Genomic DNA, 57,015 nt, shown 5'->3' on the forward strand with positions numbered 1-57,015 from the left:
GTCCGCGCCGAGCAGGCGCCGGGCGTGGTCGAGGTCGAGCCGCAGGTCGAGCCGGAAGCCGTCGCCGTCCCGCTGGTCCTCGCGCCAGGTCGGTGCGTACAGCACGATCCGCTTGCCGTCGGGGACGCCGAGGCGGCGGCGGACGGCGGCGGCGGTCCGCGGGTCCGGGCGGGCGAGCAGGTCGTTGCGCGGGTAGCCGGACTCCAGCACCTCGCCCCCGTAGCGGAAGGCGCGCCGCAGGATCGGGGTGGCGAACGGGCTGGGGGAGAGCAGCAGGCTCCACTGCCGGGTCTCCCGGTCGAGCGCCGCCAGGTAGCCGTGCTCGGCCAGCCAGGGGTTCTCGACGTCGTGGGCGATCCGCTTCAGCGGCGAGCCGTGCCAGGTCTGGACGACGACCTGGCCGGGGCGGCGTTCCAGGAAGTCCGGGAAGTGGGTGTTGCCGACCAGGTAGCGGCAGGTGGCCAGCGCCCGGTACCACTCCGGGCTCCAGATCCGCACCGCGGCGACCCCGGCCGGGACCTCGGCCTGGGCGTCGTCGACCACCCACAGGTGCTCCAACGGCGCGTTGCGGCGCGCGAGTTCGGCGTGCACCGCGCGCGGGGAGTCGGCGTAGCCGCGGCCGCCGAACACGTCGTACAGCACCGCCTCGCGCAGCGGTTCGCGGCGGGCGGCCGGGTAGCGCTCGGCGCGCTGGCGGTGCTGCGTCCAGGCGCTGCGCTCGGCGGCGCTGAGCACGGGGGTGGAGTCCACCAGCAGGGTGTCGTGCCAACGGCGCTGCAGCAGGATCCGCTTGCCGCCGGCCGTGGTGGCGGCGGGGACGGCGGGCAGGGCGGCGGGGGCGGCGAGCAGCGGACGGCCCGGGCCGGTGCGGCCGGCCGGGGCCAGCGCGGCCTCCCAGATGCCCTTGCGCAGCGGCAGCGCGACGCCGTCCGAGCCGGTGCGGGTGGTGGGCACCCGGGCCAGGAAGCGGCCGTCCCGCCCGGTCTCGACCGGGGTGCGGACCTCGCTCGCGGTGCCGCAGTGACGCAGCACCAGCTCCAGCCGGCCCGCGGCCCGGTCCGGGCAGTGGCCGGACAGCTCGAAGCCGTCGGCCCGGACCGCGATCCGGTCGACCAGGCCTGCGGCGGGCTGGACGCAGAGCTGGAGGCGGCCGTCGGCGAGGTGCTTGAGGTAGAGCACGCGGTCCGGGGCGTCCGGCAGCGGGTGCTGACCGGCCAGCGGGCCGCCGCGCTCGTCGAGGCAGAGCTGCACGGCGGAGCCGTCGGGGTGCAGCAGTTCGGCGTCCCAGTGCTCGAGTTCGCCGCTGCCGCGCCCCTCGGCGGTGAACGGCCGGTAGGGCAGGCGGGCGGTGAAGGTGTTGCCGCCGCGGGTGAGCGGCCGCTCGATCACCGCGTCGCTCTGCCGGTGGCGCAGCCGCAGCAGGGTGCCGGCGGGGCAGGAGTCGGCGACGCCGCTCAGGTCGAGGCCGGTGGCGGTGCGGGTGGTGCCGGTGATCCGTACGGGCGGGCGCTCCAGCCGCAGCCGTAGCCGGCCGTCCGCGAAGTACGGCTGGAGGCGGACGTCGCGGTCCACCCAGCGGCCCGGCGGGTACTCGCCGGAGCCGCACCAGTACGGGGCGAGGGCGCCGTACTGGCGGCGGACCCGGGCGGCGCGTGGGCGGGTGAAGAGGGTGGTCTCGATCCGCCAGTCGCCGAGCAGCCACCGGCCCTCGCGGCGCAGCCGGCCGGGCTCGACCAGCGCGGTGAAGCCGGACCAGTCGTGGTTGTGGTCGGGCTGGGCGCTGTCGTCGGTGACCTCGGGCATCCGGCGGGGGCGGGAGCGCAGGTGCCGCGGCGGCTCGGTCGCGTCCTCGTGGCGCAGGGTCAGCCAGGTCCAGGCGGAGCCGGGGCGGCCGGTGTCCACGCCGTGCGGGCGGGCGAAGCCGGTGAGCTCCAGGCCGCGGCCGTGCCAGCGGGCGCGCAGCAGCCCGAACACCACGCCCTCGTCCTCCGCGGGGCGGCCGGTGGTCACCCGGGCGGCGGCGTGCGGCAGGACGAGCCGGGTGAGCACAGGCATGGCGACAAAGCCCTTCGGAATGGAAATTCCCATCCCATCCGGAAATGCCGACCGGGGTCAAATGCACACTTTTTCGAATTCCCTGGGGAATTCATTTCCGGGAACGTCTGATCGAAAATGGATCAGGTGTTCCCGGCATTTCTCCGCAGGTGGTCCCCGGGAACGCGAAGGCGCCCGACACCACCGGTGTCGGGCGCCTTCGCGGATCGTGCGCGGGGACTACTCCTTGCGGAGCATCGCGTCGACCACCCGGGCGGCGGCCTTGCCGTCGTCCAGGTCGCAGTACGCCTCACGGAAGGCGGCGGCCTTGTCCGCGTACTCGGCCGCGACCTCGTCCACCCGGCCGAGCGCGCCGACCAGCTCCTCCGAGGTGGCCAGCAGCGGGCCGGGCGCCTCCGACTCGAAGTCCAGGCTGAAACCGCGCAGGTTGTCCCGGTAGTGCTCCAGGTCGTAGGTGAAGAAGAACATCGGCTTCCCGGTCGACGCGAAGTCGAACACGCTCGCCGAGTAGTCCGTCACCAGCACGTCGGCGATCAGCAGCAGCTCCGCCATGTCGGGGTAGCTGCCGACGTCCCAGATGTAGCCGTTGCCGGCACCGGGGATCTGGCCGCACATCGCGGTGTGCCGGCGCACCAGCAGCACCTGGTCGTCGCCGAGCGCGGCCTTGGCCGCCTCCAGGTCGATCCGCAGGTCGATCTGGTAGCCGCCCTGCGGCCGGCGCCGGTCCTCGCGCCAGGTCGGCGCGTAGAGCACGACCTTCTTGCCCTCGGGCAGGCCGAGCCGCTCCCGGACCTGCTCGGCGGTCTTCTCCCGGTCGGCCGCGAACAGCAGGTCGTTCCGGGGCGCACCGCTCTCCAGGATCTCGCCCTTGAAGTCGAAGGCGCGCCGCAGCACCGGGGCCGACCAGCTGTTGCCGGCCACCAGCAGGCTCCAGTTCGGGACCTCCCGGGCCAGGCCCTTGAGGTAGTTGGAGTCGGTGAACCAGACCTTCTCGAAGTCGAAGCCGACCTGCTTCAGCGGGGTGCCCTGCCAGGTCTGCAGCACCACCTGGCCGGGGCGGCGGACGAAGAAGTCGGGCAGGTGGGTGCTGGTGACGATGTACTTCGCGGTGGCCAGCGCCTCGAACCACTCCGGGGACCAGAGCCGGACCGACGTCGCGCTCTGCGGCAGCTCGACCTGCATGTCGTCGCTGCCCCACAGGTGCTCCAGCGGCAGGCCGCGGCGGACCAGCTCCTCGTGGACGGCCCGCGGCGAGTCGGCGTACATGCTGCCGTTGCCGGCGTTGTACAGCACGGTGTCACGCACCGGCAGCCGGCGCGCGGCCGGATAGTCGACGGTGCGGAGCTGGCGCTGGCGGTAGCCGGAGCGCTCCTCGGGCAGCAGCGCCGCGTGCGACTCCAGCGACAGCCCGTCGTGGTAGCGGCGCTCCAGCACGATGCGCTTGCCGCGGGACTCCACCTCCAGCGGCAGCGCGTCGAAGCAGCCCGGGGTGACCTGCGCGGAGGCGTCGGTCAGGGGCTCCCCGCTGGTGCCGAACCGGCGGAAGAAGACGTCCCAGGTGCCCTTGGCGAACGGCACCCGGCCGGCGAAGGAGGCCGTCGGCACGGCGGGCAGCGCGGTGCGGAACCGGCCCTCCGAGATCTCCACCGGGTAGACGTGCTCCTCCTCGCGCCAGTGGTGACGGACCACCAGCTCCCAGCGGTGCGCGCCGGACAGCGGGAACGAGCCGCTGAGCAGGTAGCCGTCGGCGCCGCGCGAGACCACCTCGTCCACCAGCGGCTGCAGCACCTGGTCGGAGAACTGCAGGTGGCCGCCCGGGGAGGGCTTGGAGTAGAGCGCCCGCTGCTGCTCGGCCGGGGCCTGCGGGTTCAGCGGCAGGTGCAGGTGCTCGGGCGCGTTGCGCTCGTCCCAGGCCAGCGGGACGACACTGCCGTCGGCCAGCAGCAGGGCGGTGTTCCAGCGGTCGCGGGCGCGCTCGGCGGCCAGCGGGTCCAGCTCGGCCCAGGCCTCGCGGACCGCGGTCAGCTCGTCGACCGCGAACGAGGCGGTGAAGGGCTGCAACGAGCCGACCGGAGCACCCAGCTCCAGCGGGACCTCCACCGTGCGGTCCGACTCGGTGTGGGTGAGCTGCAGCCGGGCCCCGGCGAAGCTCGCGCCGGAGCGGGCCGCGCCCGAGACCTCCACCCGGCCGGCGTGCGCGGCCAGGCCGGTCACCCGGGCCTTGACCGTCTCCACCCGCAGGTAGACGAAGTTGTCGCGGACCCACGGCACGATCCGCACGTCCGGCTCGACCCAGTGCGACGGGATGTACTGCGCGGTGTCGCTCCAGCCGGCCGAGATCCGGCCCTTGTACACCCCGCCCTTGCCCGCGCCGGCCACCAGGACGCGCCAGTGCCCGTCCTTCCACTGCCCGCGGTGCTTGAGCTTCGCCGGGTCGAGGGAGACGGTGAAGCCGGACCAGTCACAGCTGTACAGGTCGTGGTTGCAGCTCGCGGTGGCCTCGGGGCTGTACGCGGTCTTCATCGGCACCGCGATCACCCGGCGGCCCTTGGTCTCGCGCAGCACCAGGGTGCGGACCATGTCGTGCTTGCCGGCCGCGCCCAGCTGCTCCGGGTACGCGTGCCCGGAAAGCTGCAGCTTGCCGCCCACCCAGGCGCTCTCGTACAGCCGGCTGCGCATGACCAGCGAGTTGTCCAGCTTGAGCACGCCGGACGGCACGCTCTTGCGCCCGCCGCGCAGGAACGGGTAGTCGGCGTACGGGCGCAGCAGACCGCGGGCCTGGACGCCGCCGCCGCTCTCGCCCTCGTACTTGATCTGCTCGACCAGCTCGTCCACCCGGCCCGCCAGGGTCAGGTGGTACTTCAGCCGCAGCGGCGCGCGCAGCTTGCGGACCTGCTCGGGGCCGATCGCGCGGAGCAGCCGGCTCACGTTCTGGACGTAGGCGTCCCGGTACTCCTTGTCACCGTCCACGACGGACCAGAAGAACATCGGGATCTCCTCGACGAGGGTGTTCTCGTCGTAGGAGCGCAGGTACTGGGCGAAGCGCGGCTCGGTCTGCTTCTTCAGCCAGCCGCGGACCAGCTCGACCGAGGCGACACGGTCGATCAGGCCCTTGGGGTTGGTGCGCATCTGCGTGATCGACATCTCGCCGACCTCGCGCTCGCGCCAGTGGTAGATCGGCTCGGAGAGCACGTCCACGCTCTTGGCCAGGTAGTGGTGCGGCACGCTGACCGGCGCGTCCTCGTACAGGATGCCCTCGGGGTAGAGCAGGTCGGCGGCGTCGAAGAAGGAGCGGCGGTACACCTTGTTCCACGCGGTGCGGTCGGTGACCAGCGCCGGGATCTCGGTGATGTGGGTCTTGAGCCTGGTCTCCTTGAACGGCTTCACGTGGCCGCCGGACTGGTAGTAGCCCACGGCGCGGAAGCGCAGCACGTTGCCGGTGCAGAAGTCCGAGCCGGTCTCGTCCAGCGTGTTGATCATCAGCTCGTACGCACTCGGCGGCATCGAGTCGTCGCTGTCCACGAAGCACAGGAACTCGGCGTCGGGGTCGATGTGCCGGATGCCGGTGTTGCGGGCCGCGCCGAGGCCCTTGTTCACCTGGCGCACCAGCCGGAAGCGCGAGTCCTTGGCCGCGTACGCCTCGGCGAGCGCCGCGCTGTCGTCCTTCGAACCGTCGTCGACCATGACGCACTCGAAGTCCGTGAAGGTCTGGGCGGCGATCGAGTCGAGGCACTCGACGAGATAACGCTCGACGTTGTAGATCGGAACGACGATGGAGAGGCGGGGAGCCATCGGCTACGCAGGCCTTTCTGGGGAAGGTGAGCGTGGCAGCCCGTTGGGGGCCTGACCGCACTTCGATCGGTGCGTACGTGCGACCCGATCCTACCTCCGGGCCGGCGGCCTCCCCCGGGGCCACTACGCTGGGCCCCGTGCCCCGCTTCAGCGTCATCGTCCCCGTGTACAAGGTCCAGGACTACCTCCCCGAGTGCCTCGACTCGGTGCTCCGCCAGGACGGCCCCGACCTCGAACTGATCGCGGTGGACGACCGCTCCCCGGACGGCTGCGGCGCGATGCTGGACGAGGCCGCCGCCGCCGACCCCCGGGTCCGGGTGCTGCACCTGCCGGAGAACGTCGGCCTCGGCCGGGCCCGCAACGCCGGCCTGGAGGTCGCCACCGGCGACTACGTCGTCTTCCTCGACAGCGACGACACCCTCACCCCCGGCCTGCTCAAGGCCGTCGACGACCGGCTCACCGCCACCGGCGACCCGGACGTCCTGGTCTACGACTACGCCCGCACCTACGCCGACGGCCGGATCACCCGCGCCGCCTCCGCGCACGTCTTCGGCGCGGCCTCCCCGGACGTCTTCGACCTCGACGCCCGCCCCGACCTGCTCGACCTGCTCCAGGTCGTCTGGAACAAGGCCTACCGCCGCGACTTCATCACCGAGCAGCAGCTGGTCTTCCCGGCCGGCTACTACGAGGACACCCCCTGGACGTACCCGGCTCTGCTCGCCGCCGCCCGGATCACCCTGCTCGACCTGGTCGGCGTGCACTACCGCCAGCGCCAGGAGGGCGGCAACATCCTGGCCACCGCCAGCCGCAAGCACTTCGACGTCTTCGCCCAGTACGACCTGGTCTTCGCCTTCCTGGACCGCCGCCCCGACCTGGACCGCTGGCGTCCCGTCGTCTACGGCCGGATGCTGCACCACCTCAACACCGTGGTCTCCAAGCCCGGCCGGGTCCCGGCCGGCGACCGCCGTGAGTACTTCCGCCGCGCCGCCGCGCACTGCGCCCGGCTGCGCCCGGCCGGCTACCGCCCGCCGGCCGGCGTGGACGGCATGCGCACCGAACTGCTCAGCCACGGCCGCTACGGCGCCTACCAGGCCGTCCGCGCCCTCGCGAAGGCCCGCCGACTCGTCAGGAAGTAGCCGCGACGGCCGGATCCGGCCCGAGCCTGACGGCCGTTCGGGGGACGGGCCGGTATAACCGGTCGGGTGGACTTCCTGACCCGCCTCCCGGTCATCGGCCCGCTCGTCACCCGGGTGCTGCGCAGCCGCCCGTACCGGGTGTACGAGTACTTCTCCGCCGCCCGTGGCAACCGGCTGGCCGGCGCCGTCACCTTCTTCGGCTTCCTGGCCCTGTTCCCGCTGCTCACGGTGGGCCTGGCGGTCGCCGTCGCGACGCTCAGCGACAGCCGGGTGGACGACCTGCAGAAGCGCATCTCCGACCAGCTGCCCGGCATCTCCGACGCGCTGAACCTGCCCTCCCTGGTGTCCAACGCGGGCACCGTCGGGCTGGTCAGCGGCGCGCTGCTGCTGATCTCCGGCCTCGGCTGGGTGGACACCATGCGCACCTCGGTCCGGGACCTGTGGCAGCTGCCCGAGGAGGAGGGCAACCCGGTGCTGCGCAAGGCCTTGGACGTGGCGGTGCTCGGCGGCCTCGGCCTGGTGTCGCTGTTCTCGCTGGCCGCCTCCGCCGCCGGGACCACCCTGGCCGGGCGGATCGCCGACGCGACCGGCCTCGGCAGCGGCTACCTGCTGACCGGGGTCGGCGTGCTGATCGCCATAGGGTGCGACATGCTGCTGTTCGCCTACCTGCTGGCGCCGTTCCCCGGGATCACCGGCCAGCGCCGCCGCGACCTCCTGCAGGGCGCGCTGATCGGCGCGGTCGGCTTCGAGCTGCTGAAGATCCTGCTCGCCTCCTACCTCGGCTCGGTCGCCGGGCGGAGCCTGTACGGCGCCTTCGCCACACCGGTGGCGCTGCTGCTGTGGATCAACTTCGTCTGCCGGCTGCTGATGTACTGCGTGGCCTGGACGGCCACGGCCGACCCGGCGGCCGCCCGCGAGCGCACCAGGGCGCACGGACGGATGCTGCTGGAGGCCGCGGACAAGGCGGAGGCGCAGGCCGAGGAGCGGGCCGCCTGGAAGGCTGCTGCGAAGCCCGCCGGGAAGCCGGCGGAGCAGGCCGGGAACGGCAAGGCCCGGCCCCAGGGCTGAGGCCGGGTCCTGCCGCCCGACAGCTGCCTGACGGCCGCTCGGGCGGGTGGTCAGCCCGCGGAGCGGCGCCGCCGCAGGACCAGCGCGCCGGCCCCGACCCCGGCCCCGGCCAGCACGACCGCCGACCAGCCGACGACCCCGAGTCCGCCGTCCCCGGCCGGTGCGGACGCCTCGGTGGCCCGGGCGGCGGTGGGGGAGGGGTGCGGTGGCGGCGCGGGCGTGCCCGCCGTGCCGCCCGCCTGCCCCGTCGGCTCGGCGTCGCCCGGCGCGACCTCGTCGACCAGCCGGCCCACCGGCTGGACCTTGCCCGCCGCGGCGAAGCCCCAGTCCAGCAGGGCCGCCGTCTCGTCGTACACCTTCTGGTAGCTCGTCGGGTGCATCACCGTGACCAGCAGGGTGCGACCGCCGCGCTCGGCGGCGCCGACGAAGGTGGAACCGGCGTTGGTGGTGGTGCCGTTCTTCACCCCGATCAGGCCGGGGTACTTGCCCAGCAGCCGGTCCGTGTTGGCGATCCCGAAGCTGCCGCGCTGGCCGGTGTTCTTGTCGACGGCGCCCGGGAACATCGCGTCCCGGGTGGCGCAGTACATCCGGAAGTCCGGGTTGCGCAGTCCCGCCCGGGCGAACAGCGAAAGGTCGTAGGCCGAGGAGAGCTGGCCGTCCATGTCGTAGCCGTCCGGGGAGACCACCTTGGTGTCCCTCGCCTGCAGCGCCTCGGCGCGCGCCTGCATCTCGGCGACGGTCTGCGGGACGCCGCCGTTCATGTGCGACAGGACGTGCACGGCGTCGTTGCCCGAGCTCAGGAACACCCCGCGCCACAGGTCCTCGACCCGGTACTCCAGGTTCTCCTTGATGCCGACCAGGCTGCTGCCCGGACCGATCCCCTGGATCTCCTCGTCGGCGACCCGGTGCACCGCGTTGCGGTCGAACTTGGGCAGCACGGTGTCCGCGAAGAGGATCTTCAGCGTGCTGGCCGGAGGGAGCCTGAGGTGCGGGTTGTAGGCAGCCAGCACCTCTCCTGACGCCGCGTCGGAGACTATCCAGGACTGGCCGGTGAGATCGGTCGGCAGTGCCGGGGCCCCCGCCAGCGGAGCGACCTGGACCCCGGGACTCCCGAGCCGCTCGCCGCCGATCGCGGCCGACGGGGGCGGTTGCAGCGGGGCCGCGACCGCAGCCGGGGCGACGAGCAGGACCGGGAGGGCCGCGGCGACCGCGGCGCACAGAGGCACGAACGTGTGACGGGGTGTGGGCACCAGCAGACCGTACCCATTCCCGACCCCGGGCGTCCGCCACTCCGGGCCCGTCCTCCGCAGGAGGGGCCCGCCGTACGCCGATCGGCGGCCCGCGCATACTGGGGACATGAAGCTCAGCCGCCGCACCTCCTGGTTCCTGACCGCCTTCGGGGTCTGGTCGATCATCATCTGGACCACCTTCGTCAAGAACCTCTGGAAGGACTCCGGCGGCCAGGCCTTCACCAACGGCGACCACTCCCAGCCCACCGCCTTCTTCTGGGTCCACCTCCTCCTCGCCGTCACCTCCTTCGCCCTCGGCATCGCCGTCGGCACCATCGGCCTCCGCGGCCTGCGCGCCACCCGCCGCACCCCGGCCACCGACTGAATCCCGTTGCCGCTGTCAGTCCCCCGGGCAGCTCGGGGGACGGTGAGGGGACGGCAAGCCGGACCTGTGGGCCGTCACGGCGGACCGGCACCTGGTGGCCTTCGGCGGCTGGGCCGCGCCGACGGACCTCGGGGCCCTGTGCCAGGCCCTCCAGGCGCAACAACGCCGGAGGCCCCCGTCCGATCCGGGGATCGGGCGGGGGCCTCCGGCGTTGTCAGGCGGGGATCAGAAGCGGCGGGTGACCAGCGCCCGCTTCACTTCCTGGATCGCCTTGGTGACCTCGATGCCACGCGGGCAGGCCTCGGAGCAGTTGAAGGTGGTGCGGCAACGCCACACGCCCTCACGGTCGTTGAGGATCTCCAGGCGCTGCTCGGCACCCTCGTCGCGCGAGTCGAAGATGAAGCGGTGCGCGTTGACGATGGCGGCCGGACCGAAGTACTGGCCGTCGTTCCAGAACACCGGGCAGGACGACGTGCACGCGGCGCACAGGATGCACTTGGTGGTGTCGTCGAAGCGCTCGCGGTCCTCGGCGGACTGCAGGCGCTCGCGGGTCGGGTCGTTCCCCTTGGTGATGAGGAACGGCATGACGTCCTTGTACGCCTGGAAGAACGGGTCCATGTCCACGATCAGGTCCTTGAGGACCGTCAGGCCCTTGATGGCCTCGATCGTGATCGGCTTCTCCGGGTTGACGTCCTTGATCAGGGTCTTGCACGCCAGCCGGTTGCGGCCGTTGATCCGCATGGCGTCGGAGCCGCAGATGCCGTGCGCGCAGGAACGGCGGTAGGTGAGGGTGCCGTCCTGCTCCCACTTGATCTTGTTGAGCGCGTCCAGGACGCGCTCCTTCGGGTCCATCGTCAGCTGGTAGTCGACCCACACCGGGTCCGGGTGCTCCTCCGGGTTGAACCGGCGGATCCGGAAGGTGACGGTGATCAGCTTGATGCCACCGGCCTCGGCCGCGTCCAGAGCGGCCGAGTGCTTCTCCACGGTCGGAGTGCTCATCAGTACTTACGCTCCATCGGCTGGTAGCGGGTCGTGACGACCGGCTTGTAGTCGAGGCGGATGGAGGTGCTGCCGTCGGCGGCGACCTCCTGGTACGCCATGGTGTGCTGCATGAACTTCACGTCGTCACGGGTCGGGAAGTCCTCGCGGTAGTGACCGCCGCGGGACTCCTCGCGGGCGAGCGCGGAGACGGCCAGCACCTCGGCCAGGTCGAGCAGGTTGCCCAGCTCGATGGCCTCCAGGAGGTCCGTGTTGTAGCGGAAGCCCTTGTCCTGGATGGAGACGTTCTTGAAGCGCTCCTTCAGCGCGGCGATGTCCTCGACCGCCTGCTTCAGGGTGGCGCCGGTGCGGTACACCATCGCGTTGGCGTCCATGGTCTCCTGCAGCTCCTTGCGGATCTGCCCCACGGACTCGGTGCCGGTGGACTCGCGCAGCTGGTCGACCATCTCCTGGACGAGCTGCTCGGGGTTCTCCGGCAGCGGCACGAACTCGTTGGCGTTGGCGAAGTCGGCGGCGGCGATGCCCGCGCGACGGCCGAAGACGTTGATGTCCAGCAGCGAGTTGGTGCCCAGGCGGTTGGCGCCGTGCACGGAGACGCAGGCGACCTCGCCGGCCGCGTACAGGCCCGGGACGATGTCCGTGTTGTTGCGCAGGACCTCACCCTCGACGTTGGTCGGGATGCCGCCCATGGCGTAGTGCGCGGTGGGCTGGATCGGGATCGGGTCCGTGTAGGGCTCGATGCCGAGGTAGGTGCGCGCGAACTCGGTGATGTCCGGGAGCTTCGCGTCGAGCTGCTCCGGCGGCAGGTGGGTCAGGTCCAGGTAGACGTGGTCGCCGTCCGGACCGCAGCCGCGGCCTTCGCGGATCTCGGTGTAGATCGCGCGGGAGCAGACGTCACGGGACGCGAGGTCCTTCATGACGGGGGCGTAGCGCTCCATGAAGCGCTCGCCGTCCTTGTTGCGCAGGATGCCGCCCTCGCCGCGGGCGCCCTCGGTGAGCAGGATGCCCATGCGCCAGATGCCCGTCGGGTGGAACTGGAAGAACTCCATGTCCTCCAGCGGCAGGCCGCGGCGGTAGGCCACCGCCTGGCCGTCACCGGTGAGGGTGTGGGCGTTCGAGGAGACCTTGAACATCTTGCCGGTGCCGCCGGAGGCGAACACGACCGACTTGGCCTGGAAGACGTGGATCTCGCCGGTGGCCAGCTCGTAGGCGACGACGCCGGCGGTCTTGCCCTCGTTGATGAGCAGGTCGAGGACGTAGAACTCGTTGAAGAACTCGACGCCGTGCTTGACGCAGTTCTGGAACAGCGTCTGGAGGATCATGTGGCCGGTGCGGTCGGCCGCGTAGCACGAGCGGCGGACCGGGGCCTCGCCGTGGTTGCGGGAGTGACCGCCGAAGCGGCGCTGGTCGATGCGGCCCTGCTCGGTGCGGGAGAAGGGCAGGCCCATCTTCTCCAGGTCGAGGACGGCGTCGATGGCCTCCTTGCACATGATCTCGGCGGCGTCCTGGTCGACCAGGTAGTCACCACCCTTGACCGTGTCGAAGGTGTGCCACTCCCAGTTGTCCTCCTCGACGTTGGCGAGGGCGGCGCACATGCCGCCCTGGGCCGCGCCGGTGTGGGACCGGGTCGGGTAGAGCTTGGTCAGGACGGCGGTGCGGCTGCGCTGCGTGGACTCGATGGCCGCGCGCATGCCGGCGCCGCCGGCGCCGACGATGACGGTGTCGTACTGGTGAATCTGCATGGGGGGTTAACTCGCCTCTGGCCTCTGCCGATGGTCGATGGTGCTCGCGGCTCAGATGTTGGGGTCGAAGGTGAAGATCACCAGGGTGCCCAGCAGCACGGTGAAGACCGTGGCGGTACCCATGAGCCCCTTGAGCCAGAGCCGGGTCGAGTCCTTCTCGGCGTAGTCGTTGATGACCTGACGCATGCCGTTGGCGCCGTGCAGCATGGCGAGCCACAGCATCAGGAGGTCCCAGCCCTGCCAGAACGGCGAGGCCCAACGGCCGGCCACGAAGGCGAAGCCGATCTTGGAGACGCCGCCGTCGAGGATCAGCATGATGATCAGGTGGCCGAGGATCAGCGCGACCAGGACGACACCGGACAGGCGCATGAAGAGCCAGGCCAGCATCTCGAAGTTGGTGCGGGTGCGGCGCGGGGTCTTCGCGGTCCGCTTGCGCGGCGGCTCGATGACGAACTCGTCGGCCGGGTTGCCCGTGCCGAGTCCCTTGCCGGTGTGCGCCTGCTTGGAGGGGACGACGATGGCGTCGGAGATTTCCGTGGACATGTCTCGGCTCACTTCCCGAACCAGGAGATCAGCGTGTGCTGCAGGATCCCGTAGAAGGAGCCGGCCATCAGCAGGACCCAGACGCCGACCACGGACCAGAGCATCTGCTTCTGGTACTTCGGGCCCTTGGACCAGAAGTCCACCGCGACGACCCGCAGGCCGTTGAGGGCGTGGAACAGGATGGCGGCCACCAGGCCGTACTCCATCAGGTTCACGAGGGGAGTCTTGTACGTCTGGATGACGGTGTCGTAGGACTCCGGCGACACTCGGACGAGGGCGGTGTCAAGGACGTGGGCGAACAGGAAGAAGAAGATGAGGACGCCGGTGACTCGATGAGCCACCCAGCTCCACATGCCTTCCCGGCCGCGGTACAGCGTTCCAGCCGGCACGGAAAAACCCTCCGGAAGCGATTGGGGGCTCGGCCGGCTTCGGTGTCGGTCAGCCCGGCCGGGTACGGTCCACCGGCCGCGAGCATCCTATCGACGCCTTCTCGCGTGCCGCCTCCGGGGGCCCCAGGTGTGATCAATCAGGCACTTCTGGCCTAGTGGAACGGGAACCAAACCGGCCTTCACCACTCTGGGTGACGGCATGCTCGCGCCCCGCACCGGAGGGTGCGGGGCGCGACGGGTCCGGGTTCACGCGACCGGTCGGATGCGCGCGACGGGTTCGGATTCATCCGTACGGGTGAGTCGGCCCGCGCGGTCGAAGAGGTGGGGCCGGCTCAGTGCGCCCCGGCCTCCGAATGGGTGGCGACCAGGTGCTCCAGTCGGGTGAGGGCGATCCGGCGGAGTTCGTCCGCCGCGATCAGCCGCTCCTCGTCCGGGTCGTGGGCGAGTCGGGTGCGGATGGAGGAGAGCACGGTGTCGAGCATCTCCTCCGGGGCGACCCTCTCCAGGCAGACCACGAAGACGTGGCCGAACCGGGCCTCGTACGCGGCGTGCGCCGCCCGCAGTGCGGTGTGCGCGGCCTGGCTGCCGGGGGCCCGCATGCCGAGCAGCGGCTGCGGCATCCAGCTCTCGTCCGCCAGCGCCTCGGCGAGGTCGGCCGGGCGGAGGTCGTAGGAGGCCTCGCTGGCGGCGGCCAGCAGGGACTCTATGTCGGGGTAGGGCCGGTGCGCGGTGAGCCGCAGGGCCCAGCGGTGGCTGCCGCAGCAGGCCAGCAGGGCCTCCTCGGCGGCGCCGGCGTCGGCCTCGTTGAAGCGGTGCAACCCGAGGAGGGTCGGCTCTGTTCTGACGTCGAGCCGCTGTGACGGGATGTCGCTGGCCAGCGGGTCCTCCTCGTGAGGGCGGGAAGGTGCCGGTGGGGTGGGGTGGTGGAGCAGCTGAAGTATGGGGGCTGCGGAGCGGCGCCCGGCGCCGGTCCGGCAGCGCCTCCAAGGTAGTTGAGCCGTCATCAGTTGGGGAGGGCGCGCGCCGAATTCATCCGGACGAGCTATCAAGTTGTGACGTTGACACCTGCACGTCAGCGCCCTCCCCGCATGCGTCTGCTGAACGGCACGGCCGGGTGGCGATCGGCCTCAGCTGCAGCGGGTGCCGGCGGCCGGCATGGTGCCCTCGGTCAGGTAGGCCTCCATGGCCCGGTCGATGCAGGTGTTGCCCTTGCCGAAGGCGCCGTGGCCCTCGCCGACCCGGGTGAGCAGGGTGGCGTCGGCGAAGCCCTTGGCCAGCGACTCGGCCGAGGCGTACGGGGTGGCCGGATCGCCGGTGGTGCCGACCACCAGGATCGGGGCGCTGCCCTCGGCCCGGACGGTGTGCGGCTTCTCCTGCGTCTTGAAGGGCCAGTAGGCGCAGCCGGGCTCGCTGTAGTCGTCCACCGTGACGCCCTTGGACAGCAGCGGTGCCTCGGCGAGCAGCCGGTCCACCGCGGCCTTGGCGTGCTCGGGGGTGGGCGCGGGGCGGGCGGCGTCGGCGCAGCTGATCGCGCCGCTGGCCTCCTCCATCGGGCTGTAGTGGCCGTTCTCGTCGCGTCCGTTGTACTCGTCGGCGAAGGCCAGCAGCAGGTCGCCGCGCTTCAGCTTCATCGCCATGCCGAGGCCGGCCCGCAGGTACTTCCAGGAGGTCTTCTCGTCGCCGTAGAGCGCCTGGATGGTGCCGGTCCAGGCCAGGTCGCGGCCGAGCTTGCGGCCGTCCTTGCCGGTCAGCGGGTTGTCGTGCAGGCCGTCCAGGAAGTCGGCGGCCTTCTTGGCGGCGGTGGCCTTGTCGGTGCCGAGCGGGCACTCGTCGGCGTGGTTCTGCACGCAGTCGGCGGCGAAGCGCTCGAAGGACTTCTCGAAGCCGACCTGCTGGTCGACGCCGTGGTCCAGGGTGTCCTGGGCGGGGTCGACGGCGCCGTCCAGGATCAGCCGGCCGGTGTTCCCCGGGAACTCCTCGGCGTAGAGGGCGCCGAGGTAGGTGCCGTAGGAGATGCCCAGGTAGTTGAGCTTCTTGTCGCCGACGACGGCGCGCAGCACGTCCAGGTCGCGGGCGGTGTTGCGGGTGCCGACGAAGGGCAGCAGCCGGCCGGCCTTGGCCTGGCAGGCGGCGGCGTGGTCGGTGGACTGCTTGACGTGCGCGGCCTTGCGCGCGGCCGGGTCCAGCGGCTCGTCCTGCTGGTTGGCGGCGTCGTGCTGCTTGTCGTCGTAGCAGACGACCGGGGAGCTGTCGCCGGTGCCGCGGGGGTCGAAGCCGATCACGTCGAAGCGGTCGTGCAGGGCGCCGGTGAACTCCTTGGCGCCGTACTCGACCATCTCGATGCCGGAGCCGCCGGGGCCGCCCGGGTTGACCATCAGCGAGCCGATCCGCCGGTCCGGCTTGGCCGCCGGGTACTTGATCAGGGCGAGGTCGATCGCGTCGGTGGCGGGGTGGGCGTAGTCCAGCGGGACGTGCAGCCGGCCGCACTTCATCGCGGAGGTGTCGATCCTGGCCTTCGCGGCCTGGGGGTCGGCCGGGCAGTCCGCCCAGGTGATCTGCTGGCCGTAGAAGGGCTTGAGCGCCGGGTCGGCCTCGCCGACGGCCTTGGCGGTCGGCGTCGGGGCCGCGGGGTTCGCGGCGGCGGGCGCGGAGCTGCCGACGGCCTGGTCCTGGGCCGGCTTGGCGGTGTCGTCGCAGGCGGCGGTGAGGAGGAGGGTGCCCGCCGCCACCGCGGCCAGCAGGGCTCGTGGGCGGGCGGCCCGGAAAGTTCTCATCGCACGTGTGTACCACCGGGTGGCGGCACGTTCGATCTTGCCCCCTGCGGGCCGCCCGCGCGGAGCGGATCAGCCGCGGTGCACCTTGTGGTTGGCGGCCTGCGCCCGGGGGCGGACCACCAGCAGGTCGATGTTCACGTGCGAGGGCCGGGTGACCGTCCACGCCACGGTGTCCGCGATGTCCTCCGAGGTCAGCGGCTCGGCCACGCCCGCGTACACCGCGGCCGCCTTCTCCTCGTCGCCGCGGAAGCGGGTGACCGCGAAGCCCTCGGACTTCACCATGCCGGGCGCGATCTCGATCACCCGGATCGGCTCCCCGCACAGCTCCAGCCGCAGCGTGGCCGCGATGGTGTGCGCGGCGTGCTTGGCGGCGACGTACCCGCCGCCGCCCTCGTACGCGGCCAGCGCGGCGGTCGAGGAGAGCACCAGCACCGTGCCGTCGCCGGTGGCCCGCAGGGCCGGCAGCAGCGCCTGCGTCACGTGCAGCACGCCGAGCACGTTCACCTCGTACATGGCCCGCCAGTCGGCCGGGTCGCCGTGCTCGACCGTCTCGGCGCCGATGGCGCCGCCGGCGTTGTTCACCAGGACGTCCACCCGGCCGACCTCGGCCGCGAAGGCGTCCACGGCGGCCCGGTCGGTGACGTCCAGCGTGACCGCTCTCGCCGAACCGCCGCGTTCGCCGATCTCCTTGGCCAGCGCCTCGATCCGCTCGGTGCGGCGGGCGGTCAGCACCACCTCGAAGCCCTCGGCGGCCAGCCTGCGGGCGGTCGCCGCGCCGATTCCGCTGCTGGCACCGGTGACCACGGCCACCTTCTGCTCGGTCATTGCCACTCCCTGGGGGCTCATCGGTCGTTCACCCGATCATCTCAACCGCGCCTTCCGCCCGATCGGGCCGGTCGCTCCTAGATTGCGAGGACACCGCGCGGGCACCTCCAGGACCGGTGCCCGCCGACCCCCCGGGAGGGACCCATGGCAGCCGAGCCGCGCCGCGCCGAGTCGGGATTCGACCTCGAACCGCTGTACGGCCCCGAGGCCCTGGCCGGCTGGGACCCGGCGACCCGGCTGGGCCGGCCCGGGGAGTACCCCTACACCCGGGGCGTCTACCCGACGATGTACACCGGCCGGCCCTGGACGATGCGCCAGTACGCGGGCTTCGGCACCGCCGCCGAGTCCAACGCCCGCTACCGCCAGCTGATCGCGGGCGGCGGTACCGGCCTGTCGGTCGCCTTCGACCTGCCCACCCAGATGGGCTACGACTCGGACGCCCCGCTCGCGGCCGGGGAGGTCGGCAAGGTCGGCGTGGCGGTGGACAGCGTCGAGGACATGGCGGTGCTCTTCGACGGCATCCCGCTCGGCGAGGTGTCCACCTCGATGACCATCAACGCGCCCGCCGCCCTGCTCCTGCTCCTGTACCGGCTGGTCGGCGAGGCCCAGGGCGTGGCACCGGCGGCGCTCACCGGCACGGTCCAGAACGACGTGCTGAAGGAGTACATCGCCCGCGGCACGTACATCTTCCCGCCGCAGCCCTCGCTGCGGCTGGTCGCCGACGTGTTCCGGTACTGCCGGGCCGAGATCCCGCGCTGGAACACCATCTCCATCTCCGGCTACCACATGGCCGAGGCCGGGGCCGATCCCGCGCAGGAGATCGCCTTCACCCTGGCCAACGGCATCGCCTACGTCCGCACCGCGATCGCCGCCGGGATGGCGGTGGACGACTTCGCGCCCCGGCTCTCCTTCTTCTTCGTGGCCCGTACGACCCTTTTGGAGGAAGTGGCCAAATTTCGTGCCGCGCGCAGGATTTGGGCCAGAATCATGCGCGAGGAGTTCGGCGCCGCGGATCCGCGCTCGCAGATGCTGCGCTTCCACACCCAGACCGCGGGGGTGCAGCTCACCGCCCAGCAACCCGAGGTCAACCTGGCCCGGGTCACCGTGCAGGCGCTCGCCGCGGTGCTCGGCGGCACCCAGTCGCTGCACACGAACAGCTACGACGAGGCGATCGCGCTGCCCACCGAGAAGGCCGCCCGGCTCGCCCTGCGCACCCAGCAGGTGCTCGCCCACGAGACCGACGTGACCGCCACCGTCGACCCGTTCGCGGGTTCGTACGCCGTCGAGTCGCTCACCGACGCGGTGGAGGCCGCCGCGGTGGCGCTGATGGGCCGGGTCGAGGACCAGGGCGGCGCGGTGGCCGCGATCGAACGGGGCTTCCAGAAGGCCGAGATCGAGCGCACCGCCTACCGCCTCCAGCAGGAGACCGACTCCGGCGAGCGGACCGTGGTCGGCGTCAACCGCTTCCGGTTGGACACGGAGGAGCCGTACCAGCCGCTGCGGGTGGACCCGGCGATCGAGCGGCAGCAGGCCGTGCGGCTGGCCCGGCTGCGGGCCGAGCGCTCCGCCGGCGCCGTCACCCGGGCGCTGGACGCGCTGCGCCGCACCGCCGAGGGGCCGGAGAACGTGCTGTACCCGATGAAGGAGGCGCTGGCCGCCCGGGCCACCGTCGGCGAGGTCTGCGACGCGCTGCGCGGGGTGTGGGGAACATACGTCCCGGTGGAGCGCTTCTGAGCACCACCTGAACGGCCGTCAACGTCCGGGATTCGTCAAGGCGGTGGCGGCCGTGACCGCCGGCCCGGGTGATCGTTGCACAGGGCAAGCAACCCGGGGAAGGCGGCTGAAACGAGATGTCATACCCACCTGTCCGGCCGGTATGCGCCCATCCGGAGACTAGTTTTCCGGAAGTCGGGCCAAATCCCCCCAACAGGCCTACGATTGGGGAGATGAACCGTCCTGAGCCCGCTCAGCCGGGCGCCACTCTCGCCGCCGCACGCCCCGCCGCCGAACTGCGCGACCGGGTCAGGGCGCTGGAGCCCGAGCTGATCGCCTTCCGTCGTGATCTGCACCGGCACCCGGAGCTGGGCCGCCAGGAGTTCCGCACCACCGGGCTGCTGCGTGACCGTCTGGTGGCGGCGGGCCTCGAACCCCGGGTGCTGCCCGGCGGCACCGGCCTGCTCGTGGACATCGTCCCGGCCGGCACCGCCCCGGGCGCCGAGATCCTGGCCTTCCGCGCCGACATCGACGCGCTGCCCATCGACGACGCCAAGACCGACGTGCCGTACCGCTCGACCGTCCCCGGCCGGGCCCACGCCTGCGGCCACGACGTGCACACCTCGGTGGTGCTCGGCACCGGCCTGGTGCTGGCCGAGGCCGCCCGCACCGGCGAGCTGCGCCGCCCCGTCCGGCTGGTCTTCCAGCCGGCCGAGGAGGTCATGCCCGGCGGCGCGCTGGACGTGATCAAGGCCGGCGGGATGGACGGCGTCGGGCGGATCTTCGCGGTGCACTGCGACCCGAAGGTGGAGGTCGGCCGGATCGCCCTGCGCACCGGGGCGATCACCTCGGCCTGCGACCGGCTGGTGCTGCACCTGGACGGCCCCGGCGGGCACACCGCCCGCCCGCACCTGACCACCGACCTGGTGACCGCGGTGGCCCGGATGGCCGCCGACCTCCCGGGCGCGCTGGCCCGCCGGATGGACCCGCGCTGGGGCGTCAGCCTGGTCTGGGGTCGGATCGCCTCCGGCTCCGCGCCCAACGTCATCCCGCAGCACGCCGAGCTGGAGGGCACCGTCCGCTGCCTGGAGCTGGACGGCTGGCGCGAGGCGCCGGACCTGCTGCACGAGCTGATCGCCAAGCTCGCCGAGGCGAACCGGGCCAAGTGGACGCTGGACTACCACCGCGGGGTGCCGCCGGTGGTCAACGAGGCCGTCTCGGTCGCGCAGCTGGACGCGGCCATGCACGCGCGGTTCGGGCGCGAGGGCTCCGTGGTGGTCGAGGGCACCGAGCAGAGCCTCGGCGGCGAGGACTTCTCCTGGTACCTGGAGCACGCCCCGGGCGCGCTGGCCCGGCTGGGCGTCCGCGTTCCCGGTGACAACGCCGTCCGCGACCTGCACCAGGGCCGGTTCGACGTGGACGAGCGGGCGATCGGCATCGGTACCGAGCTCTTCGCGGCGCTGGCCCTGGAGGCGGACGGCGACTGAGGGCGCGCCCCACGGGCGCAGCCGGCGGGTCGGACGACCTCCACATGACCGGATTGTCGGGATCCGGGGTTGGGGCACGGTTCCGTAAACTGGGCCGAACCAGCCTCGGACCACTGTCCGCGCAGGGGGAACAGAGCGTCGGGACGGGTGTCAGACCACGGTTTGATAACAACCCGAATGCTCTGGCACCCCGTAACACAACCGTGTTCTACGCGCGTTACGGTGGCGTCCGACCACGCCAAACGGTTGCGTGTCAGAAGGAGATACTCCCTTGCGCCGTTCAATGAAGCTCGCCGCGGTTGTGCTCTCGGGTTCCCTGGGCATGGCCTCGCTCGCCGCTTGCGGCGCAAAGAGCACCGACAACACCTCTTCTTCCGCCTCGGGCGACGGTTCGCTCAAGGTCGGCATGGCCTATGACATCGGCGGCCGTGGCGACCAGTCGTTCAACGACTCCGCCGCCCGCGGTCTGGACAAGGCCAAGGCCGAGCTGGGTGCCTCCGTGACCGAGGCCGAGGCCAAGGCCGGCGAGGCCGAGGCCGACAAGGAGACCCGTCTCAAGAACCTGGTCGACGCCGGCTACAAGACCATCATCGCGGTCGGCTTCGTGTACCAGCCGGCGGTCAACAAGGTCGCCAAGGACAACCCGAACGTCAAGTTCGCGATCATCGACTCGAACGACAAGGACCAGCCGTCCAACGTCACCTCGCTGCTCTTCGCCGAGCAGGAGGGTTCGTACCTGGCCGGTGTCGCCGCCGCGAACAAGTCGAAGGCCCACCACATCGGCTTCATCGGCGGTGTGCAGTCGGAGCTGATCAAGAAGTTCGAGGCCGGTTACAAGGCGGGCGCCAAGTCCGTCGACCCGAACATCGCGATCGAGACCACCTACCTGACCACGCCCCCGGACTTCACCGGCTTCAACTCGCCCGACAAGGGCAAGGAGGCCGCGCAGGGCCAGCTCGACAAGGGCGCGGACATCATCTACACCGCCGCCGGCTCCTCCGGCAACGGTGCCATCGAGGCCGTCGCCAACAAGGCGGGCGCCCTGGCCATCGGTGTCGACTCCGACCAGGCCAGCCAGCCGGCCCTGGCGAAGTACAAGAACAGCATCATGACCTCGATGGTCAAGAACGTCGACAACGCGGTCTTCGCGTACATCGACTCGGTCAAGAAGGGCAACGCCTTCACCGGCGTCAAGCTCTTCGACCTGAAGGCCGACGGTGTCTCGCTCGCCACCACCGGTGGCAAGATCGACGACATCCAGCCGCAGCTGAAGGCCGCCGCCGACGCCATCAAGAGCGGCGCCACCACCATCCCGACCGCGCCGACCCAGTAAGGTCCGCGCGTCTCGGACGCGACAGCGCCTGCCGCCTGCCCGGTAGCGCGATGATCGACACAGTTCACGGGAGGGGCCCGGCAGGGTGCGCTCAACGCGTACCCCCGGGCCCCGTTCCGTCCCCCCGTTCCCCCCTTGGCCCTCCGAGCGCAACGACGCGCCTCCAGACCACCAGGAGATCGCCATCACCGCATCCGATCCCGTCCCCCTGCGCAAGGACGGCACCCCCAGCGCGGGGACGGCGACAACGGCCGTCGAACTGCGCGGCATCACCAAGCGCTTCCCCGGTGTCGTGGCGAACCACGACATCAACCTCACCGTCCGCACCGGTACCGTGCACGCACTGATGGGCGAGAACGGCGCCGGCAAGTCGACGCTGATGAAGATCCTCTACGGCATGCAGAAGCCGGACGAGGGCACCATCGCGATCAACGGCGAGCTGTGCGAGTTCAACACCCCCGGCGACGCCATCTCCCGCGGCATCGGCATGGTGCACCAGCACTTCATGCTCGCCGACAACCTCACGGTGTGGGAGAACGTCGTCCTCGGCGGCGAGAACATCCACGGCATCGGTGCCAAGGCGAAGGCGAAGATCAAGGAGATCTCCGACCAGTACGGCCTGGGCGTGCGCCCGGACGCCCTGGTCGAGGACCTCGGCGTCGCCGACCGCCAGCGCGTCGAGATCCTCAAGGTGCTGTACCGCGGCGCCAAGATCCTGATCCTCGACGAGCCCACGGCCGTCCTCGTCCCGCAGGAGGTCGACGCGCTGTTCGACAACCTGCGCGAGCTCAAGTCCGAGGGCGTCACCGTCATCTTCATCTCGCACAAGCTGCACGAGGTGCTGGCGGTCGCCGACGCGATCAGCGTCATCCGGCGCGGCACCACGGTCGGCGACGCCGACCCGAAGGCCGTCACCGCCCGCCAGCTCGCCGAGATGATGGTCGGCGCCGAGCTGCCCTCCCCGGAGAGCCGCGAGTCGACCGTCACCACGACCGAGATGCTCGCCGTCACGGACCTGCGGATCGCCAAGACCGACGCCGAGGGCATCGAGCGCGTCGTCCTGGACGACATCTCGCTGCGCATCCACAAGGGCGAGATCCTCGGCATCGCGGGTGTCGAGGGCAACGGCCAGGCCGAACTGGTCGAGGCCATCATGGGCATGCTGCCGCTGGACGGCGGCACCGTCACCCTGGACGGCAAGGACCTCTCCGGCACCCTCACCCGGGCCCGTCGCGAGGCCGGCATCGGCTACATCCCCGAGGACCGCCACAAGCACGGCCTGCTGCTGGAGGCCCCGCTCTGGGAGAACCGCATCCTCGGCCACGTCACCGAGGTGCCCAACTCCAAGGGCGTGCTGCTCGACCCCTCCGCCGCGCGGACGGACACCCAGCGGATCGTCGAGGAGTACGACGTCCGCACCCCCGGCATCGAGGTCACCGCGGCCTCCCTCTCCGGCGGCAACCAGCAGAAGCTGATCATCGGCCGCGAGATGAGCCACCAGCCCAAGCTGCTGATCGCCGCGCACCCCACCCGCGGTGTCGACGTCGGCGCGCAGGCCCAGATCTGGGAGCACATCCGGCGCGCCCAGCGGGAGGGCCTGGCCGTCCTGCTGATCTCCGCCGACCTCGACGAGCTGATCGGCCTCTCCGACACCATCCGGGTCATCTACCGCGGCCGTCTGGTCGCCGACGCCGACCCGGCCACCGTGACCGCCGAGGACCTGGGCACCGCGATGACCGGCGCCGCCAGCGGCCACATCGAGTCCGAGCCGGAGGCCGTCGCCGAGGCGCAGGCCATCGCTGCCGAGGGCACCGAGGCCGCGGCCGAGCACCCGCCCACCGACACCGCCGACGACTCGCAGGCGGGGGAGTAACCACATGACCAGTCCCAACCCCGCCGCCAAGGCCGCCAAGCCCGGCCTGGCACAGCGGATCAGCGGTGAGCGGATCGTGCTCGCACTGGCGGCGCCGGTGCTCGCGGTCGTGCTCTCCATCGCGATCTGCTCCGTCCTGCTGGCGACCTCGGGCAAGAACCCGTTCGACGCGTGGAACGTGATGATCACGTACGCCACCAAGTCCGACGGCCAGGTGGCGATCCTCAACCGCTCCACCACGTACTACCTGGCCGCCGCGGCCGCCGCCTTCGGCTTCCGGATGAACCTGTTCAACATCGGCGTCGAGGGCCAGTACAAGGTCGCGGCGCTGTTCGCGGCCTACATCGGCGCCCAGGTCGACCTGCCGGCGTTCATCCAGATCCCGCTGCTGCTGGTCACCGCCATGCTGGTCGGCGGTCTGTACGCGAGCATCGCCGGTCTGCTGAAGGTCTACCGCGGCGTCAGCGAGGTCATCGCGACCATCATGCTGAACGCCATCGCGGTCGCGATCGTCGGTCTGCTGCTCGTCCCCGGCATCTTCGCCCCGAAGGTCAGCGGCACCAGCAACTCGATCCAGACCGCGCCGATCTCGCAGTCGAGCCACTTCTTCGGCATCGAGACGGCCGGCGGCACCCTCTGGGGCTTCCTCTTCCTCGCGATCCTGGTCGGCGTGCTCTTCCAGTTCACCCTGACCCGCACCCGCTTCGGCTTCGACCTGCGTGCCACCGGCCGCTCGGAGTCCGCCGCGACCGCCTCCGGCGTGAACGTCAAGAAGATGGTGGTCGTCTCGATGGCCGTCTCCGGCGCGATCGCCGGTCTGATCGGCATGCCCGAGCTGCTGCAGAACTCCTTCTACTACGGCCAGAGCTTCCAGCCCGGCCTGGGCTTCCTGGGCATCTCGATCGCCCTGCTCGGCCGCAACAGCCCGATCGGCATGGCCTTCGCGGCCCTGCTGTTCGCCTTCCTGGACGCCACCGGCGCGCAGCTGCCCCTGCAGGGCGGCTTCCCGTCCGAGATCGTCTCGGTCATGCAGGGCACCATCGTCATCTGCGTCGTCGTCGCGTACGAGCTGGTGCGCCGCTACGGCCTGAAGCGCCAGCAGCAGAAGGTCGGCGAGCAGCTCGCCGCCCAGCTCGCGGCCACTGAGAAGAAGGAGGTGGCCTCGTGAGCGAGCGAAGCGAGGGAGCCATCAAGTACTGCGCGCTGTGCGAAGCACGCGCCGAGCGTAGCGAGGTGTGGGCATGAGCACCGCTACTGCCGCTCGTCCGAAGGCGCCGGGCGCGCCCACCAAGAAGCGCAAGCTGTCCTGGCCGGTGGTCCTGCTCCTGATCGCGGGCGCCCTGGTCCTGTTCTCCGCCGTGGGCATGGCCACCGGCAACCACTCGCTGACCTCCTCCGGTCAGGTCACCGCCGCGCTCAGCGCCGCCGTGCCGATCGGCATGGCCGGTCTCGGTGGTCTCTGGTCCGAGCGGGCCGGTGTGGTCAACATCGGTCTTGAAGGCATGATGGTCGCCGGTACCTTCTGCGGTGCCTGGGCCGGCTACCTGGTCAACCCGTGGGTCGGCCTGCTGGCCGGCATGCTCGGCGGCGCGCTCGGCGGTCTGCTGCACGCGATCATCACCGTCACCTTCGGCGTCGACCACATCGTCTCCGGCGTCGGCATCAACCTGCTGATCCCCGGCATCTGCGCGTACGTCAACCGGATCTACTACAAGGACTACATCTCGGCCGGTGCCGGGGCGAACCAGTCCCCGCCGGCGGATCCGCTGCCGTACATCACCATCCCGGGCCTGTCCTCGGGCCTGAAGGACATCGAGAACCACCACTGGTTCTTCGTCTCGGACGTCGCGGGCGTGCTCGGCGGCCTGGTCACCAACATCTCGGTGGTCGTGGTCCTGGCGGCCGCGCTGATCGTGGTCACCTACTTCGCGCTTTGGCGCACGGTGTTCGGCCTGCGGCTGCGCTCCTGCGGTGAGAACCCGACCGCCGCCGAGTCGCTGGGCGTCAACGTCTACAAGTACAAGTACCTGGCGGTCATCGCCTCCGGCGCCTTCGCGGGCCTCGGCGGTGCGTACCTCTCGCTGGTCGCCGCGCACTTCTACAAGGACGGCCAGACCCTGGGACGCGGCTTCATCGGCCTCGCCGCGATGATCTTCGGCAACTGGATGCCCGGCGGCCTCGCCATGGGCGCCGGCCTGTTCGGCTTCACCGACAGCCTCCAGCTGCGCGACCCGGAGTCGGTGCACGTGCTGATCCTCGTCGTCGGCATCGCGATGGTCCTGCTCGCCCTGTGGCAGCTGTACCGCCGCAAGTTCACCTCGACGGTGATCTCCTTCGTGATCGCCGGCGGTCTGATCGCCTGGTACTCGCAGACCGACCAGGTGCAGCGCCCGCTGATCGTCGCCACGCCGTACGTGATCACCCTGGTGGTGCTCTCGCTGGCCTCGCAGCGCCTGCGGCCGCCGAAGGCGGACGGGCAGATCTACCGCAAGGGCCAGGGCAAGTGACCGCCCCGGTCGTCGACTGGGAGCGGCTGCGCGAGGCGGCGCGCGAGGCGATGGGCCACGCGTACGCCCCGTACAGCAAGTTCCCGGTCGGCGCGGCCGCGCTGGTGGACGACGGCCGGGTGGTCACCGGCTGCAACGTCGAGAACGCCTCGTACGGGCTCGGGCTGTGCGCCGAGTGCGGGCTGGTGTCCGCGCTGCACGCCACCGGCGGCGGTCGGCTGACCGCGTTCACCTGTGTGGACGGCTCCGGCGAGCTGCTGATGCCGTGCGGGCGCTGCCGCCAGCTGCTGTACGAGCACGGCGGGCCGGAGCTGCTGGTCGACCTGGCCTCGGGCGTGAAACCGATGAGCGAGGTCCTGCCCGACGCGTTCGGACCGGAGCGGCTCTAGCATCTCCATTTGTTACGCGCGTAGAGTGTCGCGAGTGGGCCGGAACCCGGTCATCTCGCGGCACTCTTCGCTTTTCACGCTTTTAGAAACCCCGCTTTTGGAAACCCCACTGGGAGCACGCATGGACGCCATCTCCGTCATCAGGACCAAGCGCGACCGCGGAGAGCTGAGCGACGCTCAGATCGACTGGGTCATCGACGCCTACACCCGTGGCGAGGTCGCCGACGAGCAGATGTCCGCGCTGGCCATGGCGATCCTGCTGAACGGCATGAAGCCGCGCGAGATCAGCCGCTGGACCGACGCGATGATCCGTTCCGGCGTCCGGATGGACTTCTCCTCGCTGCCGCTGCCCACCAGCGACAAGCACTCCACCGGTGGGGTCGGCGACAAGATCACCCTCCCGCTCGCCCCGCTGGTCGCCGCCTGCGGCGCCGCCGTCCCGCAGCTCTCCGGCCGCGGCCTCGGCCACACCGGCGGCACCCTGGACAAGCTGGAGTCCATCCCTGGCTGGCGCGCCCTGCTCTCCAACGAGGAGATGATGGACGTGCTGCGCGACGCGGGCGCGGTCATCTGCGCGGCCGGCGACGGCCTCGCGCCGGCCGACAAGAAGCTGTACGCGCTGCGCGACGTCACCGGCACCGTCGAGGCGATCCCGCTGATCGCCTCCTCGATCATGTCCAAGAAGATCGCCGAGGGCACCGGCGCGCTGGTCCTGGACGTCAAGGTCGGCTCCGGCGCGTTCATGAAGAACCTGGACGACGCCCGCGAACTCGCCCGCACCATGGTGGGCCTGGGCACCACCGCCGGGGTCAACACCGTGGCCCTGCTCACCGACATGTCCACCCCGCTCGGCCTCACCGCGGGCAACGCGCTCGAGGTCCGGGAGTCCGTGGAGGTCCTCGCCGGCGGCGGCCCGGCCGACGTCGTCGAGCTGACCCTCGCCCTCGCCCGCGAGATGCTCGCCGCGGCCGGCGTGCACGGCAAGGACCCGGCGGACGCGCTGCGCGACGGCTCCGCGATGGACCACTGGCGCCGCATGATCGCCGCCCAGGGCGGCGACGTGGACGCCCCGCTCCCGGTCGCCCGCGAGCAGCACGTCATCCCCGCGCCCGCCTCCGGCGTGCTCACCGGGCTCGACGCCTACGCCGTCGGCGTCTGCGCCTGGCGCCTGGGCGCCGGCCGCGCCCGCAAGGAGGACCCGGTCCAGGCCGGCGCCGGCGTCGAGATGCACGCCAAGCCCGGCGACACCGTCGTGGCCGGCCAGCCCCTGCTGACCCTCCACACCGACACCCCCGAGCGCTACGACTACGCCATCGAGGCCCTGGCCGGCGGCATCACCGTCGCCCCGGCCGGCACGGAGTTCACCCCGAACCCGATCGTGCTGGACCGCATCGCCTGATCCGGTCGGTGTCCTGCGGACGTGCGCTCAGGCGTACGTCCGCAGGACGCTCGTGTCGAGAGTCCAGGGGCCGACCGTGATCGTGTCGCCGAACACGAACTTCTCACGGGATTCGTAGCCGAGCTCCGAGTGCACGATGCCGGTGCCGGTGCGGGGGTCGACGATCAGGTAGAACGGGATGCCCATGGCCGCGTAGTCGCGGACCTTGTTGTGGTAGTCGTTCTCGGGGTTGGAGTTGGAGACGATCTCCACCACGAGCAGTACCTCGTGCGGGAGAACCGCTCGCTGCTCACCCTCCAAGGTCGCCTCGGGGAAGACCATCAGGTCCGGGTTGCGCAGCTGGCCGAGTCCGGCATCCTGCAAGTCCGCGCCGTGGTAAGCGATGTGACCCGGATGAGTGGTCGGCAGCTGGGCGTTGAGCTGTCGGGCGATGCGCAACACGGCGAGCTCGTGGCGCTTCACCGGCGACATCATCATGACGATCTGACCGTCGGCGATCTCGATCTTCCCTATCCCCGGCACCTTCGGCAGCTGATCCGCGATCTCAAGCAGCCTGGCGTACGCAGCAGGATCGATGCTCATGTCCCTGAGTGTATCGGCGGCGACTGTCAAGCGTCCGCGATCGCTCGCCGGGTGGTATGGGCTCGGTGGGTGGCGTAGAGCGTCACGCCGGCGGCGAGGGTGAGAGCGCTGAGGGCGACGGTGGCGGCGCCGGGCCAGCCGGTGGCGTGGTAGGCGTCGGCGCCGAGGGTGCCGCCGAGGCTGTTGCCGAGGTAGTAGGCGATCAGGTAGAGGGCGGAGGCCTGGGCGCGGCCCTCGGTGGCGGTGCGGCCGACCGCGGAGGAGGCAGTGGCGTGGCCGGCGAAGAAGCCGGCGGTGATCAGGACCAGGCCGAGCAGGGCGCAGGCCAGCGACTCGGCGAGGGAGAGCAGCAGGCCGGCCGCGGTCACGCCGATGGCGACGTAGAGGGCGCCGCGGCGGCCGAGGCGGGCGGAGAGGCGTCCGGCCGCGGCGGAGGTGCCGGTGCCGACCAGGTAGACCACGAAGATCGAGGCGGCGACCGACTCCGGCAGGTTGAACGGTGCGCCGACCAGCCGGTAGCCGACGGTGTTGTAGACCGCGCCGAACACGGCCATGAACAGCAGCCCGAGCGCGTACAGCCGCACCAGCAGCGGGTTGTGCAGGTGCCGTCCGACCGTACGGGCGAGCGCGCGGGCGTCCACCGGCGCGGGGGTGAAGTGCCGGGCGGCGGGGATCAGCAGCCGGAAGACCAGCGTGGCGAGCAGGGCGAGGACGGCGGAGGCGGCGAGGCCCCAGCGCCAGCCGAGGGCGGCGGCGGTCCAGCCGGAGATCAGTCGGCCGCCCATGCCGCCGATGCTGTTGCCGGCCACGTACAGGCCCATCGCTGAGGCCAGGGCGCTCGGGTGGACCTCCTCGGCGAGGTAGGCCATGGCGGTGGCGGGGAGCCCGGCGAGGGCGGCGCCCTGGAGGCCCCGCAGGACGACGAGGGTGGTCAGGTCCGGCGCGAAGGGCAGGGCGAGGGCGAGGACGGAGGCGGCGAGGGTCGAGGCCGTCATCACCGCGGTCCGGCCGTACTTGTCGGAGAGCGCGCTGGCGGGCAGCAGGGCGAGGGCGAGTCCGAGGGTGGCGGCGGAGGCCGTCCAGCTGGCCTGGCCGGGGGTGAGGTCGAGGTCGGCCGAGAGGATCGGCAGCAGGCCCTGGGTGGAGTAGAGCAGGACGAAGGTCGCGACCCCGGCGGCGAACAGGGCGAGGTTGGCGCGGCGGAAGGCGCGCTGCCCGGGGCGGAGGCGGTCGTCCCGGGTCGGGGCGGTGGCGGCGGGGGCATCCGGGGCGGGCACGGATGCCCTGGTACTCGAGGGCTGCATGCCGTCGACCGTAGGTCCGGCGCGGTTGATGCGTCCAATGCATGAAGAGTGGATGATCGATGCACTGGCGTATGAGTCGAGGTGGTGGCGGAATGGCAGGTCCGGAGCCGGTGGACGGAGCGGAGCAGCGGTACCGGGCGGCCGAGTTGGGGCCGGAGGAGCCGGCCGTCCTGCTGGCGCCGCGGCTGGCGCAGTTCGCGGCGGTGGCCCGGCTGGAGCACGTGACGCAGGCGGCCGCGCTGCTCGGGGTGCCGCAGCCGACGCTGTCGCGCGCGGTGGCCCGGCTGGAGGAGGAGCTGGGCGTGGACCTACTGGCCCGTCAGGGCCGCACGGTCCGGCTGACCAGGGCGGGCCGGCTGCTGCTGGCCTCGGTGGAGCGGGCGCTGGCCGAGGTGGAGCGCGGCGCGCAGGCGGCCCGGGCGGAGGCGGACCCGGAGGTGGGGCTGGTCGCCTTCGGCTTCCTGCACACGATGGGGCCGGACGCGGTGCCGGCGCTGCTGCGCGGCTTCCGCGCGGCGCACCCGCGGGTGCGGTTCCAGCTGGTGCAGGACTACGGCGCGGCGATGCTGGAGCGGCTGCGGGCCGGGGAGTTGGACCTCTGCCTGGTCGCGCCGCTGCCGGAGGACCCGGCGTTCGCCGCCCGCCCGCTGGACGAGCAACGCCTGCACCTGGTCGTCCCGGCGGACCACCGGCTGGCCGGGCGGCGGCGGATCCGGCTGGCGGAGGTGGCCGAGGAACCGTTCGTCGGGCTGGAGCAGGGGTACGGGCTGCGCGTGATCACCGACGGCTTCTGCGCGGAGGCGGGCTTCGTCCCCCGGCTGGCGTTCGAGGGCGAGGAGGCGGAGACGCTGCGCGGGCTGGTGGCGGCCGGGCTGGGGGTGGCGCTGCTGCCCCCGGCGCTGGTGCCGCGGCCCGGGGTGGTGGAGCTGGAGGTGACGGCGCCGCGCACCCGGCGGGCGGTCGGGCTGGCCTGGGCGGCGGGGCGGCCGCTGACGCCGCCGGCGGAGGCGTTCCGGGACTTCGTGCTGTCCCGGCGCGGACGGTTGCTCCAGCACGACTGAGACCGCCGCCCGGGTGTTCCGGAACGTCCTGCGCTTTTGGCGGATCCTATGGACCGGCCGGTGGAATTCCGGGTGCAGTTTGGACCATTCGGTGGTGTCCGCGGTGGTGGGTCTACGCGCGTAGGGGCTATATTTCCGCAATGGAAAAGCAGAATCCCGTCACCACCGCGGGCACCGGCCCGCGCATCCCCACCCCCGAGCAGATCCGCCGCGCGCCGAAGGTCCTCCTGCACGACCACCTGGACGGCGGGCTGCGTCCGGAGACCGTGGTCGAGCTGGCCGCCGCCGTCGGGTACGAGGGCCTGCCCACCACCGACCCCAAGGAGCTCGGCGAGTGGTTCCGCGAGGCCGCCGACTCCGGCTCGCTGGTCCGCTACCTGGAGACCTTCGCGCACACCTGCGCCGTGATGCAGACTCGCGAGGCCCTGATCAAGGTCGCCGCCGACTGCGCCGAGGACCTGGCCGCCGACGGTGTCGTCTACGCCGAGGTCCGGTACGCCCCCGAGCAGCACCTGGAGGCCGGCCTGACCCTGGACGAGGTCGTCGAGGCCGTCCAGGAGGGCTTCCGCCTCGGTGAGGCCAACGCCCGCGAGGCCGGCCACCGGATCCGCATCGGCACCCTGATCACCGCGATGCGGCACGCGGCCCGCTCGCAGGAGATCGCGGAGCTGGCCAACCGCCACCGCGACCAGGGCGTCGTCGGCTTCGACATCGCGGGCGCCGAGGCCGGCTACCCCCCCACCCGCCACCAGGCCGCCTTCGACTACCTCAAGGGCGAGAACAACCACTTCACCATCCACGCGGGCGAGGCCTTCGGCCTGCCGTCGATCTGGGAGGCCCTGCAGTGCTGCGGCGCCGACCGGCTCGGCCACGGCGTGCGGATCGTCGACGACATCACGGTGGGCGAGGACGGCTCGGTCTCGCTCGGCCGACTGGCCGCGTACGTGCGCGACAAGCGCATCCCGTTGGAGATGTGCCCCACCTCCAACATCCAGACCGGCGCCGCCACTTCGTACGCCGAGCACCCGATCGGCCTGCTCAGCCGGCTGAAGTTCCGGGTCACCGTGAACACCGACAACCGGCTGATGAGCGGCACCAGCATGAGCCAGGAGTTCGGGCACGTGGTGGACGCCTTCGGCTACACCCTGGGCGACCTGGAGTGGTTCACGGTGAACGCGATGAAGTCCGCGTTCCTGCCGTTCGACGAGCGACTGGCGATGATCAACGACGTGATCAAGCCGGGCTACGCCGAGCTGAAGGCGGAGTGGCTGTTCAGCGTGGGTACCGGCGGCAACTGAGCCGCGGCGCGAACGCGTTCCCGGTGGTCGGATGAACGGCCGCTTCCAGCAAGGAAGTTGGCGTTCATCCGACTACTCACCCGGGTGAGTGAACGCCCTTTGGCTCTCACACGACCGGCTCACTACGGTGTGCCAGTCATTGCCGAGCAGGCGCGGTGGCGGCCGCCCGGCCGCCGACCCCCGCGCCCGGCGTCGGCCACCGACGAGGACCCAAGGGGACGAACCATGAAGCAGGCTCTCAAGGCCGCCGGCACCGCGGCGCTCGGCATCGCCATCGCGGCGGTCGGCGCCGGCACCGCCTCCGCCGACGCCGCCCCGGCGCCCGGCGGCCTCGGGCTGCCCACCGGCGCGGTGACGAACCCCGCGGTGACCGGGGCGGTCGCCGACACCGCCGCCAAGCTGCCCGGCGGGGACAAGGTCACCGGCACGCTGGGCACCCTCGCGCCGACCGCCGGCCACGTCGCCGCCCCGGCCGCCGACGCGGCCCCGCTCGCCGGCGTCACCCAGCAGCGCGCCGCCGTCCCGTCCGTTCCGGGTCTCGACAAGACCCCCATCGGCGGCCTGACCGGCGCCCTGCCGGGCCTGCCGGGCCTCGGCGGCTGACCCGAGCCACCCGCACGGCGACGGGCCGCCCGCCCCGGTGATCCCGGGGCGGGCGGCCCGTCGCCGTTTCGCCCTCGCCGGCTCACGGCTCCTGCGGGAGGAGCAGCCAGAGCGCGAGGTAGAGCAGGAACTGCGGGCCGGGCAGCAGGCAGGAGAGCAGGAAGATCACCCGGACGGTCGACGGGGCCAGCCCGAAGCGGGCGGCGATTCCGGCGCAGACGCCGGCGATGACACGGTTGTGGCGAGGACGGGCGAGACGAGCACTCATGACACTCTCCTGATCTGCACCGCACGGTGGCGGCCCGGTCCGGCCGGTCCGGCGGGCGTACTTCCATGCTCCGCCGCCGACGCCCCGGATTCCTCCGCCCGTCAGGTGATTCCGCACCCCGACGGGTCACCGGGGAGGTGTAGCCGGATGTCGGGGTCGCCCTCAGGGTCACCCTGAGGGCAGCCGCCCGTCCGGGCCGGGCGGAAGGCCCGCGACCTCCGTCGCGGGGGCGCGGAAACGGCTCGGTATGATGCCGCGGGTCGCTGTTGGTCGGGGGGCGGAAACATCGGCGCGCCATCGCCTTGAAATGCTCTCTCGCGCAAGCGATTTCACGTTCTGTTGGGCTCTGTCCGAATTCTCTCGTGAGGTTGAAGTTGCGCATTCGGCATCGCAGGTTCCTGGCCGCGACCGCCGCCGTCACACTGGCCTCCGGGCTGGCCGCCGTCGAGGCCCCGGCCGTCTTCGCGGCCTCCGGCGACGTCACGACCACCCAGGGCACCCCGGCTCCCTCCTCGCCGGTCACGGCCTCGCTCGGCGGCCTGCCCGGCACCGTCAAGGCGGGCGGCGCGCCGGTGGAGTTCACCGCGGCGCTCAGGAACGGCGCCGACCACCGGATGGAGGTGCTGTTCGGCGCCTTCGTCGTCGCGGACACCGGTACCGGCACCAAGCAGAGCCAGTTCAGGCTGGAGTACCAGTCGCCCGGCAGTGCGCAGTGGCAGGACGCCAAGGTGAGCGCCGCCAGCGGTGGGGCCGCCTGGGAGCTCGGCCCGCCCGCCGCGCTGCACCTGGAGGCCGGCGGCGAGGCCGTCTACCGGCTGCGGCTCACCGTCGCCGCCGACGCCCCGGCCGGGCGGGTGGCGCCGGGCTTCAACGCCGCCGTCGCGGACCCCACCCTGCCGCCGGAGCAGCGCAACTCCTATGCGCTGAGCGGCTATCCGGACGTGGTCATCGTCCCGGCGGTCGCGCCGACCACCGCGGCGCCCAAGCCCGCCGCCACCGCCGAGGTCAGGCTCGACGGGGTACCCGCCGTGTTCACGGCGGGCGGCGAGGCGAAGCCGTTCAGGCTGGTCCTCACCGGCAACAGCGGCAGGGACCTCCGCATCCTGCCCGCGATCGTGTTCCAGGGCGCGAGCGAACTCCGGCCCGAGGCCGTCAGGTTCGAGTTCCGGACGGCCGGCGGAGGCTGGCTGGAGGGGACCCCGGGCGGCAGCTCGGAGCACCCGGGCTGGCTCTACCTGGGGCTGTGGACCGGCGACAGGAACACCGACGTGATCACCCTGCCCAAGGGCGGGACCCGTACGATCGACGTCCGGCTGTCCTTCACCAAGGACGCCCCGGTCGGCGCCCAGTCCCTGGCGGCGCTCGCGGGCAGCGTGCCCGGCGAGGGCGAGAGCGGGAGCGTGGCGTACGGCCCGAAGGCCGACTTCACGATCGCGCCCGCAGCCGACTCCACCGTCACCCCGACCTTCACCTCCGCGATCACCCCGAAGCCGACCGCGCCCCAGCCCTCCATCGCCCCGGTCGTCGTCCCGGTCACCGAGACCACCACCACGGCGCCCTACCCGGCACCGGCCGCCGCCCCCCGGACGGCCGCCGCTCCGGCCCCCACCCCGGACAGCGAACTGGCCACCACCGGCGGCAACCCCACCTCCGAGTCGATGGCGGTCACCGGCGCGGTCGCCATCGCCCTCGGCCTGGCCACCCTGGTCATCGCCCGCCGCCGCAGGAATACCTAGGGTCCGTTTTCAAACCCTCGCAGGCGGGGGTTTGAAAACGGACCCTAGGCCCTGGCGTGGCCAGCGGATCTTTGCGGGGCGGTAGTTGACGAGGTGGGAAATGGCTGGGTATGAGGTGCTGCGGGTCTTTTGCGGGCCCGACGGGCGGTACGGGAACGAGCTCGGTGTCGTGCGGGACGGTGCTGCCGTGCCGGAGCGTGCGGAGCGGCAGCGGATCGCGCGCGAACTCGGCTTCAGTGAGACGGTGTTCGTCGACGACCCGGAGCGCGGGGAGATCGACATCCACACCCCGACGGTGCGGCTGCCCTTCGCCGGGCACCCCTGTGTGGGTGTCGCCTGGCTGCTCGGGGTGGACCGGCTGGTGACGGCGGCCGGGGTGGTGGGGGTGCGCCGAGCGGGCGGGCTGACCCGGATCGAGGTCCGGCCGGAGTGGGCCCCGCCGCGGACGCTGCGGCAGTACGGCTCGGCGGCCGAGGTGGAGGCGCTGGAGGTGCCGCCGCCGGGGGAGTGGATCTACGCCTGGGCCTGGCAGGACGAGGCGGCCGGAACCGTCCGGGCGCGGGGATTCCCCGGGCGCGGCGACGGGATCGACGAGGACGAGGCGACCGGTGCGGCCGCCCTGCTGCTGACCGCGCGGCTGGGCCGGGCGCTGACCGTGACCCAGGGCCGGGGCTCGCAGCTGCTGACCGGGCCGCGCCCGGGCGGGTTGGTCGAGGTCGGCGGCCGGGTGGTGCCGGGGTCGAGCACGCCCTAGCGGGCGGGCGGCGTCGGCTCCGCGTAGGCGCGCGGGCGGGCGGCGGGCGTGACGGCCGCCACCTTGGCGACGGCGGCGACCGGCGACACGCCCAGGACGGGTACCCGGGGCCTCCGCGGCCGCCGCTCCCGCAGCAGGTGCCGCAGTCCGGGGGCCAGCGCGAGGTGGGTGATGGCGACGCCGACCACGGCGAACAGGATGTGGTCCACGTTGAGGACGTGCCCGGGCGTCCAGGACGCCAGGAACTCCAGGCCGGTCGCCAGCAGCGCGGAGGCGCCGGTGGTGCGCAGGAAGGACGGCAGCCAGGGGGCCCGCAGGCGGCCGCCGGCCAGCGGCAGGAGGACGCCGAGCGGGGCCAGCAGCAGCAGTTCGCCGGCCACCTGCCAGGCGGTGGAGGAGCGGAGCGAGGCCAGCGGGGTCAGGTTGGCGTCGTACACCCAGGCCACCGGCAGCGGTCTCAGCACCAGCCAGAGCACCAGCGCCAGGTGGCAGGCCAGGCCTGCCAGCCCGGTCCGCCGGAGGGAACGGTGGACGGCCGCCGCCGGGCTGCTCTCGGTCCCCGCGCCGGAACGCTCCTCGCGTGTCCTGGTGCCATCTCGCTGCACGGGGGGAAGGACGTGAGCCGGTGGCACGGCGGTTCCACACCGGGCGTGAACATTCCCGAACGCGCCCCGGGACGCCCCACCGGCGTCCCGGACCGCCTACCGGGCTACTTGCACGGGGCAGCCGTCGGCACCGCGCTGAACACGTTGTCCGGCGGCGGGCTGCCCGGCGCGACCGGGGTCGGCGAGGGGCTCGGGCTCGCGGTGCCCTTGGCGGCGCCGCGGGCCGGGGTGACGGCGGGGGCGGGGCCGGGCGGGGTGACCAGCGCGGTCGGTATCCGCGGGGTGGTCGGGCAGGCCGTCCGGCTGGCCGGGGCGCCCGCGTCGACCGGTACGGCGGTCGGCCGGATGCCGCAGCCGGAGGCCAGGGCGAGCAGGAACAGCACGCCGGCGGTGCGGCGCAGGGTGGTGCGGGTGGGGGCGGTCACGTGGCGTCCTCGTTCTCGGCGTCGCGGGCGGAGCCGCGCTCGGCCCCGTCCGCGGACGGCGGAGGCGGCGGGGCCGGCGGCAGCGTCAGGGTGAACACCGCGCCGACCTCCCCGTTCGCCGCCGTGATCGTCCCCCCGTGTATCTGCGCGTTGGCCATCGCGATCGACAGCCCCAGACCGCTGCCCTCCGAGCGGGCCCGCCCCCGGTCCGCCTTGTAGAACCGGTCGAAGACGTGCGGCAGCACGTCCTCCGGGATGCCCGGGCCGCTGTCGGAGACCTCGACCACGACCGAGTCCTCGGTCTGCCGGACCTTGACCCGCACCGGCGAGCCGCCGTGCTTCAGCGCGTTGCCGATCAGGTTGGCGAAGACCACGTCGAGCCGGCGCGGGTCGACCACGGCCAGGATGCCGCGCGGGGCGTCCACCTCGACCGCGTCGTACCAGGCCCGCCCGTCGATGCAGGACATGATCAGGTCGGCGATGTCCACTTCGTCGGCGACGAGCTTGGCGGTGCCGGCGTCGAAGCGGGTCACCTCCATCAGGTTCTCCACCAGGTCGGACAGCCGCCGGGTCTCGCTGACCACGAGCCGGACGGCCGGCTCGATCATCGGGTCCAGCGACTCGGCCTCGTCCTCCAGGATGTCGGTGACCGCGGTCATCGCGGTCAGCGGGGTGCGCAGCTCGTGGGACATGTCGGCGACGAACCGCCGGCTCTGCGCCTCGCGCGCGCTCAGCTCCTCGACCTGCTCGTGCAGCGACTCCGCGGCCCGGTTGAAGGTCCGTGCCAGGTCGGCGAGTTCGTCCGAGCCCTCGACTTCGAGCCGGGTGTCCAGGTGTCCCTCGCCGAGCCGTCGGGCGGCGTCGCCGAGCCGTTTGACCGGCCGCAGCACGGTGGCCGAGGCGGCCTGGGCCAGTAGTGCCGAGCCGATCAGCGCGAGCAGCGTGGCGATGGCCAGCGACCAGCCCAGGGTGTTGAGGTCGGCCCGCTCGTTCTCCAGCGACTTGAACATGTACGCCGTCGGGCCGTTCGGCACCACCTTGGTGCCACCGATCACGAACGGCCGGCCCTCCAGGTTCTGCCGCTGCCAGTACAGGTGGTACGGGTACGGGTTGCTCTCGGAGACCTCGCGCGGCTTGGCGACGGTGGACTGCAGCGCCGCCGGGACGTCGGCCAGCGTGAAGTGCGTCGGGTCCGAGGAGGCCGCGGGGCACTCCGGGTGCGCCGGGTCGACCACCACCACGTCGTAACTCAGGCCGGAGCTGGCCACGTTGGACGCCAGCGTGGCCAGCTCCGGGCAGCCCGCGTCCAGCGGCAGCTCGGAGACGGTGCGGCTGAGCGAGACCCGGAAGTCGTTCAGCGCGGTGTCCTGGGCGCGCTTGAGCACCGCGTCGCGGTTCAGCCAGTACGCGATGCCGGAGGCCGAGACGGCGGCGAGCAGCGCGACCGCCGCGAACACCGCGATCAGCCGCACCCGCAGGGAGCGCAGCCGACGCCACCGGCCCGCCGGGAAGCGCCGGGCAGTCGTCTGATGGTCAGTCACAGGAGCCTGTCGTGATACGGGAGTTCAGCGGTCGGATGGGCGGGGTGGGAGCGGGCCAGCGGGTCAGGCCGGCGGGTCCAGCCGGTAGCCCACCCCGCGCACGGTGCGGATCAGGGTCGGCGCGGACGGCACGTCCTCGACCTTCGCCCGAAGCCGCTGCACGCAGGCGTCCACCAGGCGCGAGTCACCGAGGTAGTCGTGCTCCCAGACCAGCCGCAGCAGCTGCTGGCGGGAGAGCGCCTGTCCGGGGCGGCGGCTGAGCTCCAGCAGCAGCCGCAGCTCGGTCGGGGTGAGCTGGAGGTCCTGCCCGTCCTTGGTGACGGTCATCGCGGCCCGGTCGATCACCACGCTGCCGTACGCGGAGGAGTCCGAGCTCTCCCGCTCGCCGCGCCGCAGCACGGCCCGGATCCGGGCGTCCAGCACGCGCGGTTGGACCGGCTTCACCACGTAGTCGTCCGCGCCGGACTCCAGGCCGACCACCACGTCGATGTCGTCCGAGCGGGCGGTGAGCAGGATGATCGGCAGCTGGTCGGTGCGGCGGATCCGGCGGCAGACCTCGAAGCCGTCGATTCCGGGCAGCATGACGTCCAGCACGATCAGGTCGGGCCGCTGCTCCTTGAAGAGCCTCAGACCGTCCTCGCCGGAGGCGGCGGTGGCCACACGGTGGCCCTGGCGGGTGAGGGCGAGTTCGAGGCCGGTCCGGATGGCGTCGTCGTCCTCGATCAGTAGGAGGAAAGGCACGGCCCCATTTTGGCCCACCGGCAGCCCCGAATCACCCCCCGGACCGCTCACCGACCGTCCGGGAACCGGAACGACCGCCACCGGCGTCCGGTACGGAGGGAGGCGGACCGGGACGAAAGGCCCCCGCCTGTGACACCCCTGTGACAGTCGGCGGACAGCGCCATCACAACCGGCGGGCAGGATTTTCCATGTCGCCGCAGGACAGCGGGCCCCAGGGCCGGCTGGAAGGCGGCTACCGGAACCGCTCGTACCGACCCAGGGGGCGCACGATGAACGCCATGCTTCAGACCCGGACCAACCCGGCTGTCCGCACCGCGCGTTCGTCAGCCACCGCCCACCGGACCCGGTACGAGATCAGGACCGACGAGAACTCCGGTGCCGTGACCGTACGGGGGTGCGCGCACAGCACCGGTGGAAACCCTGTCGCCCGCCGGGTGAGCGGCGGCGGCAGGACGGGGGAGCTGTACGGGATCGGCCGGCTGGGGAGTCCGGCCGACTCCGCCAACACCCTCACGCTGCGGGGGATCCTCCCCGTCCGCGTCGAGGGCAAGGACGCCCCGGGGGGGAACCGGGGGACCGGGGGGAACGGTCTGCGCACGGTCGGTTCGGGGGAACCGACCGGTCGCGAGGCCGCCGGTGCGACGCTGCTGCGGCTGAACCCCGCCGCGGCGCGCACCACCGAGGCCGGACAGGGAGGCGCGCAGGGGGAGCACTCGGCCGCCGCGGAGGACCACATCACGGAGTTCACCGCGTACGTGCGCGAGCGCCGCGCCTCCCTGTACGCCACGGCCTACCACCTCACCGGTGACCGCTACGAGGCCGAGGACCTGCTGCAGAGCGCGCTCTTCAGCACCTACCGGGCCTGGGGCCGGATCACCGACAAGGCCGCGGTCGGGGGCTACCTCCGCCGCACCATGACCAACCTGCACATCTCCGCCTGGCGGCGCCGCAAGGTCAACGAGTACCCGACCGAGGAGCTGCCGGAGACGGCCGGCGACACCGACGCGATGGGCGGCACCGAGCTGCGCGCCGTGCTCTGGCAGGCGCTGGCGAAGCTGCCGGAGAACCAGCGGACCATGCTGGTGCTGCGGTACTACGAGGGCAAGACGGACCCGGAGATCGCCGACGTGCTGGGGATCAGCGTCGGCACCGTCAAGAGCAGCATCTGGCGCGCCCTGCGCCGGCTGCGTGACGACGAGCACCTGAACAAGTCGGGCGACACCGTCCGGGCGTTCGGCGAGCTGGTCGCCTGACGCGGCCGTACGGCGCGCAGGAGAGGACTCCCGTCGGGGGACGGGAAACGGACGGTCACGGTCCGGGGGCAGCGGCTCGGGGGAGCATGCCCGTGGGGGAGCCGAGGATCGTTCGGGAAGGCGACGGGCCGGTGCGGGGGAGACGCACCGGCCCGTCGTTCTGCTTTCGGGCCTCAGACCGCGGAGAGCTCCGTCGAACGGGACGCGGCGCGGATCCGCCGCTCGGCCTCCGGTCCGGCGCAGGCGTACGAGCCGAGCGTGACCTGCCGTCCGACGATGGAGCGCTCGGCCCGCATCAGCCGGAAGCCCCGGCGCAGCAGCACCGGCAGCGACTTGCGGCCCTCCCGGACGTCCCGCCGCAGTCGGCGCCAGGCCGTGGTGAGCGCGCCGTTGCGCAGGCACAGAGCGTCGCCGAGCAGGCCCTCCGCGGCGCACTCGGCGGTGATCTCGGCGGCGAAGATGCCCTCGGCGATGAACGCGCCGGCGCCGTCCAGCTCCAGGGCGCGGGTGCCGATCCGGCCGTTGTCCGGGATCGAGTACACCGGGACGTCGGTGCGGCCGTGCTCGTGCAGGGCGCGGATGGCGGCGACGGCCTGGTCGCGGTGCCAGGCCAGCGGGGAGTCCCAGTCGACGGCGCCGTCGGGCAGCCGCGGCAGCGTGGGGTCGTCCCCGTCCTTGTAGAAGTCGTCGAGCTGGAGCACCGGCAGGCCGCTGCGCTCGGCGAGCGAGGACTTCCCCGACCCGGAGGGCCCGGAGAGCAGGATCACCCGGGCATGCGCGGTCGGTGCGGGGTTCATGGGGGAGTCACTCACGGGACACCAGTCTGACGCATCCCGGCCCGTTGCCGAAACCGGTCGGTTCAGACCTTCTGCTGCGACTTCGGGTCGGTGAGGGCGACGTGGACCATCGGCAGGTAGCGGCTGTCCACCTGGAGGTAGACCAGGTCCCCGGTGCCGGGCGGCCGGTAGGCGGTGGCGGCCCAGTCCTGGCTGTGCCAGGTGTCGGGTTCGGGCTCGTGGAAGGTGCCCCCGACGGGCAGTCGGCGCCGGCCGGTGTCGCGCGAGACGAAGGACGCGGCGTCGGCCCCGGGCGTGATGTGCAGGCTGCCGTTGACGTACTCGGGCTGCCGGTCGGTCCGGGCCGAGCAGGGCACCCGGACCGGACGGCCGGCGGCCAGCCGCCGCGTGGTGCGGGCCACGTGCCACTTGCGGTAGAAGCCGTCCGCGAACAGTGCCATCAGCTCGCCGATGAACTCGCCCATGCGCCCCCCTTGATCGTTTCCAGCACGGCCGATTCTGCCCTGGCCGGGCGGGCGCGCGGGAGCGTCGAAAGTCGGCGCCCGGGCTGACGAAAGTCGACGGAGCACGGGCGGCACACCGGCGGAACGCCGACGGACCCGCGCCAGGGGGGGAGAGGCGCGGGTCCGTCCAATGACCGTCCGGGCCCTGGGGGGGGAGAGGGCACTGGGGACGGCCAGTCTGTGGAGTTGTGCCCTGTCGTTCCGTCGGGCGGAGCGGCGGAGGGTCAGATACCCATCGGGTGCCAGACCGTCTTCGTCTCCAGGAACGAGAGTAGCCGGTCCGTACCGGGCGCATTCGTCCAGTCCTGGGCGAACGGGTCCAGCTCCGGACGGATTACCCGCTTCAGGGTATCCGCGGCGGCCGCCTCCAGCGCCTGCGCCGCGCCGGGACCGTCGGCGGCGATCGCGCCGGTGAGGTCCACCGCGTTGACGTCCTGGTGCGAGGCCAGGGTGGGGGCGGTGTCCGCGGTCCGGCCCGAGATGATGTTGACCACGCCGCCCGGGACGTCCGAGGTGGCGAGCACCTCGCCCAGCGACAGCGCGGGCAGCGGGGCGTCCGCGGCGGCCGCGACCACGACCGTGTTGCCGGTGGCGATCGCCGGGGCGATCACCGAGACCAGGCCGAGCAGTGAGTGCCCGTACCCGGCCTGCGGGGCGACGATCCCGACCACGCCGGTCGGCTCCGGGGTCGACAGGTTGAAGTACGGGCCGGCGACCGGGTTGGCGCCGCCCGCGATCTGGGCGACCTTGTCCGTCCAGCCCGCGTACCAGACCCAGCGGTCGATCGCGGCGTCCACCAGCGCGGCGGCCTTCTTCGGGCCGATGCCCTCGGAGAGCGCCACCTCGGCGGCGAACTGCTCGCGCCGGCCCTGCAGCATCTCGGCCACCCGGTACAGCACCTGGCCGCGGTTGTACGCGGTGGTGCCGGCCCAGCCCTTGACCGCGGCGCGGGCGGCCACGACGGCGTCCCGGGTGTCCTTGCGGGTGCCCAGTGGGGCGTTGGCGAGCCACTCGCCCTTCGAGTCCGTCACCTCGTACACCCGCCCGCTCTCGGAGCGCGGGAACTTCCCGCCGACGTACAGCTTGTAGGTCTTGAGGACGTCAAGACGCGCAACGACATCAGACATCGAGGTAGGCCTCCAGACCGTGGCGGCCACCCTCGCGGCCGTAGCCCGACTCCTTGTAACCGCCGAACGGCGAGGTCGGGTCGAACTTGTTGAAGGTGTTGGCCCAGACCACGCCGGCCTTGAGCTTGTTGGCCATCCAGAGGATGCGCGAGCCCTTCTCCGTCCAGATGCCGGCGGAGAGGCCGTACGGGGTGTTGTTGGCCTTCGCGACCGCCTCCTCGGGCGTGCGGAAGGTCAGCACCGACAGCACCGGGCCGAAGATCTCCTCCTGGGCGATCCGGTGGGCCTGGCTGACGCCGGTGAACAGGGTCGGCTTGAACCAGAAGCCGGTGCCCGGGAGTTCGCAGGACGGCGACCAGCGCTCGGCGCCCTCGGCCTCGCCGGCGTCGGTCAGCGCGGTGATCCGGGCCAGCTGCTCGGCGGAGTTGATGGCGCCGATGTCGGTGTTCTTGTCCAGCGGGTCGCCGACCCGCAGGGTGGCCATCCGGCGCTTCAGGGCGTCCAGCAGCTCGTCCTGGACCGACTCCTGGACCAGCAGGCGGGAACCGGCGCAGCAGACGTGGCCCTGGTTGAAGAAGATGCCGTTGACGATGCCCTCGACCGCCTGGTCGAGCGGCGCGTCGTCGAAGACGATGTTCGCGGCCTTGCCGCCCAGCTCCAGCGACAGCTTCTTGCGGGTGCCGGCCAGCTGCTTGGCGATCGCCCGGCCGACCGGGGTGGAGCCGGTGAAGGCGACCTTGTTGACGTCCGGGTGCGCGGTGAGCGCGGCGCCGGTGCGGCCGTCGCCGGTCACGATGTTGACGACGCCCTTCGGCAGACCGGCCTGGCGGCAGATCTCGGCGAAGCGCAGCGCCGTCAGCGGGGTGGTCTCGGCCGGCTTCAGGACGACGGTGTTGCCGGTCGCCAGGGCGGGCGCGATCTTCCACGCCAGCATCAGCAGCGGGAAGTTCCACGGGATGACCTGGCCGGCCACGCCCAGCGGCTTCGGGCTGGGGCCGAAGCCGGCGTAGTCCAGCTTGTCCGCCCAGCCCGCGTAGTAGAAGAAGTGCGCGGCGACCAGCGGCAGGTCGACGTCGCGGGTCTCACGGATGGGCTTGCCGTTGTCGATCGACTCGAGCACGGCCAGCTCGCGGCTGCGCTCCTGGATGATCCGGGCGATCCGGAACAGGTACTTGGCGCGCTCGCTGCCCGGCAGCGCCGACCAGTCGGCGAAGGCCTTGCGGGCGGCGGCGACGGCGCGGTCCACGTCCTCGTCGGTGCCCTGGGCGAACTCGGCGAGCACCTGCTCGGTGGCCGGGTTGACCGTCTTCAGGGCCTCGCTGCCGGAGGAGTCGACGAACTCGCCGCCGATGAAGTGGCCGTAGGAGGTGGCGATGTCACCCGCGGCGGCGGGCGACTCGGGGGCCGGGGCGTACTCGAAGAGGCCGGCCTTGCGCACGGGCTCCTCGATGTTCTTCTTCTTGGCCATGGTGATCAGTCCACCGTCACGTAGTCGGGGCCGGAGTAGCGTCCGGTGGTGAGCTTCTGGCGCTGCATCAGCAGGTCGTTGAGCAGGCTGGAGGCACCGAAGCGGAACCAGTGCGGGGTCAGCCAGTCGTCGCCGAGGGTCTCGTTGACCATCACCAGGTACTTCATCGCGTCCTTGGTGGTCTTGATCCCGCCGGCGGGCTTGACGCCGACCTGGACGCCGGTGGCCGCGCGGAAGTCTCGGACCGCCTCCAGCATCAGCAGGGTGACCGGCGGGGTCGCGTTGACGGCGACCTTGCCGGTGGAGGTCTTGATGAAGTCGGCACCGGCCAGCATCGCCAGCCAGGAGACCCGGCGGACGTTGTCGTAGGTCTGCAGCTCGCCGGTTTCGAAGATCACCTTGAGGTGGGCGGAGCTGCCGTCGGGGCGCTTGCACGCCTCCTTGACGGCGACGATCTCGTTGTAGACGTCGAGGTAGCGGCCGGAGAGGAAGACACCCCGGTCGATCACCATGTCGATCTCGTCGGCACCCGCGGCCACCGCGTCGGCGGTGTCGGCGAGCTTGACCGGGAGGGCGGCGCGGCCGGCCGGGAAGGCGGTGGCCACCGAGGCGACCTGGATGTCGGTGCCCTGCAGGGCGGCCTTCGCGGTGGCGACCATGTCCGGGTAGACACAGATGGCGGCGACGCGCGGGGTGGTGGGGTCGGTCGGGTCGGGGGTCCTGCCCTTGGCGCACAGCGCGCGCACCTTGCCGACCGTGTCCGCGCCTTCCAGCGTGGTCAGGTCGATCATCGAGATCGCCAGGTCGATGGCGTACGCCTTCGCCGTGGTCTTGATGGAGCGGGTACCGAGAGTGGCGGCGCGCGCCTCCAGGCCGACCTGGTCGACGCCGGGCAGGCCGTGCAGGAAGCGGCGGAGCGAGGCCTCGGACGCCGCAACGTCCTGAAGGCCGCTGCCCGCAACGCCGAGGGCATTGGCTGCAACAGTGGACATAGTCACCAGACCAGCATATCTACGCGCGTAGTGGGCCGCCAGGGCGCCCACCTTTCGTGGCCGGACCGAGACCTCCGAATGAAGGGCATGGGGCAGAATCGACGCCATGACCGATTCCGACGGCAAGCCCCACCAGGGCCCGGCCGCCCCAGACGGGGACCCCGAGTACGCGGACCGCGTGTACCGCTCCGTCCCCGGTGTCATCTCCGGCGTGTTCCTGCTGGCCGTCGCCGCCTGGCTGATCGGCGACGCGGTGGCGACCGGCTCCGGGAAGACCCCGTACGTCGCGCTCGCCGCGGCGCCGGTGTTCGCCTTCCCGGTGATCGCCTACACGCTCCGCCCGGTGGTGCTCGCCTCGAACAGCCGGCTACTGGTGCGCAACCCGTGGCGGACCATCACCGCACCCTGGGCCTCGGTGGACGCGCTGCGCGCGGGGTACTCGGTCGAACTGCTCGCGGGCGACAGGAAGTACCAGATCTGGGCGGTGCCGGTGTCGCTGCGCCAGCGCAAGCGCGCCACCCGCGCCCAGAGCCGCGGCAACGCCGAGCACGCCTCCCGGACGGGGCTGGGGCTGGGCCTCGCCGCCCGGAGCAACCCGGTCGTCCAGGGCTCCCCGGACCCCACCCGCGCCTGGTCCGACCAGGTGACCGACGTGCTCTCGGAGATGGCCGAACGCAACGCCGCCCGCCCCGAGGCGGCCGGCCCGCTCGTGGTGCGCTGGTGCTGGTGGGTGATCGCTCCCACCCTGGTGGGCCTGGTCGCCCTGATCGCGGTCATCGCCGCCTGAGTGCTGCCAAACCGAGAGGGCCCGCCGGTCGCGTACCGGCGGGCCCTGTCGTTCGCGGGCTGTGGTCAGATGCCGGCGGCCGCGGCGAGGTCCCGCTTGACGGTGTCGAGGAGCGCGGCGGCGCGCTCGCGGGTCGGGGCGAGGTCGGCGGCGGTGGCGACCGGGAGGACGACCTCCAGGTAGCACTTGAGCTTGGGCTCGGTGCCGGACGGGCGGACCACGATGCGCGCGGAGCGGACGGCCTCGCCGGCCAGGTAGTAGCGCAGCCCGTCGGTGGGCGGCAGGTCGGCGGAGCCCGCCGAGAGGTCGTCGGCGCGGGTGACGGTCAGACCGGCCAGGACGGTCGGCGGCTGCTCGCGCAGGCGGCGCATGGCGTCGGCGATCAGCGAGAGGTCCTGGACCCGGACGGAGAGCTGGTCGGTGGCGTGCAGGCCGTGCTCCAGCGCCAGGTCGTCCAGCAGGTCGGACAGGGTGCGGCCGGACTTCTTGAGGGTGGCGGCGAGCTCGGCGACCAGCAGGGCGGCGGTGATGCCGTCCTTGTCCCGGACGCCCTGCGGGTCGACGCAGTAGCCGAGCGCCTCCTCGTAGCCGTAGCGCAGGCCCTCGGCGCGGGAGATCCACTTGAAGCCGGTCAGCGTCTCGGCGTAGCCCAGGCCCGCGGCCTCGGCGATCCGGCCGAGCAGGGTGGCGGAGACGATCGTGGTGGCGAAGGTGCCCTCGGCCTTCTTCGCGACCAGGGCCGAGCCGAGCAGCGCGCCGACCTCGTCGCCGCGCAGCATGCGCCAGCCGGCCGCGCTGTTGCCGCTGCCGGCCGCGTTGCCGTTGGTGGGGACGGCCACCGCGCAGCGGTCGGCGTCCGGGTCGTTGGCGATCACGATGTCCGGGCCGACCGAGGCGGCGGTGCGGAAGGCGAGGTCCATCGCCCCCGGCTCCTCCGGGTTGGGGAAGGCCACGGTCGGGAAGTCCGGGTCGGGCTCGGCCTGCTCGGCGACCACGGTGGGCGCGGGGAAGCCGGCCCGGCGGAAGGCGGCGACCAGGGTGTCGCGACCCACGCCGTGCATCGGGGTGTAGACGACGTCGAGCTCGCGCGGGCTGTGCGGGTCCACGATGGACACCGCGCGGGACAGGTAGGCCTCGACGACCTCCTCGCCGAGCACCTCCCAGCCGTCCTCGGCGCGCGGCACCTCGTCCAGCGAGCCGATCGCGTCGATCTCGGCGGCGATCCCGGCGTCGGCCGGCGGGACGATCTGCGAGCCGTCGCCCAGGTAGACCTTGTAGCCGTTGTCCTGCGGCGGGTTGTGGCTGGCGGTGACGGTGACGCCGGCGGCCGCGCCCAGGTGCGGGATGGCGAAGGCGAGCACCGGGGTGGGCAGCGGGCGCGGCAGCAGCGCGGCGCGCAGGCCGGCACCGACCACCACGGCGGCGGTGTCGCGGGCGAAGTCGTACGACTTGTGGCGGGCGTCGTAGCCGATCACGACCAGGTCGCCCAGGCCCTGCTTCTTCACGTACGCGACCAGGCCGGCGGCGGCCCGGATCACCACGGAGCGGTTCATCCGCATCGGGCCGGCGCCGATCTCGCCGCGCAGGCCGGCGGTGCCGAACTGGAGGCGGTCGGCGAAGCGCTCGGCGAGCTCGGCCCAGGCGCGCTTGCTGTCCGACTCGGCCTGCGGGCCCTCGGCCTGGGCCAGCAGGGCGGTGAGCTCCTCGCGGGTCTGCGGGTCGGGGTCCTCGGCCAGCCAGGTGCGGGCCCGGGCGAGGAGGTCGGTGGTGGGTGCCTGCGTCATGCTGCCAGCTCCATCGGGAAGTGCGTCGGTGTGTCGGCCGGAGGGTCCGCCGGGACCTGGGGGTTCCGCAAAGGGGGTTGCGCACGCGGACGGGGCCCGCGGGCGGGCGTGATCGGTGGATCACTGCCGCCCGTGGGCCCCGTCACTCATGCATTCTGCGCCTGGTGGGCGTCAGATCCGCTCAAGGACCTTCGCCAGCAGCTCGCCCATGCGCTCGGCGGAGGCCTTGCCGGCCTCCAGCACCTCTTCGTGGTTGAGCGGCTCGCCGGTCATGCCGGCGGCCAGGTTGGTGACCAGGGAGATGCCGAGCACCTCGGCGCCGGCCTCGCGGGCGGCGATGGCCTCCAGGGTGGTGGACATGCCGACCAGCTCGCCACCGATCACCCGGGCCATGTTGACCTCGGCCGGGGTCTCGTAGTGCGGGCCGCGGAACTGCACGTAGACGGCCTCGTCCAGGGTCGGGTCGACCTCGTGGCAGAGCGTGCGCAGGCGCTTGGAGTACAGGTCGGTGAGGTCGACGAAGTTGGCGCCGACGATCGGGGAGTCCCCGGTCAGGTTGATGTGGTCGCTGATCAGGACCGGCTGGCCGGGGGTCCAGCCCTGGCGCAGGCCGCCGCAGCCGTTGGTCAGCACGATGACGCCGCAGCCGGCCGCGGCGGCGGTGCGCACGCCGTGGACGACGGTGGCCACGCCGTGGCCCTCGTAGTAGTGGTTGCGGCCGAGGAAGATGAGGGCGCGCTTGTCGCCGATCTTCACCGAGCGGATCTTGCCGGCGTGACCGGCGACGGCGGGGGCGGGGAAGCCGGGCAGGTCGGTGACCGGGAACTCGGCCACGGTCTCGCCCAGGGCGTCGGCGGCCGGCACCCAGCCGGAGCCCATCACCAGGGCGACGTCGTGCCGCTCGGCACCGGTCAGCTCGCGCAGGCGCTCGGCGGCGGCCTGGGCGGCGGCGTAGGGGTCGGTGGAGACGACCGACTGAGGAGAAGCGTTCACGGGTCCGAGGATAGACGGGAATCGACTACGCGCGTAGAAAATCCGCCGCGGCATGCCGGATCGTTACCCGGTTGACCCGAAAACACAGCTCGGTGCTGCTATTCGGGTGACGGGTCTCGTCGGTTCCGACAGCTGCGGATCCGGTTCAGAGCCGCTTCGCGCTGCGCAGCCCCTTCGCGTACATGCCGTTGTCGTCGAGCCGCGCCGTGCCGCCCTTGTCGCCGAAGGTCGGGCCGTCGGCCTCCTCCCGGCTGGAGATGTACCGGGGGTGGCCGTCGGTGTCCAGGCCCAGGAAGATGCCGGTGTGGTCGAGCCGGGCGCCGGTGCGGGCGTCGATCTCGAAGAACACCAAGTCGCCGGGTTGCAGCGGGTCGATCGAGGCCGGGCGCAAGGTGGTGTCCGAGCCGGCGGCGGTGGTCAGCGGGATCACCGGGATGCCGGGGCCCAGCCGGGCCAGGCCGTTGGCGGTGCGCGGCAGTCCGGGACCGGGGGCGTCCTTGGAGAGCAGCGGGTAGCCGGAGCGGTAGCCGTACACCATCCGGACGAAACCCGAGCAGTCGAAGGCGCCGTAGCGGGTCTTGTCGGGCTGCCGGGTCACCTTGTCGGCGAACGTGTACGGAACGCCGAGGTAGTCGAAGAAGTCGGTCTGTTCCAGCCGCAGGTCGTTGCCGACCGAACCGTTGGGATTGAGCGGGCCGAAGGACGCGTCGCCCTTGAAACGCACGCCCTTGGCGTCCTTCTCGGCGGGTGCCCCGGCCACGTACTGGGTGGCCGCCGCCAGGACGTCGTCGGCGGTCGAGCCGAGCGACTGCTGGAACCAGGTGCGGAACCAGCCCTCCTGCTCCGCGCCCGGCTTCCAGGGCTGCGGCAGCAGCCGGACCCAGCTGTCGGTCACCACGGTGGCGGCGGTGGTGCCCGGCTCGGCGAAGGTGCGGCTGGGGCCGGCCAGGACGGCGGTGCGGGCGTTGTCGGTCAGCGTGGCGACCACGCCGCCGCGGGCGTCCCGGACCACCGTGCGGTCCGGCCCGGCCAGCCGCTCGTAGCGGTACTGGGCGGGTGCGGCGGCCCGGGCGGTGCCGGCGTCCGCGGTGGCGGACGGCGCGGCGGCGGCGGTGATCAGCGGCGCGCCGCTGCCCGCCGTCGGCTGCCGGTCGCGGTCCCGCAGCTGGACGGTGAGGTAGCCGCTGGCGGCCAGCAGGGTCACGGCGAGGCCGCCGCTGAGCAGGGACTTGCGGGTCACTGGCATGGGGGTTCCCGTCGGGATCAGGTGCCGGGCAGCGCGCCGAGCAGGACGCCGGCGGTCAGGACGACGTAGTTGGCGAGCGTCACCGTGCTGGTGGCCATCAGGGTGGCCGCCCGGGGCTGACGGACCAGCTGGTAGGCGATCAGGCCGGGGACGATGAAGCCGAGCGTCTGGTTGGCGTACAGGGTGGGCAGCTCGCGCTGCAGCACCAGCATCACGGTGGCCTGCAGCAGCACGCCGATCAGCACCACGGCGGCGAACAGCCGCTTGCCGTACAGGATCACCAGCTTCTGGACGACCCGGATGGCGAGGAAGGTCAGCACCGTCACGCCGATCACGATGGCCACCCGCTGGAGGGACTCGACCAGGGTGAGGGCCAGCCAGCCGGGGGTGATCATGCCGCCGGGGGAGAGGTTCGTGGTCAGGTAGCAGACCAGCGAGAAGACCAGGCCGAGCGCGATGCCGATGGCGGCGATCTCGGGGGTGAGCTCGGTGGGGATCACTGCTGGTCTCCGTAGGGGGCGGCGGTGCGGTGGTGGGGGTCGAACCAGGAGTCGGGGAGCGGTTCCGGGTGGTAGACCGGCTCGGCGTGGACCGGCTCGGCGTACGGGGTGTCCCGGCCGTACGGGGCGTGGGAGGCGTACGGGGCGGCATCGGCGTACCGGACCGGCTCGGGGTACGGATCCGGCTCGGCGTAGTACGCGGGCCCGGGGTACTCCGGCTCCGGGTAGAGCGGTTCGGGCTCGTGGTACGCGTACTCCGGCGCCTCCGGGAGGTCCGGGGCCTCGTCCGGTTCGAGGCGGGCCAGCTCCTCCAGGAACAGCTCGCCCTGGCCGTGGATGTTGCCGACGGCCACCAGCGAGGAGTCCGGCCCGAGTTCGGCCAGCAGCTCGGCGGTGAGCCGCTCCGGGTCTCGCTTGTCGCCGCCGAGGTCGACCACCCGGCCCGACCAGCCGGCGGGGATGCCGTCGCGGGCGCTCTTGGTGGGGTGGCCGATCAGGAAGACCGTGTCCGGGTCGAGGTCCGGGACGATCTGGCCCATCTGACCGTTGCGCTCGACCCGGTCCGGGCGGCAGTTGATCACCACGTTGAGCGGGCGGTGGATCGCGCCGAGGTCCTCCAGCTGGCGGACGTTCATCAGCGTGGACTCGGGGTCGTTGGCGGCGAAGACGTTGGCGAAGCGCAGCCGCTTGCCGTCCGCGGTGCGGTAGCGGTCGACCGACAGCACGCCCGGGTCCGGCGGGGCCGCCCACATGCCCTGCAGCGCGGTCTGCCGCTCCACGCCGAGGAGTTCGGCGACGGCGAGGGCGATCGCCACGTTCTCCTTGAAGGTGAACCAGCTGAACCCGCGCAGCTCCTCGTCGGTGACCGCCTCCGGGTCCACCACGATCAGCCGGCAGTCCCGCTTGGCCGCCTCCTCGCGCAGGATGTGCGCGCGCTCCTGCTCGGCGGTGACGCACACCCCGCCGACCGGCATCGAGCGCGACAGCGAGCGGGCGACGTCGTCCAGGGTCGGGCCCATCTCGGCCAGGTGGTCCTCGCGGACGTTGCACAGCACGCCGATGGTGGAGCGGATCAGCTTGGTCTGGTTGACCTCCTGGAGCGCCGGCATGACGGCCATGCACTCGATCACCAGGGCGTCCGGCCGGTAGGTGGCGGCGCGGCGGACGATGCCGATCTGCTCCACCACGTTGGCGATGCCGAACTTGCGGTAGACCGGCTCCTCGGTGGCGTCCGGGTGGATGAACCGGGCCGCGGTGCCGGTGGTCTTGGCGACCGTCACCAGCCCGCCGCCGCGCAGCGCGCCCGCGCACAGCCGGGTGATCGAGCTCTTGCCGCGGATGCCGTTGACCAGGACCCGGGTCGGGATCTGCTCCAGCGCGGTGAAGTGCCGGCGCTGCTCGACGATGCCGGCCACCAGCAGCACGGTGCAGCACACCAGCAGCACGACGTAGAGGAAGAGCACGGGAGATCCTTCGGGCGGGGCTCAGCGGGCGGGAGCGGACTCGGGCGAGGGCGCGGTACGGCGGGGTCGGGCCAGCTCCTGGCGGATCAGCTCCAGGCTGCGGGCGACGGCGCCGACCTCGTCGTGGTGGACGGGGTAGAGCACGGTGCGGCGGTCCCCGGCGGCCAGCGCCTCGGCGCTCGTGGCGAGCCGGCGCAGCGGCAGGCCGACGGCGATGTACAGCCAGCCCAGGCAGAGCGCGGCGGCGGCCAGACCGAGCATGCCGGCCAGGATCGCGCGCCGGTCGGCCCGGTTCTGGTCGAGGTGCAGCCAGGCCACCGGGTGGGCGGTGACCACGGACCAGCCGAGCTTGGCGACGCTGCCGTTGCCGCCGAGCGGGGCGGCGGCGAGCAGGGCCGGTTCGCCGCCGTCGCGGAGCACGTCGGCGGCGGCGGACTTCCCGGCGTCGGTGAGGACCTTGCGGGCCCGGCCGTCCGGCAGGTCGCCGAAGGAGGTGTAGCCCTCGTTGGCGGCGAGCACCCGCTGCCGGTCGTCGACCAGCCAGACCCGGCCGAGCCCGGGGCGGACCAGCAGGCCGCTGAGGAAGTCGGTCTTGAACTCGCCGACCAGGACCGGCCCCTTGGGCTCCGGGGCGCCCTCCGTCTCGGCGTCGGCCGGGGCGGCGGTGAGCGCCGCGCGGGCGGCGATCCGGGGCTCCTTGCCGGAGCTGTTGAGCAGCAGCACGCCGCTCGCGCCGAGGGCCTCCGGGCCGGTGCGGTGCGGGGCCTCGCCGGCGTGGGCGAGCACCGCACCGTCGGCGCCGAGGACGTAGAGCGAGCGGTAGCGGTCGTGCTCGGCGAGGGTGTCGCGGAGCAGGGTCTCGGCCTTGCCGACGGAGGCCTCGGCGAGCGAGGGGGCGAGCGAACGCAGGTCCGCGTAGCCCTCGTTGAGTGCCTGGCGGATCCGGTCGGCGGCGGTGTCGGTGCGGTCGCGGTGCCCGGCCACGACCTGGGTGGGCACCCGTACGGTCGGGTCGTTGCCGCCGAGGAACAGCAGCGGGCCGGACCAGCCGAGCACCAGGACGGCGCAGAGCGCGAGCGGCAGCGCGGTGCCGGGGCGGCGCCCGCGGGCGGGGGCGGCGGCCGGCGGGCGGGAGGGGTCGAGGAGCTGGCGGCGCAGCTCCTCCAGGGCGCGGGCGATCCGGCCGGCCTCGCCGCGCTTCGGTCCGCGCACCGGCTGCTCCAGCCGGTCGCCGCGGGTCAGTCGGCGGGACTCCAGGAACAGCCCCAGCAGCGGGCGCTGGAGGCTGCGGATCAGGTACCAGGCGAGCAGCAGGGCCAGGACGAGCAGGGCGCCGGCGGCGGCGAGGCCGAGCCTGGGGTGGCGCAGGTCGCCGGCCTTGCCGTCGACGGTGCTGGTGGAGACCACGGTCAGGCCGAGCGGGGCGGCCTGGTCGTGCCCGCCGGGGGTGGCGACGGAGGCCCAGCCGGCGACCCGGCGCAGTCCCTTGTCGTCCGGGCTGCCGGCCAGGCTGCCGGAGGCCGTCTCGCCGGGGGCCGGGTGCTGGCGGGCGGCGCGCTCGCGGGCGGTGCCGACCAGTTTGCGGTCGCCGTCGGTGGTGAGCGCCGCGCCGGTGGTGTCCAGGACGGCGCCGGTGGCGTCGAGGACCTGGATGGTCTGCTCCTTGCGGGTGGCGATGCCGGGCAGCCGCAGGTTGTCGGAGGCGACCAGCAGGGCGCGGCCGTCGGACTTGGTGGCGACCAGCGCGAAGGTGAGCAGTCGGGTGCCGGCGGTGGAGGGCACCAGGACGGGGGCGGGCGCGGTGTCGGTGACCTTGGTCAGGTCCAGGCCGGCCAGCGGGACGGTCTCGCCGCGGGCGGCCAGCAGCCGGCCGGTGTCGGGGCGGACCACCACCGTGCCGCGCCACTTGTGGTACGCCTGGCCGAGCGCGGTCAGCACGGCGGCGGGCTCGGCGGGGGCGTTCTCGTAGCGGGCGGCGGCCCGGCCCAGGTCGGTGGCGCTCTCGTGCAGTCCGGCGCGCAGCGAGGCGGCGGTGTCCTCGGCGGCGTACTGGTGGGACTCGCGGACGGCCTGCGGGGTGTCGTCGACGCGCAGTCCGCCGACGGCCAGGGCGGTGATCGCGGCGACCGCGAGCAGCAGGACCAGCAGCAGCACGATGGGCGGGCGGATGCCTCCGAGCAGTGGCATGTCGGCCCGGCGGCGGTAGCGGTGCTGCCGCGGCGGGTTCGGTGCCGTGCTCACGAGGGGCCTCGTTATCCTCCGGGCTCGCGTGCCGGCATACGGGAGGTCGGCGGGGCGGCCTTCCCGGTCAAGCGATGATCAAGAACTGGTCAAGCCGAACCAGCGTACGAAGGGGTTTCGGAAAAGTTGTCACGTACCGGTTGCGATCCGGTGCCGCTTGGGTTTCGATTCGCCGGGTTCCGGCGTGGATCATGGCTGTGCCTGCGGGCAGGGTAGGTTCGACCGCCATGGAGACTCGGGGTTCGCGACGCACGCTGCTGCTGCCGGTGGCGGTGCTGCTGGTGCTGGCGGCGCTCGCGGGGGCGCTGACCCTCGCCGCGCGCGGCCGCGCCGAGCGGCCGCGGGTGGTCCAGCAGGCGCCGCCCTCGGGGCCGGCCCCGGTGGACCTCGCGGCCCGGGTGGACGAGTACACCGCCGGGTTCACTTCGGACGGCCCGTACGCCGCGCCGGACGCGATGCAGCGCCGGGCGGTGGCGGACGGCGTGCTCGGCGCGCTGGACGGGCAGCCCGAGCAGGCGAGCCGTGAGCTGGCCCGGGTCGGCTACCGGCTCACCGAGTTCACCGAGGCGGCGACCGGCCGCCGGGTGGCCGAAATCGCCGACGACACCGCGGCCGCGAGCCGCGGCTGGGGCCGGGTCTACCTGGACCTCTCGGCCCGCGCGAACTGGTCCGTGCAGGTGCCCCACCCGGTGTCGGACGCCCGGACGGAAGCGCTCGGGGTGGAGCTGTTCCGGGCGACGCCGGGCGGCGTGCTGGTGCTCGCCGGGGCGCACCGCCGGGCCGGGGCGGACGGCTCCTCGGACGTCGCGCACCGCTCCGACACCGTCTTCGCCGCCGTGGTCGAGGCGCTCACCGGGCGGGGGCTGCCCGGCATCCAGGTGCACGGGTTCGACGAGGGCAGCCTGCCCGGGCAGGACGCGGTGGTCTCCAGCGGCGCCGGGCAGGCCGGCCCGGCGGCCGAGCTGACCGCCGCCGGGCTGGGCCGGGCCGGGTACGCGGTCTGCCGGGCCTGGCGGGAGAAGTGCGGGCAGCTGGAGGGCGCCACGAACGTCGAGGGCCGGTTCGCGGCCGGCGTCGGGGTGCCGTGGCTGCATGTGGAGCTGGGCAACGGGCTGCGCACCGAGCCGGCCCGGCGCGCGGTGGTGGCCGGGGTGTTGGCGGAGACGGCGCGCAGCTGGGGCGCCAGGCCCTAGCAGAGGCCCGGCAGGGGCCTAGCAGGTGCCCGGCGAGGGGCCCGGCAAGGCCCTAGCAGGGGCGGCGGCGCAGGTCCATGACGTAGTCGTGCGGGGCGCCGGCGCTCTCGGCGGCGTCGGCGATCAGGCCGAGGTAGCGGGCCGCGGGCAGGCCGCCCTCGTAGTCGTTGAGCACGTACGTCCAGACCGGGATGTCCCCGTCCAGGGTCTGCGCGCGCAGCTTGATCTTGCGGTAGATGCCGAGCTGGACGCCCTCCCAGCGGTCCAGGCCGTCCTCGTCCATCGGCGAGACGTCGTACAGCGAGACGAAGACTTGGTCCTTCTCGTCCTCGACGACGGTGGCCAGCGAGCCCTCCCAGCCGAGCTGCTCGCCGCCGAAGGTGAGCCGCCAGCCGTCCAGCCACCCCGTGCCGCGCAGCGGGGAGTGCGGGGCTCGGCGGGTCATCTGCCGGGCATCGAGGTTGGTGGCATACGCGGCGTAAAGGGGCATGCGGGCCAGCGTAGCCCGGGCGGCGGGCGGTCCGGGCTATCGGACGAAGGTACGGAGCCCGGACCCCGGCGTGGCGTCGCTCTCGGCGTGCGGGACAATGGGGAGCGTGACTCGGATCGTGATCATCGGTGGCGGACCCGGCGGCTACGAGGCGGCCCTGGTCGCCGCACAGCTCGGCGCGGAGGTGACCGTCGTCGACACCGACGGTCTGGGCGGATCGGCGGTGCTCACGGACTGCGTTCCGTCGAAGACGCTGATCGCGACCGCGGAGGTGATGACCACCTTCGACAGCTCGTACGAGGAGCTCGGCATCCTCGTCGCGGACGACACCCCGCCGATCGAGCAGGCCGCCCGGGTCATCGGCGTGGACCTGGGCAAGGTCAACCGCCGTGTGAAGCGGCTGGCGATCGCGCAGTCCCACGACATCACCCAGTCCGTCACCCGCGCCGGCGTCACCGTGCTGCGCGGCCGCGGCCGGCTCGGCACCGGCGGGCAGGCCGTGGACGGCTCCCGCGAGGTCCTGGTGGACGCGCCCGACGGCACCGTGCAGTCGCTGCGCGCCGACGCGGTGCTGATCGCCACCGGTGCCCACCCGCGCGAGCTGCCGGACGCCCAGCCGGACGGCGAGCGGATCCTGACGTGGACCCAGGTGTACGACCTGGAGGAGCTGCCCCGCGAGCTGATCGTGGTCGGCTCCGGCGTGACCGGCGCCGAGTTCGCCGGCGCGTACCAGGCGGTCGGCTCCAAGGTCACCCTGGTGTCCAGCCGCGACCGGGTGCTGCCGGGCGAGGACCCGGACGCCGCCGAGGTGCTGGAGGACGTCTTCCGCCGCCGCGGCATGAACGTGATGGGCCGTTCGCGCGCCGAGAGCGTCAAGCGGATCGGCGACCGGGTCGAGGTGACCCTGGCTGACGGCAAGGTGATCGAGGGCTCGCACTGCCTGATGGCGGTCGGCTCGATCCCCAACACCGCCGAGATGGGCCTGGAGGAGGCCGGGGTCAAGCTCAACGACTGGGGCCAGATCCAGGTCGACCGGGTCTCCCGCACCACCGCCCCCGGCGTGTACGCGGCCGGCGACTGCACCGGCGTCTTCATGCTCGCCTCGGTGGCGGCGATGCAGGGCCGGATCGCGATGTACCACGCGCTCGGCGACGCGGTGCAGCCGCTGAACCTCAAGACCGTGGCCTCCAACGTCTTCACCGACCCGGAAATCGCCACCGTCGGCTACACCGCGGCCGACGTGGAGTGCGGCAAGATGGACGCCGTCGTGGTCAAGCTCCCGCTGCGCGGCAACCCGCGGGCGAAGATGCAGGGCATCCGGGACGGCTTCGTGAAGCTGTTCTGCCGCCCGGGCACCGGCATCGTGGTCGGCGGCGTGGTCGTCGCCCCGCGCGCCAGCGAGCTGATCCACCCGATCTCGCTCGCGGTGGACGCCAATCTGACGGTCGAACAGGTGGCCAGCGCCTTCACCGTCTACCCGTCCGTCTCCGGCTCGACCGCCGAGGCCGCCCGGCAGCTGCACATCCGCAAGCGGGCCGACGGCGAATCCTGAGCGTCCGGCGCACAGTTGAGGGGCGGCTGCCGATGGGCGCCGCCCCTCGCGCATGACCGAACGTCACCCG

The 57,015-nt window shown here is 72.6% G+C and carries 49 protein-coding genes (1 of these 49 running past the window's edge); 20 read left to right on the plus strand and 29 right to left on the minus strand.

Going from position 1 to position 57,015, the window contains the following annotated elements:
• Both ACZ3TI_RS02165 and ACZ3TI_RS02170 read right to left on the minus strand, forming a co-directional pair.
• Nucleotides 1-2,055: the 5' portion of a CDP-glycerol glycerophosphotransferase family protein gene (locus tag ACZ3TI_RS02165; protein ID WP_465722318.1), read on the minus strand. It extends 444 nt beyond the left edge of the window; only the first 2,055 of its 2,499 coding nucleotides appear in the window; the start codon lies at nt 2,053-2,055; its stop codon lies beyond the left edge, outside the window.
• Nucleotides 2,056-2,274: 219 nt separating this feature from the next.
• Complete coding sequence (locus ACZ3TI_RS02170; RefSeq protein WP_465722320.1) at nt 2,275-5,847, minus strand: bifunctional glycosyltransferase/CDP-glycerol:glycerophosphate glycerophosphotransferase; 3,573 nt, start codon at nt 5,845-5,847, stop codon at nt 2,275-2,277.
• A 137-nt stretch (nt 5,848-5,984) separates the two neighbouring features.
• Between ACZ3TI_RS02170 and ACZ3TI_RS02175 the strand changes: the two genes are divergently transcribed.
• Together ACZ3TI_RS02175 and ACZ3TI_RS02180 are read left to right on the plus strand one after the other, a co-directional pair.
• Complete coding sequence (locus tag ACZ3TI_RS02175; RefSeq protein WP_465722322.1) at nt 5,985-6,983, plus strand: glycosyltransferase family 2 protein; 999 nt, start codon at nt 5,985-5,987, stop codon at nt 6,981-6,983.
• Nucleotides 6,984-7,049: 66 nt separating this feature from the next.
• Nucleotides 7,050-8,051: a YihY/virulence factor BrkB family protein gene (locus ACZ3TI_RS02180; RefSeq protein ID WP_465722324.1), complete on the plus strand. Its 1,002-nt coding sequence runs from the start codon at nt 7,050-7,052 to the stop codon at nt 8,049-8,051.
• A gap of 50 nt (nt 8,052-8,101) precedes the next feature.
• On the opposite strand, the gene ACZ3TI_RS02185 is transcribed toward ACZ3TI_RS02180, so the two are convergent.
• On the minus strand, nt 8,102-9,301 hold the full coding sequence (locus tag ACZ3TI_RS02185) for a D-alanyl-D-alanine carboxypeptidase family protein (RefSeq protein ID WP_465722326.1): 1,200 nt from the start codon (nt 9,299-9,301) through the stop codon (nt 8,102-8,104).
• 106 nt (nt 9,302-9,407) lie between these two features.
• Between ACZ3TI_RS02185 and ACZ3TI_RS02190 the strand changes: the two genes are divergently transcribed.
• The gene (locus ACZ3TI_RS02190; protein ID WP_030059128.1) at nt 9,408-9,665 is read left to right on the plus strand and encodes an SCO4848 family membrane protein; all 258 of its coding nucleotides are present in this window, start codon (nt 9,408-9,410) and stop codon (nt 9,663-9,665) included.
• 225 nt (nt 9,666-9,890) lie between these two features.
• Here ACZ3TI_RS02190 and ACZ3TI_RS02195 read toward each other — a convergent pair whose 3' ends face one another.
• The 7 genes from ACZ3TI_RS02195 to ACZ3TI_RS02225 form a co-directional block, all read right to left on the minus strand.
• Complete coding sequence (locus ACZ3TI_RS02195) at nt 9,891-10,664, minus strand: succinate dehydrogenase iron-sulfur subunit (protein ID WP_465722328.1); 774 nt, start codon at nt 10,662-10,664, stop codon at nt 9,891-9,893.
• Nucleotides 10,664-12,406 (minus strand): succinate dehydrogenase flavoprotein subunit, encoded by a 1,743-nt coding sequence (gene sdhA, locus ACZ3TI_RS02200; protein WP_465722330.1) that lies wholly within the window; start codon nt 12,404-12,406, stop codon nt 10,664-10,666. The genes ACZ3TI_RS02195 and sdhA overlap by 1 nt, the downstream gene beginning before the upstream one ends.
• A 51-nt stretch (nt 12,407-12,457) precedes the next feature.
• Nucleotides 12,458-12,949 (minus strand): succinate dehydrogenase, hydrophobic membrane anchor protein, encoded by a 492-nt coding sequence (sdhD, locus tag ACZ3TI_RS02205; protein WP_465722332.1) that lies wholly within the window; start codon nt 12,947-12,949, stop codon nt 12,458-12,460.
• A gap of 8 nt (nt 12,950-12,957) precedes the next feature.
• Nucleotides 12,958-13,338, minus strand: a complete 381-nt coding sequence (gene sdhC / locus ACZ3TI_RS02210) for a succinate dehydrogenase, cytochrome b556 subunit (protein WP_224277929.1) — start codon at nt 13,336-13,338, stop codon at nt 12,958-12,960.
• Nucleotides 13,339-13,670: 332 nt separating this feature from the next.
• Complete coding sequence (locus ACZ3TI_RS02215; protein ID WP_465722504.1) at nt 13,671-14,204, minus strand: 2-oxo-4-hydroxy-4-carboxy-5-ureidoimidazoline decarboxylase; 534 nt, start codon at nt 14,202-14,204, stop codon at nt 13,671-13,673.
• A gap of 261 nt (nt 14,205-14,465) precedes the next feature.
• On the minus strand, nt 14,466-16,112 hold the full coding sequence (locus ACZ3TI_RS02220; RefSeq protein WP_465722335.1) for an alpha/beta hydrolase: 1,647 nt from the start codon (nt 16,110-16,112) through the stop codon (nt 14,466-14,468).
• Nucleotides 16,113-16,181: 69 nt separating this feature from the next.
• Nucleotides 16,182-16,937, minus strand: coding sequence for an SDR family oxidoreductase (locus tag ACZ3TI_RS02225; protein ID WP_465722337.1), 756 nt, complete (start codon nt 16,935-16,937; stop codon nt 16,182-16,184).
• 144 nt (nt 16,938-17,081) lie between these two features.
• Here ACZ3TI_RS02225 and ACZ3TI_RS02230 point away from each other — a divergent pair, with 144 nt between their 5' ends.
• The 8 genes from ACZ3TI_RS02230 (at nt 17,082) to ACZ3TI_RS02265 (ending at nt 27,638) form a co-directional block, all read left to right on the plus strand.
• Nucleotides 17,082-18,671 (plus strand): acyl-CoA mutase large subunit family protein, encoded by a 1,590-nt coding sequence (locus ACZ3TI_RS02230; RefSeq protein WP_465722339.1) that lies wholly within the window; start codon nt 17,082-17,084, stop codon nt 18,669-18,671.
• A 212-nt stretch (nt 18,672-18,883) separates the two neighbouring features.
• Complete coding sequence (locus tag ACZ3TI_RS02235; RefSeq protein ID WP_465722341.1) at nt 18,884-20,137, plus strand: amidohydrolase; 1,254 nt, start codon at nt 18,884-18,886, stop codon at nt 20,135-20,137.
• 271 nt (nt 20,138-20,408) lie between these two features.
• Nucleotides 20,409-21,470, plus strand: coding sequence for a BMP family lipoprotein (locus tag ACZ3TI_RS02240; RefSeq protein WP_465722343.1), 1,062 nt, complete (start codon nt 20,409-20,411; stop codon nt 21,468-21,470).
• Nucleotides 21,471-21,762: 292 nt separating this feature from the next.
• The gene (locus tag ACZ3TI_RS02245; RefSeq protein WP_465722505.1) at nt 21,763-23,343 is read left to right on the plus strand and encodes an ABC transporter ATP-binding protein; all 1,581 of its coding nucleotides are present in this window, start codon (nt 21,763-21,765) and stop codon (nt 23,341-23,343) included.
• 4 nt (nt 23,344-23,347) lie between these two features.
• Nucleotides 23,348-24,511: an ABC transporter permease gene (locus ACZ3TI_RS02250; RefSeq protein WP_465722345.1), complete on the plus strand. Its 1,164-nt coding sequence runs from the start codon at nt 23,348-23,350 to the stop codon at nt 24,509-24,511.
• A gap of 73 nt (nt 24,512-24,584) precedes the next feature.
• On the plus strand, nt 24,585-25,850 hold the full coding sequence (locus ACZ3TI_RS02255; protein WP_465722347.1) for an ABC transporter permease: 1,266 nt from the start codon (nt 24,585-24,587) through the stop codon (nt 25,848-25,850).
• A complete protein-coding gene (locus ACZ3TI_RS02260; protein WP_465722349.1) occupies nt 25,847-26,239 on the plus strand; it encodes a cytidine deaminase in 393 nt (130 codons plus the stop codon). Before ACZ3TI_RS02255 ends, ACZ3TI_RS02260 begins: the two co-directional genes overlap by 4 nt.
• 121 nt (nt 26,240-26,360) lie before the next feature.
• Nucleotides 26,361-27,638, plus strand: a complete 1,278-nt coding sequence (locus ACZ3TI_RS02265) for a thymidine phosphorylase (RefSeq protein WP_465722351.1) — start codon at nt 26,361-26,363, stop codon at nt 27,636-27,638.
• A 27-nt stretch (nt 27,639-27,665) separates the two neighbouring features.
• Here the strand turns inward: ACZ3TI_RS02265 and ACZ3TI_RS02270 are convergent, their stop codons facing one another.
• Entirely contained in the window at nt 27,666-28,220 is a 555-nt protein-coding gene (locus tag ACZ3TI_RS02270) for a Uma2 family endonuclease (RefSeq protein WP_465722353.1), read from the minus strand.
• A gap of 26 nt (nt 28,221-28,246) precedes the next feature.
• On the minus strand, nt 28,247-29,524 hold the full coding sequence (locus ACZ3TI_RS02275; RefSeq protein ID WP_465722355.1) for an MFS transporter: 1,278 nt from the start codon (nt 29,522-29,524) through the stop codon (nt 28,247-28,249).
• A gap of 92 nt (nt 29,525-29,616) precedes the next feature.
• Between ACZ3TI_RS02275 and ACZ3TI_RS02280 the strand changes: the two genes are divergently transcribed.
• The 3 genes from ACZ3TI_RS02280 (at nt 29,617) to ACZ3TI_RS02290 (ending at nt 32,486) form a co-directional block, all read left to right on the plus strand.
• Complete coding sequence (locus tag ACZ3TI_RS02280) at nt 29,617-30,585, plus strand: LysR family transcriptional regulator (protein WP_465722357.1); 969 nt, start codon at nt 29,617-29,619, stop codon at nt 30,583-30,585.
• Nucleotides 30,586-30,725: 140 nt separating this feature from the next.
• Nucleotides 30,726-31,883 carry an adenosine deaminase gene (locus tag ACZ3TI_RS02285; protein WP_465722359.1) on the plus strand — a complete coding sequence of 386 codons (1,158 nt, stop codon included), beginning with the start codon at nt 30,726-30,728 and terminating at the stop codon, nt 31,881-31,883.
• Between the two features lie 225 nt (nt 31,884-32,108).
• The gene (locus ACZ3TI_RS02290) at nt 32,109-32,486 is read left to right on the plus strand and encodes a hypothetical protein (protein ID WP_465722361.1); all 378 of its coding nucleotides are present in this window, start codon (nt 32,109-32,111) and stop codon (nt 32,484-32,486) included.
• Between the two features lie 82 nt (nt 32,487-32,568).
• Here ACZ3TI_RS02290 and ACZ3TI_RS02295 read toward each other — a convergent pair whose 3' ends face one another.
• A complete protein-coding gene (locus ACZ3TI_RS02295) occupies nt 32,569-32,754 on the minus strand; it encodes a PspC domain-containing protein (protein WP_465722363.1) in 186 nt (61 codons plus the stop codon).
• Between the two features lie 374 nt (nt 32,755-33,128).
• Between ACZ3TI_RS02295 and ACZ3TI_RS02300 the strand changes: the two genes are divergently transcribed.
• Nucleotides 33,129-34,490 (plus strand): hypothetical protein, encoded by a 1,362-nt coding sequence (locus tag ACZ3TI_RS02300; RefSeq protein ID WP_465722365.1) that lies wholly within the window; start codon nt 33,129-33,131, stop codon nt 34,488-34,490.
• A gap of 100 nt (nt 34,491-34,590) precedes the next feature.
• Nucleotides 34,591-35,244: a PhzF family phenazine biosynthesis protein gene (locus ACZ3TI_RS02305; RefSeq protein WP_465722367.1), complete on the plus strand. Its 654-nt coding sequence runs from the start codon at nt 34,591-34,593 to the stop codon at nt 35,242-35,244.
• Here ACZ3TI_RS02305 and ACZ3TI_RS02310 read toward each other — a convergent pair.
• From ACZ3TI_RS02310 to ACZ3TI_RS02325, 4 genes are all read right to left on the minus strand, one after another.
• On the minus strand, nt 35,241-35,849 hold the full coding sequence (locus tag ACZ3TI_RS02310; protein WP_465722369.1) for a VanZ family protein: 609 nt from the start codon (nt 35,847-35,849) through the stop codon (nt 35,241-35,243). The genes ACZ3TI_RS02305 and ACZ3TI_RS02310 overlap by 4 nt on opposite strands.
• Before the next feature lie 104 nt (nt 35,850-35,953).
• A complete protein-coding gene (locus ACZ3TI_RS02315) occupies nt 35,954-36,274 on the minus strand; it encodes a hypothetical protein (RefSeq protein ID WP_465722371.1) in 321 nt (106 codons plus the stop codon).
• Nucleotides 36,271-37,815 carry an ATP-binding protein gene (locus tag ACZ3TI_RS02320; RefSeq protein ID WP_465722373.1) on the minus strand — a complete coding sequence of 515 codons (1,545 nt, stop codon included), beginning with the start codon at nt 37,813-37,815 and terminating at the stop codon, nt 36,271-36,273. The genes ACZ3TI_RS02315 and ACZ3TI_RS02320 overlap by 4 nt, the downstream gene beginning before the upstream one ends.
• Nucleotides 37,816-37,878: 63 nt before the next feature.
• Entirely contained in the window at nt 37,879-38,556 is a 678-nt protein-coding gene (locus ACZ3TI_RS02325; protein WP_030257458.1) for a response regulator transcription factor, read from the minus strand.
• A 353-nt stretch (nt 38,557-38,909) separates the two neighbouring features.
• Between ACZ3TI_RS02325 and ACZ3TI_RS02330 the strand changes: the two genes are divergently transcribed.
• Nucleotides 38,910-39,809, plus strand: coding sequence for a SigE family RNA polymerase sigma factor (locus ACZ3TI_RS02330; protein ID WP_465722506.1), 900 nt, complete (start codon nt 38,910-38,912; stop codon nt 39,807-39,809).
• Nucleotides 39,810-39,982: 173 nt separating this feature from the next.
• Here ACZ3TI_RS02330 and ACZ3TI_RS02335 read toward each other — a convergent pair whose 3' ends face one another.
• From ACZ3TI_RS02335 to deoC, 5 genes are all read right to left on the minus strand, one after another.
• Nucleotides 39,983-40,621, minus strand: coding sequence for an ATP-binding protein (locus tag ACZ3TI_RS02335; RefSeq protein ID WP_465722375.1), 639 nt, complete (start codon nt 40,619-40,621; stop codon nt 39,983-39,985).
• Between the two features lie 47 nt (nt 40,622-40,668).
• Nucleotides 40,669-41,070, minus strand: coding sequence for a hypothetical protein (locus ACZ3TI_RS02340; RefSeq protein ID WP_465722377.1), 402 nt, complete (start codon nt 41,068-41,070; stop codon nt 40,669-40,671).
• A 263-nt stretch (nt 41,071-41,333) separates the two neighbouring features.
• The gene (locus ACZ3TI_RS02345; RefSeq protein WP_465722379.1) at nt 41,334-42,236 is read right to left on the minus strand and encodes an aldehyde dehydrogenase family protein; all 903 of its coding nucleotides are present in this window, start codon (nt 42,234-42,236) and stop codon (nt 41,334-41,336) included.
• Complete coding sequence (locus tag ACZ3TI_RS02350) at nt 42,229-43,704, minus strand: aldehyde dehydrogenase family protein (protein ID WP_465722381.1); 1,476 nt, start codon at nt 43,702-43,704, stop codon at nt 42,229-42,231. Before ACZ3TI_RS02350 ends, ACZ3TI_RS02345 begins: the two co-directional genes overlap by 8 nt.
• A 5-nt stretch (nt 43,705-43,709) precedes the next feature.
• A complete protein-coding gene (deoC, locus tag ACZ3TI_RS02355; protein WP_465722383.1) occupies nt 43,710-44,696 on the minus strand; it encodes a deoxyribose-phosphate aldolase in 987 nt (328 codons plus the stop codon).
• Nucleotides 44,697-44,802: 106 nt separating this feature from the next.
• Between deoC and ACZ3TI_RS02360 the strand changes: the two genes are divergently transcribed.
• On the plus strand, nt 44,803-45,483 hold the full coding sequence (locus ACZ3TI_RS02360; protein WP_465722385.1) for a PH domain-containing protein: 681 nt from the start codon (nt 44,803-44,805) through the stop codon (nt 45,481-45,483).
• A gap of 65 nt (nt 45,484-45,548) precedes the next feature.
• On the opposite strand, the gene ACZ3TI_RS02365 is transcribed toward ACZ3TI_RS02360, so the two are convergent.
• From ACZ3TI_RS02365 to ACZ3TI_RS02390, 6 genes are all read right to left on the minus strand, one after another.
• Nucleotides 45,549-47,267: a phospho-sugar mutase gene (locus ACZ3TI_RS02365; protein WP_465722387.1), complete on the minus strand. Its 1,719-nt coding sequence runs from the start codon at nt 47,265-47,267 to the stop codon at nt 45,549-45,551.
• Nucleotides 47,268-47,438: 171 nt separating this feature from the next.
• Entirely contained in the window at nt 47,439-48,260 is an 822-nt protein-coding gene (locus ACZ3TI_RS02370) for a purine-nucleoside phosphorylase (RefSeq protein ID WP_465722389.1), read from the minus strand.
• 145 nt (nt 48,261-48,405) lie between these two features.
• A complete protein-coding gene (locus ACZ3TI_RS02375) occupies nt 48,406-49,506 on the minus strand; it encodes an NlpC/P60 family protein (RefSeq protein WP_465722391.1) in 1,101 nt (366 codons plus the stop codon).
• 17 nt (nt 49,507-49,523) lie between these two features.
• Entirely contained in the window at nt 49,524-50,006 is a 483-nt protein-coding gene (locus ACZ3TI_RS02380) for a poly-gamma-glutamate biosynthesis protein PgsC/CapC (protein ID WP_363570358.1), read from the minus strand.
• The gene (pgsB, locus tag ACZ3TI_RS02385) at nt 50,003-51,469 is read right to left on the minus strand and encodes a poly-gamma-glutamate synthase PgsB (RefSeq protein ID WP_465722393.1); all 1,467 of its coding nucleotides are present in this window, start codon (nt 51,467-51,469) and stop codon (nt 50,003-50,005) included. The genes ACZ3TI_RS02380 and pgsB overlap by 4 nt, the downstream gene beginning before the upstream one ends.
• Nucleotides 51,470-51,490: 21 nt before the next feature.
• Complete coding sequence (locus ACZ3TI_RS02390) at nt 51,491-53,710, minus strand: HAMP domain-containing protein (protein WP_465722395.1); 2,220 nt, start codon at nt 53,708-53,710, stop codon at nt 51,491-51,493.
• 227 nt (nt 53,711-53,937) lie between these two features.
• Here ACZ3TI_RS02390 and ACZ3TI_RS02395 point away from each other — a divergent pair, with 227 nt between their 5' ends.
• Complete coding sequence (locus ACZ3TI_RS02395) at nt 53,938-54,903, plus strand: hypothetical protein (RefSeq protein WP_465722397.1); 966 nt, start codon at nt 53,938-53,940, stop codon at nt 54,901-54,903.
• A gap of 52 nt (nt 54,904-54,955) precedes the next feature.
• On the opposite strand, the gene ACZ3TI_RS02400 is transcribed toward ACZ3TI_RS02395, so the two are convergent.
• On the minus strand, nt 54,956-55,393 hold the full coding sequence (locus ACZ3TI_RS02400; RefSeq protein ID WP_465722399.1) for a gamma-glutamylcyclotransferase family protein: 438 nt from the start codon (nt 55,391-55,393) through the stop codon (nt 54,956-54,958).
• 97 nt (nt 55,394-55,490) lie between these two features.
• On the opposite strand from ACZ3TI_RS02400, the gene ACZ3TI_RS02405 reads away from it, so the two are divergent.
• Nucleotides 55,491-56,945: an NAD(P)H-quinone dehydrogenase gene (locus ACZ3TI_RS02405; protein WP_465722401.1), complete on the plus strand. Its 1,455-nt coding sequence runs from the start codon at nt 55,491-55,493 to the stop codon at nt 56,943-56,945.
• Nucleotides 56,946-57,015: the final 70 nt, after the last annotated feature.

The sequence above is a fragment of the Kitasatospora sp. NPDC023120 genome, from assembly GCF_055560835.1.

Coding starts and splice junctions, on each gene's coding strand:
- ACZ3TI_RS02170 (WP_465722320.1), bottom strand. CDS start 5,847: ATGGCTCCCCGCCTCTCCATCGTCGTTCCGATCTACAACGTCGAGCGT.
- ACZ3TI_RS02190 (WP_030059128.1), top strand. CDS start 9,408: ATGAAGCTCAGCCGCCGCACCTCCTGGTTCCTGACCGCCTTCGGGGTC.
- ACZ3TI_RS02195 (WP_465722328.1), bottom strand. CDS start 10,664: ATGAGCACTCCGACCGTGGAGAAGCACTCGGCCGCTCTGGACGCGGCC.
- sdhA (WP_465722330.1), bottom strand. CDS start 12,406: ATGCAGATTCACCAGTACGACACCGTCATCGTCGGCGCCGGCGGCGCC.
- sdhD (WP_465722332.1), bottom strand. CDS start 12,949: ATGTCCACGGAAATCTCCGACGCCATCGTCGTCCCCTCCAAGCAGGCG.
- ACZ3TI_RS02220 (WP_465722335.1), bottom strand. CDS start 16,112: ATGAGAACTTTCCGGGCCGCCCGCCCACGAGCCCTGCTGGCCGCGGTG.
- ACZ3TI_RS02225 (WP_465722337.1), bottom strand. CDS start 16,937: ATGACCGAGCAGAAGGTGGCCGTGGTCACCGGTGCCAGCAGCGGAATC.
- ACZ3TI_RS02230 (WP_465722339.1), top strand. CDS start 17,082: ATGGCAGCCGAGCCGCGCCGCGCCGAGTCGGGATTCGACCTCGAACCG.
- ACZ3TI_RS02235 (WP_465722341.1), top strand. CDS start 18,884: ATGAACCGTCCTGAGCCCGCTCAGCCGGGCGCCACTCTCGCCGCCGCA.
- ACZ3TI_RS02250 (WP_465722345.1), top strand. CDS start 23,348: ATGACCAGTCCCAACCCCGCCGCCAAGGCCGCCAAGCCCGGCCTGGCA.
- ACZ3TI_RS02255 (WP_465722347.1), top strand. CDS start 24,585: ATGAGCACCGCTACTGCCGCTCGTCCGAAGGCGCCGGGCGCGCCCACC.
- ACZ3TI_RS02265 (WP_465722351.1), top strand. CDS start 26,361: ATGGACGCCATCTCCGTCATCAGGACCAAGCGCGACCGCGGAGAGCTG.
- ACZ3TI_RS02270 (WP_465722353.1), bottom strand. CDS start 28,220: ATGAGCATCGATCCTGCTGCGTACGCCAGGCTGCTTGAGATCGCGGAT.
- ACZ3TI_RS02275 (WP_465722355.1), bottom strand. CDS start 29,524: ATGCAGCCCTCGAGTACCAGGGCATCCGTGCCCGCCCCGGATGCCCCC.
- ACZ3TI_RS02280 (WP_465722357.1), top strand. CDS start 29,617: ATGGCAGGTCCGGAGCCGGTGGACGGAGCGGAGCAGCGGTACCGGGCG.
- ACZ3TI_RS02285 (WP_465722359.1), top strand. CDS start 30,726: ATGGAAAAGCAGAATCCCGTCACCACCGCGGGCACCGGCCCGCGCATC.
- ACZ3TI_RS02290 (WP_465722361.1), top strand. CDS start 32,109: ATGAAGCAGGCTCTCAAGGCCGCCGGCACCGCGGCGCTCGGCATCGCC.
- ACZ3TI_RS02295 (WP_465722363.1), bottom strand. CDS start 32,754: ATGAGTGCTCGTCTCGCCCGTCCTCGCCACAACCGTGTCATCGCCGGC.
- ACZ3TI_RS02305 (WP_465722367.1), top strand. CDS start 34,591: ATGGCTGGGTATGAGGTGCTGCGGGTCTTTTGCGGGCCCGACGGGCGG.
- ACZ3TI_RS02340 (WP_465722377.1), bottom strand. CDS start 41,070: ATGGGCGAGTTCATCGGCGAGCTGATGGCACTGTTCGCGGACGGCTTC.
- ACZ3TI_RS02345 (WP_465722379.1), bottom strand. CDS start 42,236: ATGTCTGATGTCGTTGCGCGTCTTGACGTCCTCAAGACCTACAAGCTG.
- ACZ3TI_RS02350 (WP_465722381.1), bottom strand. CDS start 43,704: ATGGCCAAGAAGAAGAACATCGAGGAGCCCGTGCGCAAGGCCGGCCTC.
- deoC (WP_465722383.1), bottom strand. CDS start 44,696: ATGTCCACTGTTGCAGCCAATGCCCTCGGCGTTGCGGGCAGCGGCCTT.
- ACZ3TI_RS02360 (WP_465722385.1), top strand. CDS start 44,803: ATGACCGATTCCGACGGCAAGCCCCACCAGGGCCCGGCCGCCCCAGAC.
- ACZ3TI_RS02365 (WP_465722387.1), bottom strand. CDS start 47,267: ATGACGCAGGCACCCACCACCGACCTCCTCGCCCGGGCCCGCACCTGG.
- ACZ3TI_RS02375 (WP_465722391.1), bottom strand. CDS start 49,506: ATGCCAGTGACCCGCAAGTCCCTGCTCAGCGGCGGCCTCGCCGTGACC.
- ACZ3TI_RS02395 (WP_465722397.1), top strand. CDS start 53,938: ATGGAGACTCGGGGTTCGCGACGCACGCTGCTGCTGCCGGTGGCGGTG.
- ACZ3TI_RS02400 (WP_465722399.1), bottom strand. CDS start 55,393: ATGCCCCTTTACGCCGCGTATGCCACCAACCTCGATGCCCGGCAGATG.
- ACZ3TI_RS02405 (WP_465722401.1), top strand. CDS start 55,491: ATGGGGAGCGTGACTCGGATCGTGATCATCGGTGGCGGACCCGGCGGC.